General features: G+C 39.0%; 55 protein-coding genes (1 of these 55 only partly in view). 26 read left to right on the top strand and 29 right to left on the bottom strand.

All coding sequences use genetic code 11. From position 1 onward, the window contains the following. The first annotated feature begins 169 nt into the window (after positions 1-169). Together PL9631_RS04860 and PL9631_RS04855 are read left to right on the top strand one after the other, a co-directional pair. Positions 170-400 carry a type II toxin-antitoxin system Phd/YefM family antitoxin gene (locus PL9631_RS04860; RefSeq protein ID WP_197046265.1) on the top strand — a complete coding sequence of 77 codons (231 nt, stop codon included), beginning with the start codon at positions 170-172 and terminating at the stop codon, positions 398-400. 2 nt (positions 401-402) lie between these two features. Further along, complete coding sequence (locus tag PL9631_RS04855) at positions 403-789, top strand: type II toxin-antitoxin system VapC family toxin (protein WP_083617609.1); 387 nt, start codon at positions 403-405, stop codon at positions 787-789. Positions 790-932: 143 nt separating this feature from the next. Here the strand turns inward: PL9631_RS04855 and PL9631_RS04850 are convergent, their stop codons facing one another. Both PL9631_RS04850 and PL9631_RS04845 read right to left on the bottom strand, forming a co-directional pair. Beyond that, complete coding sequence (locus PL9631_RS04850; protein WP_083617607.1) at positions 933-2,534, bottom strand: tetratricopeptide repeat protein; 1,602 nt, start codon at positions 2,532-2,534, stop codon at positions 933-935. Positions 2,535-2,617: 83 nt separating this feature from the next. After that, a complete protein-coding gene (locus PL9631_RS04845) occupies positions 2,618-3,214 on the bottom strand; it encodes a hypothetical protein (RefSeq protein ID WP_083617605.1) in 597 nt (198 codons plus the stop codon). Between the two features lie 340 nt (positions 3,215-3,554). Between PL9631_RS04845 and PL9631_RS04840 the strand changes: the two genes are divergently transcribed. Then, positions 3,555-3,824, top strand: coding sequence for an FmdB family zinc ribbon protein (locus tag PL9631_RS04840; RefSeq protein WP_083617603.1), 270 nt, complete (start codon positions 3,555-3,557; stop codon positions 3,822-3,824). Here the strand turns inward: PL9631_RS04840 and PL9631_RS04835 are convergent. The 4 genes from PL9631_RS04835 to PL9631_RS04820 all read right to left on the bottom strand — a co-directional run bounded on the left by PL9631_RS04835 (position 3,808) and on the right by PL9631_RS04820 (position 8,639). After that, entirely contained in the window at positions 3,808-4,371 is a 564-nt protein-coding gene (locus tag PL9631_RS04835) for a hypothetical protein (protein WP_083617601.1), read from the bottom strand. The two genes, PL9631_RS04840 and PL9631_RS04835, sit on opposite strands and share 17 nt — an antisense overlap. A gap of 32 nt (positions 4,372-4,403) precedes the next feature. Continuing rightward, positions 4,404-6,596, bottom strand: coding sequence for a DUF3769 domain-containing protein (locus PL9631_RS04830; RefSeq protein WP_083617599.1), 2,193 nt, complete (start codon positions 6,594-6,596; stop codon positions 4,404-4,406). A gap of 209 nt (positions 6,597-6,805) precedes the next feature. Continuing rightward, on the bottom strand, positions 6,806-6,922 hold the full coding sequence (locus PL9631_RS04825) for a photosystem II reaction center protein I (protein WP_071782591.1): 117 nt from the start codon (positions 6,920-6,922) through the stop codon (positions 6,806-6,808). A 298-nt stretch (positions 6,923-7,220) separates the two neighbouring features. Continuing rightward, on the bottom strand, positions 7,221-8,639 hold the full coding sequence (locus PL9631_RS04820; RefSeq protein WP_083617598.1) for a hypothetical protein: 1,419 nt from the start codon (positions 8,637-8,639) through the stop codon (positions 7,221-7,223). A gap of 49 nt (positions 8,640-8,688) precedes the next feature. On the opposite strand from PL9631_RS04820, the gene PL9631_RS04815 reads away from it, so the two are divergent. Continuing rightward, positions 8,689-11,868: an alpha-mannosidase gene (locus PL9631_RS04815; protein WP_083617596.1), complete on the top strand. Its 3,180-nt coding sequence runs from the start codon at positions 8,689-8,691 to the stop codon at positions 11,866-11,868. A 150-nt stretch (positions 11,869-12,018) separates the two neighbouring features. Here PL9631_RS04815 and PL9631_RS04810 read toward each other — a convergent pair whose 3' ends face one another. From PL9631_RS04810 to hemC, 5 genes are all read right to left on the bottom strand, one after another. After that, positions 12,019-12,540, bottom strand: coding sequence for a phycobiliprotein lyase (locus PL9631_RS04810; RefSeq protein WP_083617594.1), 522 nt, complete (start codon positions 12,538-12,540; stop codon positions 12,019-12,021). A 236-nt stretch (positions 12,541-12,776) separates the two neighbouring features. Continuing rightward, entirely contained in the window at positions 12,777-13,676 is a 900-nt protein-coding gene (locus PL9631_RS04805; protein ID WP_083617592.1) for a S66 peptidase family protein, read from the bottom strand. 52 nt (positions 13,677-13,728) lie between these two features. Next, positions 13,729-14,796 carry a glycosyltransferase family 4 protein gene (locus PL9631_RS04800; RefSeq protein WP_083617590.1) on the bottom strand — a complete coding sequence of 356 codons (1,068 nt, stop codon included), beginning with the start codon at positions 14,794-14,796 and terminating at the stop codon, positions 13,729-13,731. A 6-nt stretch (positions 14,797-14,802) separates the two neighbouring features. Further along, positions 14,803-15,450, bottom strand: coding sequence for a glycoside hydrolase family 108 protein (locus tag PL9631_RS04795; RefSeq protein WP_083617588.1), 648 nt, complete (start codon positions 15,448-15,450; stop codon positions 14,803-14,805). A 132-nt stretch (positions 15,451-15,582) separates the two neighbouring features. Beyond that, complete coding sequence (gene hemC, locus PL9631_RS04790; protein ID WP_083617586.1) at positions 15,583-16,545, bottom strand: hydroxymethylbilane synthase; 963 nt, start codon at positions 16,543-16,545, stop codon at positions 15,583-15,585. A gap of 208 nt (positions 16,546-16,753) precedes the next feature. Between hemC and PL9631_RS04785 the strand changes: the two genes are divergently transcribed. The 3 genes from PL9631_RS04785 (at position 16,754) to PL9631_RS04775 (ending at position 18,505) form a co-directional block, all read left to right on the top strand. Then, a complete protein-coding gene (locus tag PL9631_RS04785; protein ID WP_083617584.1) occupies positions 16,754-17,833 on the top strand; it encodes a hypothetical protein in 1,080 nt (359 codons plus the stop codon). Between the two features lie 181 nt (positions 17,834-18,014). Then, positions 18,015-18,239, top strand: a complete 225-nt coding sequence (locus PL9631_RS04780; RefSeq protein ID WP_231516644.1) for a type II toxin-antitoxin system HicB family antitoxin — start codon at positions 18,015-18,017, stop codon at positions 18,237-18,239. Positions 18,240-18,268: 29 nt separating this feature from the next. Beyond that, on the top strand, positions 18,269-18,505 hold the full coding sequence (locus PL9631_RS04775) for a CopG family ribbon-helix-helix protein (RefSeq protein ID WP_083617580.1): 237 nt from the start codon (positions 18,269-18,271) through the stop codon (positions 18,503-18,505). Between the two features lie 104 nt (positions 18,506-18,609). Here the strand turns inward: PL9631_RS04775 and PL9631_RS04770 are convergent, their stop codons facing one another. Continuing rightward, positions 18,610-18,966, bottom strand: coding sequence for a zinc ribbon domain-containing protein (locus PL9631_RS04770; RefSeq protein WP_083617578.1), 357 nt, complete (start codon positions 18,964-18,966; stop codon positions 18,610-18,612). A 134-nt stretch (positions 18,967-19,100) separates the two neighbouring features. Here PL9631_RS04770 and PL9631_RS04765 point away from each other — a divergent pair, with 134 nt between their 5' ends. Both PL9631_RS04765 and PL9631_RS04760 read left to right on the top strand, forming a co-directional pair. Then, positions 19,101-19,427, top strand: a complete 327-nt coding sequence (locus tag PL9631_RS04765) for a phasin family protein (RefSeq protein WP_079680763.1) — start codon at positions 19,101-19,103, stop codon at positions 19,425-19,427. A 90-nt stretch (positions 19,428-19,517) separates the two neighbouring features. After that, the gene (locus tag PL9631_RS04760) at positions 19,518-20,081 is read left to right on the top strand and encodes an FKBP-type peptidyl-prolyl cis-trans isomerase (protein WP_083617576.1); all 564 of its coding nucleotides are present in this window, start codon (positions 19,518-19,520) and stop codon (positions 20,079-20,081) included. 89 nt (positions 20,082-20,170) lie between these two features. On the opposite strand, the gene dnaB is transcribed toward PL9631_RS04760, so the two are convergent. Continuing rightward, the gene (dnaB, locus tag PL9631_RS04755) at positions 20,171-23,065 is read right to left on the bottom strand and encodes a replicative DNA helicase (protein WP_083617574.1); all 2,895 of its coding nucleotides are present in this window, start codon (positions 23,063-23,065) and stop codon (positions 20,171-20,173) included. A 76-nt stretch (positions 23,066-23,141) separates the two neighbouring features. On the opposite strand from dnaB, the gene PL9631_RS04750 reads away from it, so the two are divergent. Together PL9631_RS04750 and PL9631_RS04745 are read left to right on the top strand one after the other, a co-directional pair. Further along, positions 23,142-23,411, top strand: coding sequence for a hypothetical protein (locus PL9631_RS04750; protein WP_231516643.1), 270 nt, complete (start codon positions 23,142-23,144; stop codon positions 23,409-23,411). After that, positions 23,404-23,832 carry a type II toxin-antitoxin system VapC family toxin gene (locus PL9631_RS04745; RefSeq protein WP_079680766.1) on the top strand — a complete coding sequence of 143 codons (429 nt, stop codon included), beginning with the start codon at positions 23,404-23,406 and terminating at the stop codon, positions 23,830-23,832. Before PL9631_RS04750 ends, PL9631_RS04745 begins: the two co-directional genes overlap by 8 nt. Positions 23,833-23,924: 92 nt before the next feature. On the opposite strand, the gene PL9631_RS04740 is transcribed toward PL9631_RS04745, so the two are convergent. After that, the gene (locus PL9631_RS04740) at positions 23,925-24,947 is read right to left on the bottom strand and encodes a hypothetical protein (protein WP_156090457.1); all 1,023 of its coding nucleotides are present in this window, start codon (positions 24,945-24,947) and stop codon (positions 23,925-23,927) included. Between the two features lie 109 nt (positions 24,948-25,056). Between PL9631_RS04740 and PL9631_RS04735 the strand changes: the two genes are divergently transcribed. Further along, complete coding sequence (locus PL9631_RS04735; RefSeq protein ID WP_083617569.1) at positions 25,057-26,268, top strand: hypothetical protein; 1,212 nt, start codon at positions 25,057-25,059, stop codon at positions 26,266-26,268. Positions 26,269-26,336: 68 nt separating this feature from the next. Here PL9631_RS04735 and rplI read toward each other — a convergent pair whose 3' ends face one another. After that, positions 26,337-26,795, bottom strand: a complete 459-nt coding sequence (rplI, locus tag PL9631_RS04730) for a 50S ribosomal protein L9 (RefSeq protein ID WP_026788135.1) — start codon at positions 26,793-26,795, stop codon at positions 26,337-26,339. 156 nt (positions 26,796-26,951) lie between these two features. On the opposite strand from rplI, the gene PL9631_RS04725 reads away from it, so the two are divergent. Beyond that, complete coding sequence (locus tag PL9631_RS04725; RefSeq protein ID WP_083617567.1) at positions 26,952-27,164, top strand: hypothetical protein; 213 nt, start codon at positions 26,952-26,954, stop codon at positions 27,162-27,164. Between the two features lie 109 nt (positions 27,165-27,273). On the opposite strand, the gene gloB is transcribed toward PL9631_RS04725, so the two are convergent. After that, complete coding sequence (gloB, locus tag PL9631_RS04720; RefSeq protein WP_083617565.1) at positions 27,274-28,047, bottom strand: hydroxyacylglutathione hydrolase; 774 nt, start codon at positions 28,045-28,047, stop codon at positions 27,274-27,276. A 131-nt stretch (positions 28,048-28,178) separates the two neighbouring features. Between gloB and PL9631_RS04715 the strand changes: the two genes are divergently transcribed. Together PL9631_RS04715 and PL9631_RS04710 are read left to right on the top strand one after the other, a co-directional pair. Further along, entirely contained in the window at positions 28,179-28,388 is a 210-nt protein-coding gene (locus PL9631_RS04715; RefSeq protein WP_026788132.1) for a hypothetical protein, read from the top strand. Between the two features lie 30 nt (positions 28,389-28,418). Next, complete coding sequence (locus PL9631_RS04710; RefSeq protein ID WP_083617562.1) at positions 28,419-29,624, top strand: glycosyltransferase; 1,206 nt, start codon at positions 28,419-28,421, stop codon at positions 29,622-29,624. A gap of 183 nt (positions 29,625-29,807) precedes the next feature. Here the strand turns inward: PL9631_RS04710 and PL9631_RS04705 are convergent, their stop codons facing one another. Together PL9631_RS04705 and PL9631_RS04700 are read right to left on the bottom strand one after the other, a co-directional pair. Then, positions 29,808-30,974: a glycosyltransferase family 4 protein gene (locus PL9631_RS04705; protein WP_083617560.1), complete on the bottom strand. Its 1,167-nt coding sequence runs from the start codon at positions 30,972-30,974 to the stop codon at positions 29,808-29,810. Positions 30,975-31,089: 115 nt separating this feature from the next. Next, positions 31,090-32,019 (bottom strand): polysaccharide pyruvyl transferase family protein, encoded by a 930-nt coding sequence (locus PL9631_RS04700; RefSeq protein WP_083617557.1) that lies wholly within the window; start codon positions 32,017-32,019, stop codon positions 31,090-31,092. Between the two features lie 233 nt (positions 32,020-32,252). Here PL9631_RS04700 and PL9631_RS04695 point away from each other — a divergent pair, with 233 nt between their 5' ends. Further along, positions 32,253-34,259: an ABC transporter ATP-binding protein gene (locus PL9631_RS04695; protein ID WP_083617555.1), complete on the top strand. Its 2,007-nt coding sequence runs from the start codon at positions 32,253-32,255 to the stop codon at positions 34,257-34,259. A gap of 107 nt (positions 34,260-34,366) precedes the next feature. Here PL9631_RS04695 and PL9631_RS04690 read toward each other — a convergent pair whose 3' ends face one another. The 5 genes from PL9631_RS04690 to clpP all read right to left on the bottom strand — a co-directional run bounded on the left by PL9631_RS04690 (position 34,367) and on the right by clpP (position 39,107). Further along, entirely contained in the window at positions 34,367-35,011 is a 645-nt protein-coding gene (locus PL9631_RS04690) for a YqiA/YcfP family alpha/beta fold hydrolase (protein ID WP_083617553.1), read from the bottom strand. Between the two features lie 51 nt (positions 35,012-35,062). Continuing rightward, on the bottom strand, positions 35,063-35,521 hold the full coding sequence (locus PL9631_RS04685; RefSeq protein ID WP_083617551.1) for a Spy/CpxP family protein refolding chaperone: 459 nt from the start codon (positions 35,519-35,521) through the stop codon (positions 35,063-35,065). A gap of 106 nt (positions 35,522-35,627) precedes the next feature. Next, positions 35,628-36,977, bottom strand: coding sequence for a GH39 family glycosyl hydrolase (locus tag PL9631_RS04680; RefSeq protein ID WP_083617549.1), 1,350 nt, complete (start codon positions 36,975-36,977; stop codon positions 35,628-35,630). A gap of 57 nt (positions 36,978-37,034) precedes the next feature. Continuing rightward, complete coding sequence (gene clpX, locus PL9631_RS04675) at positions 37,035-38,384, bottom strand: ATP-dependent protease ATP-binding subunit ClpX (protein WP_083617547.1); 1,350 nt, start codon at positions 38,382-38,384, stop codon at positions 37,035-37,037. A 12-nt stretch (positions 38,385-38,396) separates the two neighbouring features. Beyond that, positions 38,397-39,107, bottom strand: a complete 711-nt coding sequence (clpP, locus tag PL9631_RS04670; RefSeq protein ID WP_083617737.1) for an ATP-dependent Clp endopeptidase proteolytic subunit ClpP — start codon at positions 39,105-39,107, stop codon at positions 38,397-38,399. A 304-nt stretch (positions 39,108-39,411) separates the two neighbouring features. Between clpP and PL9631_RS04665 the strand changes: the two genes are divergently transcribed. The 6 genes from PL9631_RS04665 (at position 39,412) to PL9631_RS04640 (ending at position 45,540) form a co-directional block, all read left to right on the top strand. Continuing rightward, entirely contained in the window at positions 39,412-39,918 is a 507-nt protein-coding gene (locus tag PL9631_RS04665; protein WP_083617546.1) for an Hsp20/alpha crystallin family protein, read from the top strand. A 164-nt stretch (positions 39,919-40,082) separates the two neighbouring features. Next, on the top strand, positions 40,083-40,397 hold the full coding sequence (locus tag PL9631_RS04660) for a circadian clock KaiB family protein (protein WP_083617544.1): 315 nt from the start codon (positions 40,083-40,085) through the stop codon (positions 40,395-40,397). A gap of 38 nt (positions 40,398-40,435) precedes the next feature. Then, entirely contained in the window at positions 40,436-40,759 is a 324-nt protein-coding gene (locus tag PL9631_RS04655; RefSeq protein ID WP_083617542.1) for a circadian clock KaiB family protein, read from the top strand. A gap of 32 nt (positions 40,760-40,791) precedes the next feature. After that, positions 40,792-44,364, top strand: coding sequence for a PAS domain S-box protein (locus PL9631_RS04650; protein ID WP_083617540.1), 3,573 nt, complete (start codon positions 40,792-40,794; stop codon positions 44,362-44,364). Positions 44,365-44,543: 179 nt separating this feature from the next. Further along, positions 44,544-44,720, top strand: coding sequence for a P-loop NTPase family protein (locus tag PL9631_RS04645; protein WP_156090456.1), 177 nt, complete (start codon positions 44,544-44,546; stop codon positions 44,718-44,720). 187 nt (positions 44,721-44,907) lie between these two features. After that, a complete protein-coding gene (locus PL9631_RS04640) occupies positions 44,908-45,540 on the top strand; it encodes a phosphorylase family protein (RefSeq protein WP_197046264.1) in 633 nt (210 codons plus the stop codon). Between the two features lie 45 nt (positions 45,541-45,585). Here PL9631_RS04640 and PL9631_RS26965 read toward each other — a convergent pair whose 3' ends face one another. The 6 genes from PL9631_RS26965 to PL9631_RS04615 form a co-directional block, all read right to left on the bottom strand. Next, positions 45,586-45,708, bottom strand: coding sequence for an AbrB/MazE/SpoVT family DNA-binding domain-containing protein (locus PL9631_RS26965; protein WP_269321684.1), 123 nt, complete (start codon positions 45,706-45,708; stop codon positions 45,586-45,588). A 72-nt stretch (positions 45,709-45,780) separates the two neighbouring features. Continuing rightward, a complete protein-coding gene (locus tag PL9631_RS04635; protein ID WP_083617536.1) occupies positions 45,781-46,431 on the bottom strand; it encodes a Uma2 family endonuclease in 651 nt (216 codons plus the stop codon). A 190-nt stretch (positions 46,432-46,621) separates the two neighbouring features. Next, a complete protein-coding gene (locus PL9631_RS04630) occupies positions 46,622-49,315 on the bottom strand; it encodes a DNA methyltransferase (RefSeq protein ID WP_083617534.1) in 2,694 nt (897 codons plus the stop codon). Between the two features lie 30 nt (positions 49,316-49,345). Next, a complete protein-coding gene (locus PL9631_RS04625) occupies positions 49,346-50,491 on the bottom strand; it encodes a CO2 hydration protein (protein WP_231516642.1) in 1,146 nt (381 codons plus the stop codon). Between the two features lie 120 nt (positions 50,492-50,611). Next, positions 50,612-52,114, bottom strand: a complete 1,503-nt coding sequence (locus PL9631_RS04620; protein ID WP_083617530.1) for an NADH-quinone oxidoreductase subunit M — start codon at positions 52,112-52,114, stop codon at positions 50,612-50,614. A gap of 74 nt (positions 52,115-52,188) precedes the next feature. Then, entirely contained in the window at positions 52,189-54,060 is a 1,872-nt protein-coding gene (locus PL9631_RS04615) for an NAD(P)H-quinone oxidoreductase subunit F (RefSeq protein ID WP_083617528.1), read from the bottom strand. A gap of 558 nt (positions 54,061-54,618) precedes the next feature. Here PL9631_RS04615 and PL9631_RS04610 point away from each other — a divergent pair. The 4 genes from PL9631_RS04610 to PL9631_RS04595 all read left to right on the top strand — a co-directional run. Continuing rightward, positions 54,619-54,930 (top strand): carbon dioxide-concentrating mechanism protein CcmK, encoded by a 312-nt coding sequence (locus PL9631_RS04610; protein WP_083617527.1) that lies wholly within the window; start codon positions 54,619-54,621, stop codon positions 54,928-54,930. A gap of 161 nt (positions 54,931-55,091) precedes the next feature. Continuing rightward, entirely contained in the window at positions 55,092-55,433 is a 342-nt protein-coding gene (locus tag PL9631_RS04605) for a carbon dioxide-concentrating mechanism protein CcmK (protein WP_083617525.1), read from the top strand. A 97-nt stretch (positions 55,434-55,530) separates the two neighbouring features. Continuing rightward, entirely contained in the window at positions 55,531-55,833 is a 303-nt protein-coding gene (locus PL9631_RS04600) for a EutN/CcmL family microcompartment protein (RefSeq protein ID WP_083617522.1), read from the top strand. Positions 55,834-56,085: 252 nt separating this feature from the next. After that, a protein-coding gene (locus PL9631_RS04595) for a ribulose bisphosphate carboxylase small subunit (protein WP_083617520.1) crosses the window boundary here: on the top strand, positions 56,086-57,671 show its 5' portion. 361 nt of this gene lie beyond the right edge of the window; only the first 1,586 of its 1,947 coding nucleotides appear in the window; it begins with the start codon at positions 56,086-56,088; its stop codon lies off the right edge, out of view.

Below are 57,671 nucleotides of genomic sequence, written 5' to 3'. Positions count from 1 at the left end.
GAAGGAATTATATTGTTTTTTAAAATAGGTGTCAAATTGGGCGATCGCAACTTCAACAAAAAAGCAAGCACATCTTTTTTCCGGCTTCGGGATATTACCAGAGAATAAAAAGTACGAGGAGAAAATATAAATTTTCTGCTATAATGGGTGAATAATGGCGTTCCACTAGATGGCTATGTCTTCCATAGAAATTACACAGGCAATTTCCCAAATTTCAGAATTATTTGATTTAGCTATAAATGGAGAAGAAATTATTATTACAGAAAATAAAAAACCTTTGTTGAAATTGGTTTTACTTCGGCAAAAACAATCTCAACGTCCGGCTTTATTTGGAACAGATAAAGGAATTATTTCTATTACTGATGATTTTGATGATCCTTTAGAAGAATTTCAAGATTAGAAATGCAAGTTTTATTAGATACTCATGCACTAATTTGGTTTTTCTCAGGGAATGAAAAACTCAATGGGACGGCGCGAAATTTAATTGAAGATATAAACAACATCAAATATATTAGTGTGGCAAGTGTTTGGGAGATGGCAATTAAGCAAAGTCAAGGAAAACTAACTTTATCGGTATCATTAGAGGACTATATAGCAGAAAAACTCCAGCTAGAAGATTTTAATTTACTAGAAATTAAACTGAGTCATTTAAACTTGGTTTGTCAATTACCTTTTTATTATAAAGATCCCCTTGATCGATTATTAATTGCACAAAGTATCGTTGAAAAAATTTCTATTATTAGTCAAGATTCTGTATTTAATTTATACCCAATTCCCAGAGTAGACTAAGCATTTGTGGATAGCGATCGCTTTTCTATGAATTAAATAAAAAAAGACCGCGCTTTTCAATAATTAATAAAAGAAAGGCTATGGCATCTTTTTATTTCATTATCATGGACACAGCATTCTTGTATGCTTACGAGGTTGTCACCTCATTTCTGAATCATTAATTGATAGCCTTGATGTAGAATTTTTACGGGCTCAGATATCGTTTTAAGAAACTGATCAATTCCTTTACCCGTATCTTCTTCTGGGTGGTCAGGATCTCGATATTCATAATCATCAAAAATCATAATTCCTCCGGGTTTAAGTAAATTCCAAGAAAGCAAAGCATCCTGCAAGACCACCGAGGCTAAATGACAGCCATCAATATAAACAAAATTGTAGGTATTAGGAGTTAGGGTTGCTAAAATTTCTTGGGAATATCCTTCTAATTTAGTAACTTTTTCGGCTACTCCCGTTTTAGTAATATTCCCATCAAATTCCGGTTTAAATCCTAAATCAATACAGGTTATTTTTGCTGTAGCATGGGTTAAAATATGATCCAGTAACCAACAAGCAGACATCCCTTGAAAACTACCGATTTCTAAGCCTTGAATTTCAGGACAATTAGCGAAAGCAGATAGGGCTTTTTCCCAGTGGGGAATGTTAACGGTAAACCAATCTTTTGTAAAACGATACCCTTTTTCCAAACTAGCATTCCATCCCCTTAAATAGTGGGATTTTTGATGGGCTTGGATGGCGGTTTCTACCTCTCCGATTTCCGATAGAAAGTTCCCTAAATGGGTATGAGCATGGGGTAAATCAGGACTTAATAGGAGGGCTTTTTGAGAAGCTGCGATCGCTTCTTCCCATTGTTTTTGATAACTATAAGCTCGACTCAAAGATAAATAGATAAATGGGTTTTTATCTTCCACTTTTAGGGCATTTTGATAATGGGCGATCGCCTCATCCCATTGTTGTAATTTAAACTTAATTTCTGCAATTTGAAAATGGGGCAAATAGGCCGTAGGATTTAATTCGATCACTCGCTGATAACAATGAATGGCATTTTCCCATTTTCTTAATTGTTTATAAGCATTCCCCAAACCCATATAGGAAGTCAACCCTTGAGCATTCCTTTCAATAGCTTGACTATAGGCTTGGGCGGCATTCTCCCACTGTTGGAGTTGAAGATAAACCTCTCCTAAATTATGATAGGGTTCATACCCATTTGGGTTAGCCTGAATTGCATTTTGATAACAAAAAATTGCGGGATTAATTTTCCGTTTTTGAAAAAGTCTATTTCCCAAGGTTAAATAATCAGCAAATGTCCCTAAACTGGGTTCTAAATGTAAGGCTTTGTACCAGAGTTCTTCTCCTTCATCCTGTTGATCAATTTCGATCAACACCTTGGCTAAGTTTTGATAAATTACCGCCAAATTAGGATTACATTCTATCGCCTTTCGATAATTAAAAATTGCCGTTTCCCCGTCTTGTTTTTGACTATAAATATCTCCTAAATTCCCATAGACTTCTGCATAATTCGGCTGTAGTTTCAGGGCTTTTTGATACCAAAATTCCGCCTGTTCAAAATCCTCTTGAACTTGCCAAATTAACCCTAAGGTTTTAGAAATGGGCGCGTAGTCTGGATCTAAATTAAGAGCTACCAAACAAATAGAAAGAGCTTGATCAACCTGTTGATGGACTAAATGATAATTAGCCTGTTGATATAAATATTTAACAAAAGTCTTGGGATTTAAAGATGAGTCCATGGGGTAATTTGTAGTCAAGGGGTGAGGGTTTCGGTTAAGGTAAAAAGATTAAGCCTCAACCGTAAACCCTATCTATTTTTAAATTAACCTAAACGGTGATTACTCTCCATTTGAACAGTGCTTTCTTCGGGGGAAGGAGAGGTTAATAAAGGACTGTTCTTCGGTTTTAATACCGCTTGAATGGTTCTTAAAAAACGATTGGGTTTAGGGACTTGACCATTTAACAATTGACGTTCTTTTACTTTTTTCGCCAGATGACGCATGACGGATAAATCTAATTCATCAATGAAATGATCGGCAATTCTTTCTCCCATGAATTCAATCGCTTCCGAATACTGCTCCATCAAAGATTCTACGGCTTGGGAAGCGTCGGTTGTGATCGGATCAGAAACGGGATTTCGATCAATAATAGGTGGTTGAACTTCTACCGTTGCTTGCACTCGATTGAGGCGATGATTTAAGAAATTTTGATATTCGTCAACGGTCATCCCCAAATTATAAATATGATGATGCACATGATCAATTAAGTCAACTTCCGCCGGAGCAAACAGATCATTTTGTTGGGAAATGCCATGCAAACTTGCCCAAGTTTTTAGGGTATTAGCATCATGGAGTTGATAGCGATCTAAAAGTTGATTGGTTGTCATATTGGTTTCGGGAGTTGGTTTAAAATCACTCATGGATTTGTCCTCATTTACAGCTATATTTGACAGTTTTTTTAACACTTACTCAGCGCAGTTAATTTAGAAATTTATTGAAATCCAAGCTCGGTTTGAATTGTGTTTTTCCTCCAATTGATTACTCTGAAAATAGTTGTCTCTGGTTTTACCTGGGATGGTCAAGAATAGCATCCCGTTGAATCAATGACCCAAAATTATCACCTCAACTTTTGTATTATCCCCGATTTTGGCAAAATTGTATCGGGTTTTCTTTCCCCTTCCCATTTCCTAAAACTTTGGATAAAATTATCCATAATTGGGGTGACACCAATTTGTCGTTATTCAAATCCAAGACTTTGCTATGCCAATTTACGATTATTTTTGTCCCAGCAATAACCAAACCCTGGAAGTGATGCACTCCTATACCCAAGAGATTACCACCTGGGGTGAGGTATGTCAGTTGGCTAAGTGTGACCCGGGAAGTACCCCCAAAGATGCCCCGGTTCGTCGGGTACTGAGTGCTCCCATGTTATCAATTCCCACTTCCAACGCTGATTACAAAAATGCCGGGTTTACCAAGTTGGTCAAACGAGATCAGGGAGTTTATGAAAATGTCACGGCTTCGGATTAATTGAACGAGATTGAGGTTTAGCTTTTTCTTTTTCTGTATCCCCCATAAATCCCTTTAACTTCTGGTGAAAATTAGGGTGTTTTAGGGATAATTTTTTGATTTCATCAGGGTCTAATTCCTGACTTTCTGAAGATTTAAGGATTGGCTCTGTTATTGATGATATATTTTTATTTTGACTTTCTAATAATAAATTTTTGGGAAACCGATGACAAATTAAACGCTCAAAGTCTGAAGTAAAATGAGATACTTTTTTTCCTCGCCGTTGCCAAGATATTAAAATATGTTCCACAGAAATCGCTTTATAGCGTCCCTGATATAAAGATTCTAAAATAGCGGGTAAAAACCAATCTGGATCATAGTGTTTTTCCCAGCGCTCAATAATTTGTTCCGGGGTCTGGTCTGCTAATTCAAAACCATAATATTTCAGCAAATCCGAGGGTTTGACCGAACTAGAAAGGCTCCAAGGATCTTCTATCGGCGCTGCTGCCAGATATTTACGGGGTTCTTCCTCGCTAAAAGGAAATTCTACAGCAAACAGAAAAATCACCTCCTGGGTCTTATGATTATAAACTTTATACCCTAATTTTCTATTTCAGGAGTAGAACCAAAATAGGGGTCTGGGGTTCCGATCCAGTTAAAATCACTAATCCTCAGATTAATACTCCCAATTCGACGCACCGGATTAATCCTCAGAATCAGCCCATAGGTACGGCGACTATATTCTAAGGTTAATTCATTATTTAATGATAAACCATTATCTAAATTAACCGCCGATTCAATCCCAGCCCTTAACCCCCCATAAAGTTGCTGCACTAATCCCATACTTAATACCCGTTGATCGACTAAACGATCAAACAAAAAGGGCGATTGTCCATCTAATACCACTTGAGTATAAAAAAGGCTAAATCCCGTATAGTCTAAAAAGTCTTTAGAAAAATGACCTAATTGTCCTTGCACTCCGACGGAGGTACTCAGATAGGATTGGGAATAATCCTGACTATATTGGGTGGTGACTCCTCGGGCAATAAAGGCTAATTGCACGAAGGGAATCACGGGTCGAGGCGTATACCGTAAACCTTCCGTAGCCGTTGCGGGTAAGCCTTCCCCCCGCCATAATAAAACGGGATAAATTAAAGTTCCCAAGGCTTCATAACGATCTAAGGTGACTCGATCATTCACACGGGTCGGTTTGAGTAATTCCAGGCTGTCGCTATCGGCCGTCACCGATTGATAGGAGGTTTGAAAGCTAAAGGTCGCCCCTTGGTCGTTTAAAGCAATCTTAGGAGAAGTCAGCACCGCCCCTAAACTACTCCAGACGGTACGATATCCTAAAGTTCCATTAAACAGACGGTTGCGGTAACTATATTCCCCATTCAGGGCAAACCCCGCCCCCAATTGTTGACGCACACGCAGACTACTACGGAGGGCCTCTTCATTCAGATCGGGGAAATTTTCTAAGGTATTTATGGATAAAAATCCTCTTAATTCTGTTGTGGGGGTAATTGACCCGGATAATTGGGCTTCTAACCCCAAGGCTTTGGGATCGAAGGGGGCGACGTTCTCTTGAAACGCCCGTTGCAGTAACAATCGGGGGGCGACTCGCAATGTTAATGGGCCCAGGGGAACGGAGGGAAGATTGCCTTGGATATAATATCCCCCAAAATCCCTGAGATCATAACCAATGGAAAAGGGTAGGGGTTCTTTTTCTGTGCGATCAATAACCGTGCGTTCTCGAAATAGAGGCAGGTTAAAGGATTGATCCAGCACCAGCCGGGATCTGGTGGTAATCAGTTCATCCCGCAGGGGAGAAACCCTGGTAAATCGGGCGGTATCGGCCCTTAATTCGAGTTCCGGGGGGGAAAAGGGATCGTTGGTAATTCTCACCTGTTGGGCTTCCCATCCCCCATCCCCAAACAGATCAATCCGTTCGGCGGCAAATCTGAGACGGTTGACGCTCCCTTGTACCCCAAAGGAGTCCCCTCCTCCGGCGGAGACGCTGGCGTTCAATCCCCCATCGGCTTTGACTTTGGCTAAGGGTTGGGCAGCGGTAATCCGATCGCTGATCGGGGCGCTTAGAAGGGGGGTAACGCCGGGAGTTAGGGGGTCAACTACGCTTAAATCCGTGGCAGATGAAGGGGTATAAACAACGCCGTTGGCTTGGTAAACTGACCCGGTACTTTGTACGAAGTTATAATCCATGCGATCGCCCCGAATCACCTGATTTCCCCGGGTTAGGGCCACATTTCCTTGGGCAATCACTTGACGGGTACTCAGGTTAACTTGGGCCTGATCCGCGTCAATTAGGGACTGGCGAAACCGCACTATCACGTTGCCTTGGGCAATGACGATTTGCCTTTGTTGATCGTATTCTTGCCGATCGGCGGTGATTTCTACAATATCTGCGGGAGTGGGAACGGGGATAACGGTGGATTCTGGGGTTGGGGTCTTGGGGGGTGTGACAACGATGGCGTTACAAGGACTCGGACAGGAATCATCGGTATCGGTAAACGAAAAGGAGGAATGGAACCGATATTGATCATCGGTTAAGGGTGGGGGGGTTTCTAAAGTGAGGACAGACCCTAACATTTCTGCGGATAGGGGTCGGGTTGGGTGAATCTGCTCTTCAGGTAAAGGATAGCTGATGGTGCTTTGGGTTTTGACCCGGGAAGATATTTGTGGTGCTAATCCCATTTTCCCCGTTTCAGTAGTCTCGGGTTGGGGAAGGCGACGAATAATGGGGGGCGGTTCAGGCGGTAGTGGCGGGTAGGGCATACTTGCTGTAACGGAACTTCACAGAATAGCCAGAACTCAACCCCTTGAAGGAATAGGCAAAAACAATGTCATTAGTTATCAACTGGTAGGGATGATCACTAATGACACTCCAAGCTTTTATCATATCAGGGATTTTGTTCACAGAGGTTGTCGGCATCTGGTTTTGATGTTCATGCCCCAACTTCTGTTGAGACAACTTCCATGCTGCTTTATTCTAAGTCTCTGCGTTTGGGGTTCCGGGCGGGGTCATTGGACAGGAAACCAAACACAAATAAACTAAAGAAGAACAAAACGACGATATTAACTACGATTTTCAGGGTCAGCATTTGTGAATTTCTCCGAGGCTGTAAGAGTCTATTTATAGCTGCTATGCCGGAGGCACAACTTTACCATCATATCCTAAAATATCCTTTGCTTTAAGGATTCTTTTTCTACCCCCTTGACAGGAATTGATTTTGTGTTATTATTAGGATGGGTGGTCTGTGCGCGCCTATAGGGTCATTTTTGGATCTAGCACTTGCCAGAACGGCTGGAACAACTACGGTACATTACCCATTCCCCATCGTAATTCGTAATTCGTAATTCGTAATTCGTAATTCGTAATTCGTAATTCGTAATTCCCCCTTACTCATAATGGGTAAACCAATACCAGGTTTTCGCGATCGCCTCCTCCACTTTAACCATAACCTGATCTAACCATCCTAAAATCTTCTCCAGAGGATGTTTAATATATCCAGTTGATGTCACCTGGGCTTCTAGCCAGTCGGGTTCGCAGGTAGGGGAAGATGGATTAGGGGAAATTTGATCGGAGTCCTTAACACGAGTTGGTGTTTTTGTCAAGGATGTCGGGGCAGTTGCGGAAATTAAACCGATATTTTCTCGGGTGGTTTTTGGGGGGAAGCGGTTTAAAGAATCTTGAAGATTTTGAAAAATCCGATTATTTTCAATAGGGTTATTCTGGGTTTTCGGTTTTTTGAGTTTGGATAAGATATTATTTGTCCGAGCATCAATGGTTAACTCAGGATATTCTAAGGAAGCAGTAGTTAAAGTTGAAATTACCCCAGGAAATTGTTCGGGGATATCCTCAGAATTAATAGTCTGCTGATGGTCTTTGAAGAAATAATCTATCGCGGCAAAAATCAAGGACTGAACTTGATAAAAATATTGATCAAAACCCGTTTCTAAGGAAGATGCTGATTTGACGGATAAATGGGGATGTTGCCAAGTGTGAATAACGGTTTTTCCCAGGGTTTGACTCTGTTGGACTAAGCTATGGGTAGCTTGGGAGATGGGAATAATAGAATAATCTTCGACTTGCGCGATCGCCGAATCTAGGGTATGAATAAAAGTAGGGGAAGGTTGGGGGAAAGAAACCGACTCAACAAAATTAGACTCCCCAAAACAATTAATTTTTACGGCGACGGGACTGGTTTGTACCCAACATAAGACTTGCCAAAATCCTCGAATCGGCAATACAACATTGATAGGATGGCTAAAAGGTTGTAACTGTGGTTGAAAGGGTTTGGGATGTTGTGCTAAATTTCGATAACAATAGCGATATTCTGCGACTTCTAAACTAATCTGTTGTTGAAGTTGATATTGTTGTTCAACGGTGAGACTATCTAAAATTTGATTATCTTTTTGAACTAATACTAGGGTTTGGGAATCAATTTGACTAGCTACCCCTTGAATTTCTCCTACTGCGGGTTGAGAAGTTATCGAATTTTCTAATAGAGATGGGGTTTCGGTGGTAACGGTATTTAGAATATGAATAATCGGAGTATCAACATTAGGAGGTTGGGACTTGACCTCAGAATTGAGTTGAGGTAAATGTTGTTTAATCGCCGTCCCTAATTTTTGGGTAGTGACTCGAACGGTTTGCAGGATAAAATAAACTGGGTATAGTGCTGTTTGCAGGGCGATATCGGTGGCGAACTTAAAATAGCGCCAACTGCGACTTCCCTCATCGGTAAATTTCTGCGTCGCCTCAGAGATAAAATTAAAGAATCGACTTTTATATGGCCCGGAGTCAGCAACAGACATGGTTATATTAAGTTTGATCTATATTCTCCCTTATTCACTATAACAGTAAATGTCTTTTTCTGCCCCTACCCTGCAATTACAGATTTCGGAAGTTGCTCAACGGTTACGTCTGTTGACTCAAATTAATCTGCAACCCCATTGGCAAATTATCAACCCTGGGGAGTCTGATCACTCAGTTGAAATCAATGAAAAAGGACATATTCCTTGGGCGGCGGGAAAACAGGTTTTGAAATTAAGACAAAAAATTATAGTTCCCTTACAGGGTTATCCGTTAACAGGTTTAACTTTAAGATTGGTATTAAGTTGGTGGGCTGAGGATGCTCAAATCTATATTAATCATCAATTTGTACAGGCCGGAGATCTATTTGATAGTTATACCCGCATTCTATTAAGTTCGGCGGTACAGCCAGGAGATGAATTTGAAATAGAGTTATTTTTAATTAGTCCGGGTCACGACCGAGGAGCATTAGTTAATTCCTACTGTTGGTATGAAGTTTCGGACTCCTCAAAAATTGATCCGAGTTTCTTAGCTGACGAGTTAGAAATTTTAGGGATATTTTTAGCATCGGAAAATCACCAACCCGACCTAGAAACCGACTTAACTTCCCTAGGGAAGATTTTAGATATCATTTCTGGCTATATTCTCCCCCAATATCTTAGTGAATTTGAAAATAGCCTTATCCAAGTTCGCCAGATATTAAAATCAGTTATTCCTAAATTAGACTTATACAAAATTTCCCTACTCGGTCACGCCCATTTAGATTTAGCATGGCTATGGCCGATAACAGAAACTTGGATAGTCGCACAGAAAACCTTTGAGTCAGTTTTGCAATTACAAACCGACTTTCCCGAATTAATCTTCTGTCATTCCTCCCCTATTCTCTATGAATGGATAGAAAAACATCGTCCCGATTTATTTAGTCAAATTCAAGATAATATTCAAAAAGGAATCTGGGAAATCGCCGCCGGACTCTGGGTAGAACCAGAATTGAATATTATTAATGGAGAATCTATCGTCCGTCAGGTATTATACGGACAACGATATGTTTTAGAAAAAATGGGTCAGCTTTCCACCGTTGCTTGGCTACCCGATACCTTTGGTTTTTGTTGGCAATTACCCCAAATATTCCAACAAGGCGGTATTGATTATTTTATTACCCAAAAACTGCGCTGGAATGACACAACTAAATTTCCCTACGGGTTGTTTGAATGGCAAGGGTTAGATGGCACAAAAATTATTAGTTTCATGACCGCTTTAATTGGTGAACGAGTTGACCCGGTTAAAATATTCAAATATGCTCTGGAATGGAAAACCCAAACGGGATTAAATCAGAGTTTATGGTTGCCCGGAGTTGGTGATCATGGGGGCGGGCCGACCCGTGATATGCTAGAAATAACTCGACGCTGGAATCAATCTGCTATTTTTCCAAAGTTTAAGTTTCAAACGGTCAAAGACTATTTAACAGAAGTCCTGAATAATGCCCCCGTATCCCTTCCGATCTGGCGGGATGAATTATACTTAGAATTCCATCGCGGTTGCTATACTACCCACGCAGATCAAAAACGGTTTAATCGTCGGGGAGAAACCCTATTATATGAAGCAGAACTATTTGCAACTATCGCCACCCTCTACTCCGGTTCTATTTATCCCCAACGGCAAATAGAAACCGCTTGGAAGCAAATTTTATTAAACCAATTTCACGATATCCTGCCGGGATCTGCCATTGCTGCGGTCTATGAACAGGCAAATTTAGATTGGGAAACCGCTATCAAAACCGCCGAGGAAATTCTCCACCAGTCTTTTGATGCCATTGTTGCCTCTATTCCTGTTAACTTCCCCTCCCAACTCGACGCCCAACCCATTTTTATCTTTAACTCCCTGAACTGGTCGCGCTCAGAAGTTGTGGCTGTGCCTATTCCTAATTCCGATAGCTGTTGGCAAATTTATGATTACCAGGGAATGCCCCAAACCGCCCAACTGCGGGGGGAAGGGTCGGAAAACCCGCAACTGCTATTCCTGGCAAAAAATGTTCCGAGTCTGGGATATCAGGTGTATTGGTTGGGGCGCAAACAGGCTGAAACCCTTGAAAGGTGGCAAGAAAAACCCTATATGGGCACACCTATTTCCAATTTTACTGAAAGTATAGCAGAAAAAAACGAGATTGTCAAATATTATCAGTTAGAATCCCAAAAGATTAACTTTGAAAATGATATTTTGCGGGTAATTGTAGATACGGAAACCGGAAATTTAGAACAGGTTTTTGACTTAATTAATCAAAGAAATATCCTCCAACCAGGACAGGGAAATCAATTACAAGTCTTTGCAGATTCAGGACAATATTGGGATGGGTGGAATATTAACCCTAATTATCAACAATATCCCCTAAATTCACCGCAATTAGAATCAATTGGATGGATTGAATCGGGGCCGATAGTTTGGCGATTGAGAATTGTTAAAACATTCAAGCAATCACAATTCTGCCAAGATTATATTTTAGAACAAGGTTCACCCCTGTTAAAAATAGAAACCACCGTCAATTGGCAAGAGCGTCATACTTTAATTAAGGTCGCTTTTCCCCTAACAATTACGGCGGATTTTGCCAGTTATGAAATACCCTGTGGAGTGATTCAACGACCTACTAACCCCCAAACCGATCAAGAAAAAGCTAAATGGGAAGTTCCGGCTATTCATTGGGCGGATATTAGTACATCGGATTATGGAATTAGCCTATTAAATGATAGCAAATATGGTTATGATGCTCAACCCGACCAACTGCGATTAACCTTATTAAGAGGTTCAACTTGGCCTGACCCAGACGCCGATTTAGGATGGCATCAATTTAGTTATGCTATTTATCCCCATGGGGGAGATTGGAAACAAGCAAAAACCGTCCAGAAAGGCTATGAATTCAATCGTCCTTTACGGGTTAAAGTCTATCCTCCCCAACCTTCAACCACTAATTTAGAATCATCAGCTTGCCAGAGTTTCCTAGAGTTAGGGTCTGATCATTTAATTTTAATGGCATTCAAACAGTCAGAAACGAAGTCCCAACACTGGATTTTAAGATGTTATGAATGTGAGGGAGAATCAACGAGGTTAGAATTACAGAATAATCTGGGATTAACTATAGATTATTCGGTCAATCTATTAGAGCAACTCCAGGAAACAACTGTTTTTATATCTCCTTGGAAAATAGTTAGTTTTGCTCTAAGTTCTAGGAAGAATTAGAGATAATAGTTGGTGTTGTTATCTTGATCGGGGTTAAGATTAATTTAACCCCAAAGACACGAAGACACAAACAAGAAAGAAGTTATAAACACCTTTGTTGTTGAGTGGGGCGAGTTTACGAATTTGAGGTTAAACAAACTCGCCTTAATATTATTTAACTCCCATGCGAATTTCTGAACAAAAAGAAGCCTGAGTTAACCCCGTATTATTTTTAACAATACTGGTTCTTAATCTCAAATTGGGCATTAAATACCATAACCGTTCTTCTATATACAAGTTAGGAGTTTCTGTGATTACGGTTAACACTTCATCCTCTCCCAAATTATAGCGTCCCGATAGAGATTGATTGGGGTTAGTGCCTTGGGCTTGGAGTAATTGACCGGTTTGGGGATGGTCAGGATTAATAATTGGAACTAAAATAGCCGAGCCTTTTTGTTGATTGGAGTTGCCTTCTGTAGTTCCATCCCAAGTGGAGCTAAACCCCCCAGAAATAGTCGTTGGATCAATATGATGTTGCTGACAAAGCTGAACAACTTTAGCATCGGTTTGGGGTAAACTCTCAATAATCAGATTAGACTTACCCGCCTGTAATTGTCCTGATTTTAAATTGTGTAAAGTGCGTTGAGAAAACCATTTCCCTGCACTTAATTCAAAAAATTCAATAATATTCATCTTTGATAAACTAAAAAAAAGAAAAACTGAGTTCACTTAGTTTTATTGCATACAGAAGTTTGATGCAATGGATTCTCATTGTAGCATAGTCTATTCTAAATTAGAAATAAGGGCGGGTTGAGATGGTTTTTGGGTGAACATGATAGATAGTCTCGAACCCGCCCCTACGATGATAATTTATATAGTGTTTACAATAACTTCTTTGTGTCTTTGTGGTTCAATTAAATAAACCTTCCCTAAACCCAACTTAATGTTCCTTTTTCTCCATCCAGATTAACCATCATACCAACGGGTAAAATAGCATTTGATCCTTGATGACCAAAAGGTAAATTAGAGACGATGGGAATACCTAAATCCTCTAAGCGATCGCGTAATACTTCTTCTAAGGTAAAACTATTATTATTCCCTTTAACCTCACAATTACTAAATCTTCCCAAGGCAATTCCTTTGACTCCTTTAAACCCTCCGACCATGCGCCAATAGGTTAACATTCTATCCAAACGATAGGGTTCTTCATTCACATCTTCAAAAGCCAGAATAGTATCAGTTAAATCCGGTTGATAAGCTGTTCCTAATACATGGGTTGCAACGGTTAAATTTGCGGGAAATAATCGACCCGAAACCCTATTTCTGCCCCAACCTTCTCCTGTTAAAGTATCAAAAAATCCCGTTTCTATTCCTTTAAATAAACGTTTAATTGACCAGTCGGGTTCAGTGGCTAAGGTTGTAATTACCGGGCCATGAATACCGATAATTTGGGGGTGATTAGCAAACGCCCATAATAGTCCGGTGATATCAGAAAATCCAATTAAAAATTTAGGATCTGGGAAAATTGGGGTGATCTTTTCCCAATTCCAACCTTCTAATAAACGAGTTGACCCAAACCCACCCCTAGCGCATAAAATCCCGCGACAATCGGGATCATTTAAGGCTTCTATTAACTGTTGTCGGCGGTTTTCATCGGTTCCAGCTAAATAGCCTGTAACTTGATCAAAACCCGATGTTAATTCAATATTATAACCGTGCGATCGCCAAATTTCAACCCCAGCCTCAAACCTCTCCCATTCTCTTAATGCTCCACTGGAGGTAATAACTCTTAATTTGTCTCCGGGTTTTAGTCTGGGAAAATTGTTCATGATTGGTTGTTTTTTTGGATTATAAAATAATAAGAAAGCCCTAAAGGGCTTACTACGAAATAATTTGCAATAACCATTGTTCCATGCGATCGCCTAATTTCTCTAAAGAGTATTCGGTTTCCGCCTGTTTTCGACATACATAACGGTCAATTTTATCTATATTTTGGATAGCATAAACTAACTGATTAATATTATCAGGTTCTACTAACCAACCTGTAATTCCATCTTGAATAATTTCTGTCGGCCCCCCTCGACGATAGGAGATAACCGGAACACCACAGGCTAAGGCTTCAATAGCCACATTTCCAAAGGCTTCTATCCAACGATGGGTCATCATTAACGCCCGACATTGACCTAGTTTGGCTTGAAGTTTTTCTGTTGATAAAAAGCCTAAATATTCGATAGGAGCATCGACATAATTATTCAGAATAGTTTGCCAATAAATGGGGTCTTGAATTTTACCCATAATCTTTAAGGGTATCCCGGTTTTAACTGAAGCAGCCACCGCATCTTCTAAACCTTTTTCGGGGGAAATTCTACCGACCCAAGCCAATTGATTTTGGGGGTGACTACAAAAACAATATTGAGATAATTCAATAGCACTACTTAAATAAAAATAACCCTCTTTTAAACCAAAGGTTTCCGCTTGACTATGGCTATAAAATGCGATAGAATTAGGACATTGTTGGATCACGTCTTGAACAGCCCTATCCATGACATTTGTTAAAGATCCCATAGTAATTAAATGGATTAATTTACCCCGAAAAAAGGGAGTTAGAAATAAGGGCAACCAATCATAAGCAAAATTCATGATAATATCATACTGATCCGCTATTTTTATGGTATAATTCCACATATTAGCTAATACGGAATTATCAGGTAAAATTACCGGATCTTGACGACTTTGGGTTTGGGCTGAGGTTTGTAATTCTCCTGAAATTTCTACTATTGAAAATGACTCTAATTTAGAATTTTTAGGGGCAACAATAGTAATTTCATGACCCCGTTTTTGCAAAATATTTGCCAGATTTAATACCGTTAATTCCACACCTCCTGCCAACCCAGAGCTTAACGACCCAACAGGAGTTGATACTAATAATAGTTTCAAAGGTTTATCCATATATAGTTATTGTTTTTTGAGTAAATCAACGGCTTCTTGTAATAACCGGATAGCCTGTTCTATTTTACTAAATATTTCCGTTTGACTAACAGGTTTTGGTGTGGGTTTAGGTGTGGTTAATCCTCCCAATTCATTAACATAGCGCAATAAATCCTGATCTCGTCGTAACCATCCCGCTAAGAAAATCTCCTGACTGGGGTTAGCTTTTACCCGTTGATAGCGATAGTCAATGCGACCTTGACAATAGCGTTGGGCGGTTTGTAAATTATTGGCTTTTTCTAATGCGGTTTTTGATTTAGCCCCAAAGTTTCCATCAACAGTTAACCCGCCAATGGCTTCTTGGAGAAATTCTAAACTGCCTCTAACACTAAAATTAACAGCCGTATCAAAATGGGCTACGGCTAAAGGTAAAACCATTAAATCTGCTAAACAGGGTTTCCAATATTGTTCATAATAAACCTGTTCTACTTCACTTTGGGTAATTTGTAAAACTGATTTAGACGGTAAATTTTTTCCCCGTAAATAGGTATCATAGGTGGGTTGAGAAATCCCATAATTAACTGTACCTGCTAAATCTCGAGGATCACCAACACCAGCCTCCCATTTTAAGGTGAATTTTAAAGCAGTTTTAAAGGCTTCAGGATATTCAGACATGGTTTTAATTTAGGTAATGGGGAATTACGAATTACGAATTACGAATGGGTAATAGGAAATATTGCAATAGCGAGCGATGAGGCTCGCCTTACAACAAATTGGAGAACTATCAACACCCAAACAGGAGGATAATTAACTACGCTGAATTTCAGCAAAGATTTCGTTTAAGATTTCTTGGGCTCCTTGTTCTTTGAGTTTATGAGCGAGTTGAATTCCTAAATTTTCCGCGTCATTGGTATTTCCAATTACGGTATCTTTAATTAACCGTTTTCCATCAAGACTGGCTACCATTCCGACTAAAGTGAGTTGGTCGCCCTCAATAGAAGTATTAACTCCAATGGGAACTTGACAACCCCCTTCTAACTCGCGTAAAAATGCCCGTTCAGCATAGCATCTTTGGGCGGTGGGAGTGTGTTCAAGAACCTTAATAATCTCCAGAATATCGCTATCTCCTTCTCGACATTCTATCCCTAACGCCCCTTGTCCGACGGCGTGGAGAGAAATTTCTGGGACGATGACTTGATGAATGCGATCGCTCATATCCAAACGAACCAACCCAGCAACGGCCAGAATAATTGCATCATATTCTCCATTATCCAATTTTTGCAGACGAGTATTCAGGTTGCCGCGAATATCTTTGAATTCTAAATGGGGATAATGATATCTAAGTTGGGCTAGGCGTCGCAGGGAAGAAGTGCCAATAATAGCGCCTGCTGGTAGGGTTTCCAGTTGTTTATCTTTGTGGTTTTCATGAACAACTAAGGCATCGGCTGGATCTTCGCGTTCCGAGACACAGCCTAACATTAATCCTTCGGGAAGTCGAGTCGGTAAATCCTTGAGGGAGTGCACTGCAATATCGCTGCTGCGTTCAAGCATTCCTACTTCTAATTCCTTGGTAAAGAGTCCCTTATCCCCAATTTTAGCCAGGGCGACATCGAGGATTTTATCCCCTTGGGTGGACATGGTTTGCACTTCAAAGGTGATGTCGGGGAAGTGTTTCTGAAGTTCTCCCTGTACCCAATAGGTTTGGACTAGGGCGAGTTGGCTTTTTCGCGAAGCAATGCGGACGGTACGAGTCGGGGCAGATACAGACATACTAAGGAGATAATACAAGCTAATAAAGTCACTGGATCTAGCCTACCGCAAGGAGGGACGTCAAGGTTGTTAAGGTGTGTGACGGGTGGCGGGTGTTGGGTTAAAAGCAAGAGTTGTTACAAAACTTAATGTCTTTGACACAAAAGATCTATAGGTAGGAAAAGCCATCTAACATTGTGAACAATAACCTCTGGTGGAGATAATGATCATGGCTATAACTCAAGATGTCATTACTAAAAAGTTACCTGAGCTTTTAAAAAATTTTCCCGGTCAAGATTATCTTCAATTAGATTTGACAGCAGACCAAAAGGAAGATTTGAAAAAAAATAGAGAATGGAATGTCTTAGTTGCTCAAGCATTAGAAGCAAAATTTACAGGTAAAGATAGTAAATTTGAGCAAGATTTGGAAGATACAGGAATTGATCCTTTAAAAACAAAAGCTATTTGGAAAATCATCGATGAATACACAATATTATGGGAGATTATTCAACTAGCAGAACCATACTTAAAAAAATTCTATACAGAAAGGGCTGCTTTACTCTATCAAGATCTACAGGAACAATCATCACCTCACAATCGTTTCCTTTATAGAATATCGTCTAAAATGTTGCAAGAAAAATATGAATTTTTATCTCCTGAAGATTTATTTATAACCATAGTCAAAGAAGAACAATACACGATATTCATGGATTGTTTGGGGTTGAATAATACAAATTTTTCAGTAAATCAAACTTATGAGCTTTTAACTAATTTTAAGGATTGTAATTTATTAGACCCACAAAATGAAATTTTATCTTCTCATAAATACAAAGCTAAAATTTATAAAATAGTTGATTATGTCAAATGCAATCAACTCAGTTATTCATGGAAGGAAATGATATTCTTTGTTTGCTTTTTTTATATTAGAACTGATTTTCCTTCAGTCAAGCGAAAATTGTTAAATAAATTATGGGAATATTATAAATTAATTCTCTGGGATATTATTCCTTTGGTTTTAACTGGTTTACGAAAGCGAAATTCAAAAACCTGGAAAAAACTCCGATCATACAGATGGAATAATGGTCATAAAATATATGCTGATCATCAGGTTGAAACTTTACCGTTAACCTTAACAGCTTATCATGAGCTTGAGAAAGAAAATCAAGAACACAAAAGTGAAATAGGATACCTAAAAAGGGTTATTCAAGATAAAGATCAAAGAATTCAAGAGTTAGAATGTTTACAAAATCCTTATTCTTCTGATGGAGATGCAATTTGTAACTCATATTTTGAAGAATTCAGCGATTAATCTTGAAAAATGCGATCGCATTTCTTAAAATTAGCCTAATAAATTTCCCTTTGTCATGCTGAACGAAGCGCAGCGTAGTGAAGCATCTCATAGAGATTTCTGCTATAAGCAAATAACTCTTGAGATCCTTCTCTTTACTTCGTTACGCTCAGGATCACATTGAAGGATTAACGGTTTAAATTTGGGAGATGCGATAGAGTATTACTTAAGTTTACCTTATCCGATCACACTATATCCTGAACCCCAAGGAGGTTATGTTGCTGAAATAAAAGATTTGCCAGGGTGTATAACCCAAGCTGAAACCCTAGAAGAAGTTATGGCAAATTTGCAAGATGCAAAACACCTATGGTTAGAAACCGCTTATCAATTTGGCGATAAAATTCCAAACCTAGAAGCAAGAATTTAGAGTAATAAAAAATTAGGAGCTTAAAATTAATGCAAACCAATTCAATTACAATTCCAGTTAGTGAAACTTTAAGTGAACAACTAAAAACTTTAGCCGAATTACAGGATAAATCAGAACATGAACTAATTATAGAAGCATTGGAAAGTTACATTCGGAAGTTTATCCCTGAAAAAAGTTGTTATGATTTGGCGATGGAATTAGATGTTATTGGAAGTGTTGTAGATTTACCCACCGATTTGAGTACAAATCCTGATAATTTTAATTAATAATGCGATCGCACATCCAAGAAACCGTCTTTCTAAAGATTAATTCTTGTTGGATTTATGGGCTGAAGCCCAACAACGAGATTTTTAAATCAATGTAAAAAAGGCTATAAAAGAGTTATAATAAAACCAATAATTAATAACCCTAAAACAATCAGCCAAACCTTATTCTGTTGTATCCAAACTCCAATCGTAACTGATAGAGTTTGCTGAGATTTAATCGGATCAGAAATTAACGGTTCTGAACGATTTTGATAGAGGGTACATTCCTGAGCAAAAGGACGTTTGGGAAAGTTGCAGGTACCATCCTCGTGATAGAGACAGGTTTCACAGAGATATTCCTTCCCCGTCGAACGATAGAGGGGAATACCAGGGTGTCCAAAGGCTTTGAGTTGAGCTTGACAATGGGGACAACTTAACGCCTGGGGGTCAATAAGTTGGTGACACCGGGGACAAAGGGACATTTTGAAAATTTAAACCTGGAAAAATCGAATCGGCGAATTGGGGAAAAATACCACAAAATAGAAAATGTGAGTCAGTTTAAACATAAAGCCTAGCTTTATATTTGCACTTTAGCAGCCTAATCAGGTTAGAAACAATGGATAATCAAAATAATTTACTCCGACAACTGTTGATGATTGGGATCGGGACAACCTCCTTAGTGGCGGAAAAATTGCAGGAAGCTACCGATCAGTGGGTCAAAGACGGGACGATGAATACAGACCAAGCCAAAAAGTTTGTCGATGACATGATGCAGGGTCTCAAACTCGATCAAACTAGCTTAGAAGACCTGATGCAGCGCCAATTCCGCAATTTAATGCAGGATGTGGGGGTTCCCCGTCAGTCGGAACTTGATGAGTTACGCGGACGTCTCGACCGCCTGGAACGTCAGGTCAGAGACTTGGAAAATCGTCTTTGGCGTTAAAAAGTTCCCGAATAATGTCAAACTTGAATCTTGGGTTTTCCCTAAAACAACAATCCTAAAGTTACATCATTAGATGCAGGAGGATGAATTTTGCGAGAAATTCTAATTAGCTTAGGGGTGATTATTGTTTGTACGGTTGTGTTAGTTGTAGCTCAAATTACAACATCAGTACAACAGGCACAAGCGGTTAATCAAAATACTCCAATTGCAGTGCAACAAACGGTAGCAACTTCTAGTAGTCCTTTATTCGCACCCGATCTTGTTACCAATGCTCAAACTATTATTGCTCAAAACATGACAAATTCAGAAGAACAGGTAATTACAACGGACTCCGGTTTACAGTATGTGGATTTAACTCTAGGTAGCGGTGACTCTCCTACGAAGGGGCAAAAAGTTACGGTTCACTATACAGGAACTTTAACCGATGGGGCAAAATTTGATAGTTCTCGCGATCGCGGACAACCCTTTCAATTCAATATTGGTATGGGTCAAGTGATTAAAGGTTGGGATGAAGGCGTGATCACCATGAAACCAGGCGGACGCCGCAAGTTAATTATTCCACCGGAATTAGGGTATGGTTCTCGCGGTGCGGGCGGTGTAATTCCTCCGAATGCAACATTAATTTTTGATGTGGAACTGTTAAAAGCAGGTTGATTATTTCATCCTTAAAAGTTATAGACAAGCTCCAATAAACCGGGTTTCTAGTTATTATATATGAAGAAACCCGGTTTCTGTGTATGAATTTAGCTAGAACGGGGATTGGCTAAATTTCTGAATTTAGTAAATTGAGGATCAAATAATAGTTTAATGGTTCCCGTGGGGCCATTCCGATGTTTAGCCATAATAATTTCGGTAATTCCTCGGTCTGGGGTATCGGGATTATAATAGTCATCTCGATAAATCATCATCACTAAATCCGCGTCCTGTTCAATTGAATTGTGGACAACGATGTTATTTGCTACAAAATTATGCAAACTAGGAACCGTTAAATCAAAAACTTCTTCTTCTCCATCAGGTATAATTGAAACTATTTCATCCCAGTTAATATCACTATTTTCTATCGTAGAACCGGGCAAGGCAATAGGACAGCCTCCATTTAACTCATCCAGTCTTTTCCAACCCTGAATTGTCAGGAATTTGTGATTAGTTGTGGCTCTAATTTTTCTTCCTAGTCGAGTTGTTAAGGTAAATACAGGTTTTATACCCGTAGAAAAGGCATTACTCACAATTGCTATTTCTAGCTTCATTGTTTTTTCATTTAATGCCCAAACTGGAAAACCAGATTTACTTATTAATTCTTTAATGGGTACTTGTAATCCAGTATCTGCTAATGTGACTAGACTATCACCTGTTAAACAACCAGATTCTCTTAAATCCGATAACATCGGCCGTTTATTGGTTCGAGATTCAACGCTACGACTTAACTGGGATAGGGCAATTACAGGTACACTTAATTCTCTGGCTAATCCTTTTAATGACCGGGTAATTCTCGATAATTCCTGTACCCGATTATCACTAGCACCTTCCATTAATTGTAAATAATCGATTAAAATTAACCCTAATACCCCCCCATTTTCGGCTTGCAATCTTCGAGCTTTGGAACGCATTTCAGTGACGGTAATATTGGGAGTATCATCAATAAAAATGGGTAATTCTGCTAAGGAACTAATTGCCATGGTTAAAGGTTCCCATTCCGATTGACTAATTCTACCTGAACGAATGCGGTTACTTTCTATTTTTGCTTCACTAGATAATAGTCTTTGGACTAATTGCCCCTTCGACATTTCTAAACTAAAAACCGCAATCGGGAGTTTTTGACCCTTAGCAATATTATGTCCTAAACCGACCGCAAAACTGGTATTATGAACGCAGATATCATTGGCAACAAAATTATGAGTTTCAGGAATGGTTAAGTCATAAACTTGTTTTTCCCCGACGGATTCAATTGAGACAATCTTATCCCAATAAATCTCGCTGGTTGCTAACTGTTGTAAGGGTAAATGATCTAAAGCGGTAGCTAAAGTGCAGAGTCTTTCCCGTGATAATTGCCGTTTACCAACATGAATATTACTATAGCCTGGAATCCCTGCCCTTTTTGCTAAATTTTGCCAAGATTCATCTCCTTTAACCGTTGCAATTTCTTGCCAAATTTCTATGGGAATCAAGTCTCGATTGGTTTGATAGCGTTTATTCATTAACGCATTTTCTATTTTTAAAAGTGTTTCTTCTTTACTAAAAATTCCAATTTCTGAGATAAAAGTTTTAATAGATAAAGCATCAGTAATATCCAGTTGCCAAGCTGTTCGTCTTGATTGTTTGTATTTGACAGAACGCTTTTTTAAGGTGGCAATAATGCCAAATCGTAATAATAAGTGTTGAACTTGTCGGGCTAATTCTTCACTAACACTGGCATAACCCAATTGACATTGACCACTGGCTAATATTGTTGCCCAACCATCCGTTGCAAACAGACGATTTAGAAATAAGGCAATTTGCGATCGCTCTAATTTAAAGATAATTTCAGGAATTGTTTTTTGATGAGATTCTTGTGCTGATAGTCCAAATTGTTCTAACCATTGGTAATGATTATGGGTTAAAACAATATTTTTATCTTTCAACTCTCCATCTCCGAGTAAATAACCTAAAATTTTAACTTGATATTCGGGTAATTTTTCAGATCCAAAACTATCAAATTGACGGGGAACAGCAATTTTATCTCCAGGTTGAAGTTCTGCTAACGGTCGCCATCCTTGAATCGTTAAAAAGGGATGGGTGAGGGTTGATTCTACAAAACGCCCTAGTTTTGTGGTTACTCTAAATACGGGTTTAATTCCATCATCAATAAAGTTAGAAGGTTCAGTAATTTGAAATTTCCAATTATTTCCTAACGTTAAAATTTGAGCCTTTTGACGATTATAAATATCTTCAATCGTGACAATACTGCCATCGGATAAAACAATTTTACTATCAAAACTCAAACATTTCCCCATGGATGGCCGACCCGCAATAATAATTAAATCCGACCGTTGAAAACCTCCTGTCATCGCATCTAAATCATAAAATCCGCAGGGAATACCGGGCAGGGAAATCCCCTCATTGCGGTCTTCAATTTCTTGGAAAGTATCAATTAAAGTTTCTCCAATAGAAACTAAATCCTGTTGCGGTCGAACTTGGGAAATATTAAAGACTTGTTGTTCAGCTTTATCGAGAACGGTTTCTAAATCTTGGCTGGTATCATAAGCCAATTCAATAATATTATGTCCCCCGGTAATCAGACTGCGACGGATTTTTTTATCTAAAATTAATAAGCCATATTGATCAATATTAACCGCCGAAACGGTACGATCTACCAGTTGAGTTAATTTTAATTGTCCCCCCACTTGTTCGAGTAAATTTTGATCCGCTAACCAAGTAGCCACAGTCATTAAATCCGTGGATTTTCCTTGGAAATGCAGGGTTAAAGTTGCCCGATAAATAATTTGATGGGATTTGAGGGCAAAGGATTCTGGTTGTAATAATTCTGCTACCCGACTAATGGCTTCTGGATCGAGGAGAATGCCCCCTAAAATGGCTTCCTCTGCTTCTATGTTTTGAGGGGGAAGGCGATCGCTAATACTGGAAAATTGAGGTTCATTCATCGCATGAGTTAGTTAATAAGCCGATTAGACCATTTTATGTTAAACTCTATTATAGAATATTTATCGATCTTACACAATGCTTATGCAATCTATTAAAGGAATTGTCAGAAATGGGGTAATTTATCCCATTCAACCAATATCTTATCCTGACAACTATCCTGTGATTATTACTTTTTTAGAATCAGAAAAACAGGAGCAATTAGTTGATATTTCTTCGGAGGAGTATGAAACGGGTTGGGATACGTTAGAGTTGGCGTTAAATGAAAATGCTGTAGATACGGGTATCAGAGATTTAGCTCATCAGCATGATCACTATTTGTATGGAAAACAAAAACAAGATGAGTAGTAAATTTAATCAAGTTTTTGTGGATAGTGCAGCTTGGATCGCATTAATTAATACTACGGATGATCTTCATGAACAAGCACAAGAAGTAATGGCTAGGCTCCGTCAAAATAAAACTTTTTTAGTGACAACAGAATTTATTTTATTAGAGGTAGCTGATGCTTTATCTAGCATTAATATTCGTCAAAAAACTTATGCAACACTCAAAGCAATTAGACAATCTCAAGCCATCAAAGTTATTCCTGTTAATCAAAGTTTATTCGATGCAGGTTTAGCAATTTATAACCAACATTCTGATAAAGATTGGGGGTTAACTGACTGCATTAGTTTTGCCGTGATGCAGCAAGAAAAAATCACAACAGCTTTTACATCAGATCGTCATTTTATACAAGCTGGATTTATCAGATTAATGCAGCCTAACTAATCCATAATTTCGTAATCAATAAACCAAATATCGACAGAGCCACAATCCACGATATGACCCTAAACTCATTTTCAACATTTAGGAATTATCGGTTATTTTTCACTTGTAGAAATAGAATTTAAAATCGTATCAATTTCTGTCTGAACTTTATCAATTTGTGAACGAAGTTGATCTAAAGATTGTTTTTCAGCTTGCCATTTTTGAGGCATTTCTTGCTCATATCTATTTTGTTTTTCTAATAAATCATCATAAAATGTTAAATGAAACATTAAAGTTGATAGAGCTAAATCGAAACACTCGTCTAACCGTGGTAAAAGGCTACTTTCCATAAATAAAAGAACTGTAATTGAAAAGTCATCTAATTGATCTTTCTTAACAACCAGAAAACTATCTTTATAAAAAGAATCCCAACTCGGTTTTATTAAATCTATCAAAGGGTTAGAAACGTTGCCTTTTACATAAAATAAAAAATTTCGTTTATAACGAAAATCACTAATTTTAGATAACAAATTATTCTTGTCCTTGATTTGATAATAACTTATATGAGATTCTAATAGATTAATTTGGAAATTATATAACTCTTTATCTAGTAATTGTATATTATGTTTAATTGCTAGAATAATTTGACGATTTTGAACGATTAATTCTTTTTCTAAACCCTTAATTAAACTATCTTTATCTGATAAGCCTGCCTCTTGTTTAGGTTTACCAGTATTTTTTTCAGTAAACCACTGTTTTTTGAGTTCTGTAACTCGATTTTTCCATGACTCTCTAAGTTCTTTAATAACTTCTGTTTTACATTTTTTTCTTAAATTACGAATGCGTACATCTACATTACTAATTTGTGCGATCTGTTCCCAAATTTCCTCCTTGGGGATAGATAAAATTCCAGCTTTACTATTCCAAACTTCTCCAGCCTGATCTAAATCCTGATAACAATTTTTTAGTAATTGTTCTAATTTAACAGCAGACTGTCTCATTTCATCGGTACAAAGTTGAATCGATTGGCTTAAATCGGTTGCTGACTGTTTCAACTCTAAAGATTGATTGTCATTAGAATGGATTAGTGTAACCGCTTGATTAAGAGCAAGAAAGGCTTTGAGAGATTCATTCATCACATTTAATTCCTGGATCAATATTTTTTTTCCCATCAGAGACAGCTTTGAACAGGTATCACTGATATAATTAATTATACTAACTTCTGACACTTAGGTTAACTTAGTTATGGAATCTCAAGATTTAGCACCTTTTTTAAAATCTCTTGGTCTTGCTTTAGATGTGGCATCTCCCTTTGTAGCTGGTGTTCCTTATCTCGGGACTGTAGTAATTATCGCAAAAATCGGGGTCAAAGTCTATCAAGGTAAAGTAGAATCTGACAATCTTAATCGAGACTTAGACTATCTGAAAAAGGGCATGGATAGCTTACAGGAAAAAGCTAGTATATTAGAGTCGGCAACAGCAACCCTAGGAGTCGGTGTTGCTTTACTGGGAATACTTTCCGCACAAAATTTGCAGCAAACTCGCGAAGTCAATCGGAAATTAGATCTAGTTCAGTTAGGGCTTGAAAAAGGATTCACAGATTTAAAATTAATGATTAATAGTCAAGGCGATGAAATTTTAAAAACGATCAATCAAGTGGGTCAAGAAATCCAACAAGAAATACACAGCGTTCAGTTTATTAAGGCTTATGGAATCTTTCAGTCAGTCCATAATGATCGACTCCCATCGGCTTTAATAACACAAAATCCTACAGATAGAAATGATAAATTAAACTTTATTTGGAATAATTTACAAAATTGTTTAGCTATTTATAACAATAAAGAACTGATTTCTTGTCCTTCGATTTTGGGAAAACTAAAGCGATTAGAATGTGCTTGGGCGATTGAACAAACCTTGGCTTTAATTGATATTTTAAAAAATGATTTTGAGGCTTGTATTTTTCAGTTAAATCACCTCAGAGAAAAAATTATCAAAGATTGTCTATACTTAACAGAATCCTGTCAATCGGAAGCAGAAATTGACTTTATATTCCCCAGAATTAACTCTATTATCAATCATGATATGCTTTTAATTGATTTCTGGAAGAATAATCTAAAAGTTATACAAAATTTATCGGTTGAGGATCAAGAAAAACTAGCCAATTTAGATGTAACTGATATTGTTAGTTTAAATCAATCGCAAGAATCTAACGCTTTACAAAAACGATCGCCATTTGAACTTTATCAAGAGTTAAAAGCTCAATCCCATTTTGTGGCTTTGAAAGATCAACTCAAATTTTTAATTAAACCGGAATTACGCTTTGATTATGAATCCTATATTTCTCAAAGAGCGATCGCCATAAATTTTCAAGGACTTGCCCTGACTAACTGGCAAGAAGTCCCCGATTTAACGGTTGCTAATCTTTATTATTATTTCAAAGCCCAAGAACAAAAATAAGCCCTGAACTCAAGTTCGGGCTTAAAGGGAAACCTGTTAAAATTGGTTAAATTGAGTCCAATAAAAATTTACAAAGAAACCACTTCAACTTCTACATCAGCCGTCACGTCAGAATGTAACTTAATATTGGCTTTATAGGTTCCTAATTTACTGATACTAGGGAGAGTAATTTCCCGACGATCAACTTCTTGACCCGTTGCTTGTTGAATCAATTCTGCTAATTCTTTTTCGGTAACGGTTCCAAAAATTGCGTTTTCTTCCCCAACTTGTTTAGCAATTTTGAACACACCCACCGCTTCCAGGGCTTTTTTCTGAGCTTCAGCCTGTTGTTTTAGTTCTAGTTGCCGTTGACGTTCTTCTTCCCGACGTCGTTCTACCTGTCTGAGAATCCCAGGGGTAGCCCGAACTGCTATACTCTGAGGAATCAAATAGTTACGAGCATAACCGGGGGCGACTTCTACGAGATCCCCATTTTTTCCCAGTTTAATCACATCTTTGGTCAGAACAACTTGAGTACGCTTCGCCATGATCAGTTCCTATATTTTTTTTAACCCAAACACTCTATATTAACAAGATTAGGGTGCGATCGCAAGTCCATAATCAACTTACCCCGGTTTAGGGTATTTGTAATCGCGTAGTACAATACAGACTAAGTTGGGTCAGGATTCACCCCGGAGGCTGCTATGCAGAGTATTCAGTTCAAAGGACACATTGGTGAGGATGGAATATTACGGGTACAAATGCCAGCAGAATTTAAAGATAGAGATTTAGAAGCTATTGTGATCTTTCAAGCCTCTAGTGAAACCCTGAAACATGAAAATTGGCAACCTGGGTTTTTTGAGGAGGTAATTGGTGGCTGGGTGGGTGAACCATTAGTCCGAGAAAATCAAGGATAATATGAAGCGATCGCGTTAGCTAACAATTTAGTTTTAGTCACCCACAATACCACAGAATTTAGTCGAGTTCCCAACTTGCAAATCGAAGATTGGGAACTTTAATTTACCCTTAAAATTGATCCTTCATTCCCCGCAAACGGGTAAAGGTTTGGATCGGATCATGGCTATTCACCGCCGTTTGTAGACTGGAAACATCCCAACGCAAAAAAGGATTAGTGCGTTTTTCTAAGCCAATATTGGAGGGAATGGTGGCTTGATTTTGACTGCGGGCTACGGTAACTTGTTGAAAACGATCCTGTAAATCTCGATTATCAGCATCAACCGTTAAGGCAAATTTTAAGTTATTAAGAGTATATTCGTGGGCACACCAAACCCGAGTGGTTTCGGGGAGGTTGCGAAATTGATTTAAAGATGTCAACATTTGTTGGGGAGTACCTTCAAATAAACGACCACACCCTCCGGCAAATAGGGTATCCCCACAGAATAAATCCCCGGGTTGATCAGGATTTTGGGGCGGAAAATAATAGGCAATGTGGGCTTTTGTATGACCGGGAACAAATAAAACCTGCCCAATTTGATCGCCAAATTGAACTTGATCACCCGGTTTTAAAAATACCATTTGACCGGGGATTCTGCCTTGATCGCCCTCACCTCCATAAACGGTAAGATGGGGATATTCTTTAATCAGTTGAGTATTTCCCCCAACATGATCGCTATGATGGTGAGTGTTAAAAATTGCAACTAATTCGGCGTCTAATCTCTGTAAATGTTCTAAAACAGGATAGGCTTCTGCGGGGTCAACAACGGCGGCAATTTTCCGATCGCGATCGTGGAGTAAAAAAATATAGTTATCCGAGAGGACTGGAATTCGTTCAATTTGCATAAAAAGCAATCTCCACTAAATGATTCGATTAGGGTTTAGAATAGTTAAGACTTTGCGGAGCCTAATTCGTTAGTCTAGCAAATTTTATCGCAAAATTAGTCAATAATTAAATTAGAGAGGTTACGGTTAAAATGCTGTGGACACTTCCCACTCGCTCTAAAATCTCAATTAGTCAAGTGACAGATCGGATTGTCAATTCTGGTCAACTGGGTCATGCTGATTATTTGAGATTAATGTCGGCTATTTTATCTGATAAAGATATTACCGAATCTGAACGCAACCAAATTAATCGAGTATTTGATTATGTTCAGACGGGTCGTGTTAGATTTAATGATATGTGAACAGTAAAAATTAATGATGTCAAACCCGATATGAATTTTCCCGAAGTCAATAATTTAATTCCGGTTCCAACCGGGCTATTACAGATTCCTACCCAAGCCAATATTCCAACAGAAATTAGCGAGTTTGCGATTAGATTATCGTTGATCATTCCCACTTATAAAGAAAGTGAAAATGTTAGAGCCATTGTCCAACAATTAACTCAGTTATTAGACGAAGCAATTCCTAATGAATATGAGTTAATTATTGTTGATGATGATAGCCCCGATTTAACTTGGAAAGTCGCGGCGGAGTTAATCCCAGAATTTCTCCCATTGCGGGTCATGCGACGTCAGGAAGAACGGGGATTATCAACGGCGGTGATTAGGGGTTGGCAAGTGGCAAGAGGAGAAATTTTAGGGGTAATTGATGCGGATTTACAACATCCTCCAGAGAGTTTATTGCAACTTTTAGCTGAAATAGAACGGGGTGCGGATTTAGCCGTTGGGAGTCGCCATGTTGAGGGCGGTGGTGTTAGTGATTGGAGTGTGATTCGGCGCTTTTTATCGAGAGGGGCGCAGGTTTTAGGATTAATTATTTTACCCGGTGTTATTGGTAGGGTGTCTGATCCGATGAGTGGCTATTTTATGGTTAAAAGGGAAGCAATTGCTGGAAAAACTCTCGATCCCCTTGGTTATAAAATTTTAATTGAAGTGTTAGGTCGCGGTCAAATTCGTTGGGTGGGAGAAGTAGGTTATATATTCCAAGAACGCTTAGAAGGGGAAAGCAAAGTGACTTGGAAACAATATATTGAATATTTACAACATTTGGTTAAATTACGTTTAGCTAGATGGCCGGTAACGCGGTTTTTGCGGTTTGGAGTTGTGGGTTTTAGTGGGGTTTTTGTCGATATGGGAGTGTTTTATCTCCTCTATACTGTTATTGGTTTGGCTTTAACCCGCAGTGCCATATTCTCGGCAGAAGTAGCGATTATTAATAATTTTATCTGGAATGATCTTTGGACTTTTGGAGATATTTCTAGCCATCAAAAAGGCACGGGAAAACGGTTTAAACGATTTTTAAAATTTAACTTAATTTGTTTATCGGGGTTGATTTTAAATGTGCTATTGGTGAATATTCTGTTTAATTTGTTTGGAATGAATGCCTATTTAGCCAAAATAATTGCGATCGCTTTTGTAACTTTTTGGAATTTCTGGCTAAATTTAAAATTGAGTTGGCGAGTAACGGAAGTTAAGTAATTATAGGTTTTGGGGTTATTTAGGAAAGAAAAAGGATGATTTTTTAACCCCTGGTATAAGCCCAAATGTGATAAAGTACGAGCCAGAGAATTGCGATCGCTTTGAGGGTTGATAATAATAGCTAAAATCAATCCCGTTTCTAAGGTTAAAAAATATTTGATTTTATCATTCATAGCTTGATGTTTAATATTGGGAAAGAATTGATGCTAAAATATTAGCCATTGCTTCTATACTATAGTGTTCTACACAACGTTTTCTGGCGGCTATACCCTTTTCTTGAGCTTGATCAAAGTCGCTGAAAATATGTTGAATCATCTCCGCAATTTGTTCTGGAGAACTGGGTGCAACTAGATATCCTGTATTCCCTAAAATATCAGGAATATCCCCGACATTTGTAGATAAAACTGGTTTTGCCATTGCCATTCCATCGGTTAATTTTAAGGGAAATTGAGCTAAGGCGGAAGGATGATTACGTTGAGGAACCACAATAATATCAGCCGCTGCTACAATTTCAGGCATTTTGGTGACGGGTAAAGGTGGAATTGAAATTAGCCACTGCCCCCATTTTTCTCTGAGTTTTTGATCATAATCATCATAGGGACTTCCTCCAACAATTACTAATCTTAAATCGGGTTGATTGAGAATATCTAAAGCCATTAAAACATCTTCAATACCTTTATAGGGTCGAGGCGCACCAGGAAACATTAAGATTCTATAATCCGATAGGTTATATTGCGATCGCACTGACTCAGAATTATAATTTTCTGGGTTAAATAATGTGGTATCTTTGCCATTAGGTAAATAAATTCCCCCAAACCGTTGTTGAATAAATCCGGTATGAATTGTAATCGCATCCGCCCGAGAAGTTAAGCCTTCCATGGCTTTTAAATATAAGGGATAATCGGGATTTCTTAACGCCCCATTGGGTTTTAAAATATCCCTAGCAAATTGCTTTAAACTGCCGGGTTTATACTGCCATTCATCTCCGCCATACCAACTCATTTCCCAATCATCAATATCGAGAATTAAAGGACGACCCGTAAACATTTTTTTGATTAAACTGATTCCAAAACTACTGGGTTTCGGTTTATAAGCATAAATAATATCGCCATCAATTTTTTGTGAGAGTTGATAAAAACTTTTCAAGACACTGGGATAATTTTTACCCGGGAATACCTGGATTGAAATATCTAAATCAGGCGGTGGAGTAAAAGGTTCAAAGGTTAATCCAATAATTTCTACTGGGTAGGGAATTTTTTGTAGAGCTTGAGCTAAAATAAACGGGCGAGCGCCTCCCCATCTTAATTCATGGGCTAAGTTACAGACCACCAGAGAAACTTTTTTAGACATATCCTATTCCACCTAACAATTAGCTGTTCTTTTAAAATTCAGTGAAAACTTTTCAGCAATTTCCTAAAGATGACCCTGATTTTTATAGCAAAAAAATACTAATTCCCTGAATTTTTTAGGAAATTAAGGAATTAAAATAGCCTGAAGTAACATCATTTTTAAATTGCTCTAACTTTTCTTCCAGGCGAATTGTCAGGCTTTCAATTGCAGAATCTGTACTTAAAACCGGATGGGCTATATTAGCAATTTTAGCGAGTAGAGAAGGGGTTTTAATTTGATTTAACCAGTGATTTAAAGAGACTTTAATGGCTGAACGACTACCTCGAATTCCTCGAATTAAACTAATACCATATTCCGGTGGCTCGTCAGATAATTGTTGTAACCGATAGGGTTGATATTCAACACCAATTGATTGACACCAATCTTGCCATTTAAACTCTAAAATACTAGAAGACGTATGAATACAAACCCAAGGAACTCGTAAAGCATCCGCCACAATTGCACCGTGCATGGCTTCAGTTAATAAAACTTCTGTTTGACTAATTTCTGATATGACTTTTTCAATTGACCACCGGGCATCAATATAGTGAAATCCCAGTTGTTGACACACCTTTTCCCACGATTTTCCCGCTTCAATTGACTGAACATAATGGGGCATATAAGCGAACTTATAAACTTTTTTTAAACTAGGTTTATACAGTCTCCGGATCAAAATTGCCGGGTCAGTAATAGCTAATTCTGGGGATAAATTTAAAGCCTGTGCTGACAATGGCCCTCTGACACAATAAATTGTCCAATTATTATCAATTATGGGTAAACTTTGACCATAACCCACTCCAGTTCCCAAAACAACAATATGGCGGGCATCAGGAACTCGTTTAGGGACAAGATCATTTAATAATGTACCCATTCCTAAAACAGCAATAGTTGTATCCTGATCAAGAATACCAGGAATAAATTGTTCCCATAACCAAGAATTGAGCTCATCACCAAAATTGCTGATTCCTGCTCTTGAACCTTCCGGGATAAAATAAAATAGCTTCATTTATTTCTGTAATGATTGTATGATCGAATAATACTCTATTGGGTTCTGCTTATGTATTAAAATGATCTAAAGACTTCCCCACCGTTTAGCATACTCAATTTTGACGCCAAGGATCGGATTTTCATCTTTTCTTAAGTTAAATCTGTACTCAGGATGACAAAATTCACAAGCTGATGTAAGAATGGTAGCATCTGATCTTGACCCTCTTTTAATTTTAATCAAAATTCTTAATTATGTCTAAAAATCTTAAATTACTTTTAAAATATGCAACGGCTTACCGATTTAAAATATTCTTAACGGTTGTTCTAGGATTTTCCTCCGCTTTATTTAACGGGGTGAGTACAACTTTAATTGTCCCTGTTGTCTTAAGTATATTGGGTCAATCCTTGGATTTAAAGGGAAGTCCTGCCTTTATTAAAGCCTTGATCAGTCCTTTTAATGAAATTGATCCCCAATACCGAGTCTTAGTGATGACCACTGCGATTATATTAGCGATCGCCCTGAAAAATCTCAATAATTACTTAGTAACGGTGGTTTCTGGCTCCTTAACTAAATCCTTAATGTCGGATTTACGGAGGGCTGGATTAGATGTTTTATTAAATGTTGATTTGGATTTTTATACAAAAACAAAGGTCGGAGATTTAGTTAACCGGATTAATACGGAAGTTAGAAAAACAGCCACGGCTGTGAATTTGTTGATTTCCATTCTCACCACATCAATTACTATTTTAGTCTTTGCAGGTTTGCTCCTATCTATTTCTTGGCAACTGACTTTAGTTTCCACCTTTTTACTATCTTTGGTGATTTTATTTAATCAAATCTTTATCAAAAGAGCTAAAAAATGGGGCGAAAAACTTTCTAATGCCTCTAGGGATTATGCCATTGGTATTATTGAAGCTTTGAATGGAATTCGCCTGGTTAAATCCATGGGTCATGAAAATCGAGAGTATGAAAAAATCAGTAAGTTGATTTCAAAATTAGAAAAATCAACTTATAAAAGTGACTTGAACTATGCTATAATTAGCCCAATCAATGAAGTTATTAGTATTATCGTTATTCTTTTAATTGTGATATCAGGTCGGGTGATTTTTGCTGATAATATTCAGGCTTTTTCGGCGATTCTATTAACTTATTTGTTTCTATTATTTAGAACCCTGCCTCTAGTTTCTAGCTTGAATAATGCCCGCAGTCAATTTGCCAATAACTCCGCCGGGGTCACGATGGTAGAAGACTTGCTCCGCCGAGATAATAAACCCTTTATGACACCGGGAACCTTACCCTATAATTCCTTTGAGAAAGGCATCCGTTTTAATAATATTTCCTTTGGTTATCCAGAGCATGACAACCTGGTTCTTAAAAATATTGATTTATATATTCCACGAGGTACAACCTTAGCATTAGTAGGAGGATCGGGGGCAGGAAAGTCAACTTTAGCAGATTTATTACCTCGATTTTATGATCCTAACGAGGGAAGTATTGAAATTGATGGGCTAGATATTCGGGAATATAACTTACAAAGTTTACGACAAGCCATGGGTGTGGTCAGTCAAGATACATTTCTATTTAATTCTTCGATTCGAGATAATATTGCCTATGCCCGACCCGAGGCAACGGATGAAGAAATTATTGAGGCTTCAAAACGGGCTAATGCCCATGAATTTATTGATAGATTACCCGAAGGTTTTGATACTTTAATTGGCGATCGCGGTGTTCTACTTTCTGGGGGACAACGCCAACGACTTTCGATCGCCCGAGCCCTATTAAGAAACCCGGAAATTCTGATTTTAGATGAAGCCACCAGCGCCCTAGATACGGTTTCTGAACGATTAGTTCAAGAAGCCATTGACGCCCTGAGTCGAGAACGAACTACTATTGTCATTGCTCACCGCCTTTCCACCGTTCAAAGTGCCCATCAAATTGCTGTGTTAGAAAAAGGGGAAGTGGTAGAATTAGGAACCCATGATGAATTATTAAAATTAGGCGGTCATTTCGCCCGTCTTTATACCCTACAATTTGCCGAAGAAGCCGCCCGGGATGAAGCCTTAATTCAAAGTTCCTATGAGGTGCGGACTCGTCTAAATCCGATGATTGGTTTCTTACGGTTATTAATCGATGGGATGGCGGATACTCCCGAAGAACAGGAGGAATTACTATTAGAAGCCTATCGTTCTGCTACCAGTATCTTTAAAAATATTGAGTTTATTGAACAGAGTGTTAAACTACGTTTGAAAAAACAATAGGAATAGGGAACAGGGAACAGGGAATAGGCAATAGGGAATAGGAAATAGGAAATAGGGATATGATCTAAAAAACCCGGTTTCTCGGACGACCTGCGTAAGTCCTATAATTAAACGTTCTCCAAAAAATTCCTAATTTCTTGCCAAATTTCACCTAAAACATTCTCTAAACTGTGATCACTATTCAGTTCAACTAATCTGACCCAAGGTCTAGTTTTTAAATAGTTTCGGCTGGCTTGAATCGGGATAACCTCATCATTAATTCCATGTAAAATCAATGTGGGAATCTGACGCCGTAACTGTTCATCGGGGTATAAAGCTAAATCCTCTAAAAACTGATAATGTAAGGGTAAATCCTTTTTTGCAGCATAATGATAGATCGATAAATACCCTTGGGTTTGCCATTGATTTAATTTTTCTTCCCCTAACTTGGGAAACCATTCTGACAAAAAATTGAAAGCAGGGGCCAGTAAAATTAACCGTTTAACCGATAGATTTTGTTCAGCAAATCTAGCGGCGGTTAAGCCACCAAAACTCGAACCAATAAGGATAATATCAGAAGCATCCGGGGATAATTCTGTGGGAATTTGTTGCAGTTGTCGGGTTAAAGTTAAATGGGAAAAATCTCCTTGGTTCAAATCAGGAATGTTTAAATTAATCGATAAGGATGCAAACCGATCGCGCAAATATTCAGCTTTGGTGGAAGCGGGACTAGAAGCAAACCCATGTAAGTAAAGATAAGTTTTTGTTCCCATATCCTGCGATGATTGATTTGGTGATTTGAACCGATAGGAAAGTTAAAAAGATTAGCGATCGCGACGCGGACTTTGACGACGTTCCTGCATTAATTCAGCCAATTGACTGCGTTGTTCTGCGGTTAAAATTTCTCGGGTTTTCAACATCATATTAAACTGAATATCTCCCATTTGTTGTTTTAAGGCCATAAACTGATCATGTTTTTGGCGCAGTTCGCTTTCCGGTGCATTTTTAGCCATTAACCCATTTAATTCTTGCTGAAGTTGACGCATTTGTTCTTGTTGTTGGCGGATTTGTCCCTGATATTCCTGGCGAATTTCTTGAATTTTCTGTTGTTGTTCCGAGGTTAAATTCAACAGTTTGAACATTCGTTCTGAACGGTCATTCATTTGCGGTTGAGTCGGTGCAGCTTGGGCAATCGATTCAGCCATAACCGGAGTTATACTCGTGAATAGAGACGCCATAGACAGTCCAAATATTGCTACAATAGCCCGGGAATTTAGCAGCATAAATTTACCTCAGATACAGTTATCTTTGATTGTAATAGGTTCTTTAGGTATTGACCCAATGCCGAAAAAAAAGTTCAATCTCAAGCTAGAGATTGCTAAATAAACCTTAGCCAATAGTTAAAAGATAGGCTTCATGCAGTTGGAGATTGGGAATAGTTAACCGGACTAACTGTTGATTATTGACGCTAATATTCTCCTGTCGGACTGTGGCTAATTCCTTGATCACCTGCTCTCCAGAATCAGGAATTTTTTGGACTTTGAAGATTAAATTTCCACTGGAATTTGGTAAATTTTTCAGAATTAAGGTAACTCCCGCAGTCGGTGCAGAAAAAGCTTGTTCAAAATAACCGAATAGAATTTGAGCTTTTCCTTCCCGATTGGCACGACTGGCTAAAGCAACAATTTTGGGGTTCGTAGACTGACTGGCAACCCGAGAATTAAACCCATCGGCATAGGCTTTATAAACCCACCAGACGGCTCTAGGTAAAGATAAATCCGGTGTGACTAAACCATCTAAACTATTATTAAAGCAATTATTAGTTCCACTACCTTTATTAATAGGATCCCAGCAGGCTCTAGCCGCAGCATTAGGCCGTCCCAATTCGGTGTAATACAAAAAGCCTAAATTTTCGGCGGGGCGATATTGAGCCGTAGGGCCGATAATTTCATTGATATGAATTTCCTGAATTTTTAGACTTTGGTAATTGGGATTTTGTTGTAAACTCCGACGGGCATTATTAATCCGAGCCGTAATTGAGGTAATATCTTGATCATTGAGTTCATGCCAAGATAAAAAGTTCACTTCTAAATTATTATTTTTGCAATAATTTAGAAAGGCAGTCATAAAATTTTGATCATATTTAGCAATACTCGGGCCACCAATCATCACATTTGGGCCTAATTCCTGACGTAATACCCGATAAGCTCGTTTATAGGTTTCAAAAAACTGTTCCCGGGTTCCTTTCCAAAAGGGATCTCTGAGGTCGGGTTCATTCCAAACATCCCATAATATGACTTTATCTTTGTGTTGGCGGGCAAGTTGTCGGACGTGTTCTTCCCATTTGGCATAATCATCATAGGGCCAGCCTCGGGGGGAGCCATAGCCCCAGGTATCACTTAAAATCAGTTGAAATTTAGCCCCGAGTCCCACCACTCGCGGGTACAATTCCAGTTGGGATGTCCGCCATAATTTAGGTTCTAAGGGCTTAATGATGCTGTCGGGCGGTTGGGTGGCATTTTTACCATATAAAAACCCACTGACCGAACTAATTCCAGTTCTTTGAGCGGCAAAATCAATCGTAATATCGTTTTGTTGTTGTCCCAAAACCTGAAATTGTCCCAGCCCTAAAATACTTAATAAGGTGAGCAAACCGACGAAAACGGGGATAAGTTTTTTCAGTTTGAATTGAGATTCTTTGAATCTTAGATGCGCCGCATTGAACAGATTTAATTTCATAAACTGATAATTAGTAACTCCTAAACTGATAACAGACGCGCCATGGCACGTCTCTGATTATGCTGATTCGGGTTTGGGTAAGGAAGATGGATGTAATAGTAATTCCGCCGTAGAGCGTTTTTCCACCATTTCCCGAGTCACCCGACAGCGTTTAACATCCTTACGCGAAGGAATTTCATACATGACATCTAACATTAATTCTTCCACAATTCCCCGTAACGCTCGGGCGCCGGTTTTGCGACGATAGGCTTCTTGAGCGATCGCTTGAATAGCATCCTCATCAAATTCTAATTGAACATTATCCATCCGCAATAGTTTTTGATATTGTTTCACCAAAGCATTGCGAGGTTCGGTTAAAATAGCCACTAAGGTCGCTTCATCTAAGGGTTCTAAGACCGCTATCATCGGAATCCGACCGATCAATTCGGGAATTAGACCAAATTTGACCAAATCATCCGGTTCCATGTGTTTGAGGGCATCAACGGTGCGTTTATCTTTCGGTTGAACGTCTCCCTGTTGGACAAATCCCATGGACTTTTTGCCCGTTCTGTGCTCCACCAATTTATCTAAACCGACAAAGGCGCCACCGCAGACAAATAGAATATTACTGGTATCAATTTGAATACAATCTTGATAGGGATGTTTGCGCCCCCCCTGGGGTGGGACATTAGCAACGGTTCCCTCTAACATTTTCAATAAAGCCTGTTGTACCCCTTCCCCCGATACATCCCGGGTAATCGAGGGATTTTCACTTTTGCGGGCAATTTTATCAATTTCGTCAATATAAACAATCCCCCGTTGGGCTTCTTCCACATCAAAATCCGCAACCTGTAATAACCGAAGGAGAATATTTTCCACATCTTCCCCGACATAACCGGCTTCGGTGAGGGTCGTCGCATCAGCAACCGCAAAGGGAACCTCCAACATTTTAGCCAGGGTTTCTGCTAATAGGGTTTTCCCGCATCCGGTGGGGCCAATTAACAGAATATTAGATTTTTGTAACTCAACATTACTATCTTCGGCGGGTCGTCCTGTGGTTTTGGTTTGTAGAAACCCTAAGCGTTTGTAATGGTTATAAACCGCAACCGAGAGAACTTTTTTCGCCTCATCTTGACCAATAACGTGGGAGTCAAGATAGGATTTGATTTCTCTCGGTTTAGGGATTTGATTTAAAGCCACTCGTCCAGTCCGTTGCCGCCGTTGGGGAGCTTGGGGGGTTTGGGGACGTGCGGAAGTTGGAGGAGTCGTTGCCGAACTACTGTCGAATAACTCCTCATCTAAAATTTCATTACACAGTTCCACACATTCATCACAGATATAAACACCTGGCCCTGCAATGAGCTTGCGAACTTGCTCCTGGGACTTACCACAGAAAGAACATTTTAGATGGGAGTCGTACTTGGACATAGTTACCTCATCTTAGGTTACGGGAACGGACTCTCCCGGAATCGGAAGACTCTGAGTGCTGGAGATCACTTTATCTATTAGACCATATTCTTTGGCATCTTCTGCGGACATATAAAAGTCCCGTTCGGTGTCTTCCTCAATCCGTTCGATGGGTTGACCCGTGTGTTCGGCTAATAATTCATTCAGCACCCGCTTATGATACAGGATTTCCTTCGCTTGGATTTCAATATCAACGGCCTGTCCCTGGGCTCCGCCGAGGGGTTGGTGAATCATAATCCGGGAACTGGGCAAAGACATCCGTTTCCCTGGAGTTCCGGCGGCTAATAAAAAGGCTCCCATACTAGCGGCCAGTCCGTAACAGATAGTGACAACATCCGGGCGAATTTGCTGCATGGTGTCCAGAATCGCCATGCCTGCGGTCACAGAGCCCCCCGGAGAGTTAATGTAAATTTGGATATCTTTTTCCGGGTCTTCGGCTTCTAGGAATAACAGTTGAGCGCTCAGGGCATTAGCCACATCATCATCAATCGGAGTCCCCAGAAAAATAATCCGTTCTCTCAGCAGACGGGAATAAAGGTCGAAAGCCCGTTCTCCCATGCCCGACTGCTCAATCACAATCGGCACTATATTACTAGGAGAGAAGGTTTCAATCCGGCTATCGCTTGTGACTTCAAAATCGGAATAGTTATCAATTCGGTAGCCCGAAGACTGGGAAAATATCATAAACACCTCATCAAAGAATAGTGGAATCAGAACCGGGGAGGAAACGTGACGATAGGACGGTTCAAAACCCCAAACTCCCAACCCCAACCCAAAATTATAAAAGAATTTGAGAGGAACTGCAAATTGATGTGACCAAAAATACATTAGTCCCTATTCCCCATTCGTAATTCGTAATTCGTAATTCGTAATTCCCCTAGAGCTAACTTCAAAAAATCTTCAAATTTGTTTGCTAGGTTGTAAGAATCCCAGATTAAAATCGGGTACTTAGCCCCGGTTTTTAAGCCAACTCAAGCAAAATTACGCTATGATTTCCCAGAATTTAAAACTTTGGCCTTTCCTCAATAATTTGTATCAACGGATGCAGATTATTAAAGACAAGCCTGTGTCTAATGATCCCCCCTTAACCCTGTGGATAGCTCAGGAGGGAATCACACCGATTCGAGATGTACTGATGCAAGAAACCTCGGATCATATTATTTTAAAAGTCTCCATTCCCCACCTCCAACCCGAAGATTTGTCAATTCGAGTTACATCAGAAACCGTGTTTTTATGTGGGGAAAAAATTGAACAGGTAGAGGTGCCAGGGTACTGTGATTTTACCTATCCTTCTCAACAATTTCAATGTCTGATTCCCTTACCTTATTCCGTCCATCCCGAAACCGTAACGGCGGAATGGGAGAAAAATTTGTTATTGTTGAAATTACCCAAGGAAAAAACCGTTTCCCCCCGGAATCAGGGAATTATTGTCCGGTGTTCCTCAGATGTAGAGCGTTTATCTCAGGCTTGGGAGGCTGAGTATAAAAGCTCGTAAATTTTTTCAGTTCAACCGATACCCTGAAACGACAAATCGGGTAAGATATCCTCAACACCTCTGCTACTGCCACTCCTGTTCTCACTGTCAGCCATCGAAAGTTATCCTTTAAAGCCACTCATGCTCAATTTAATCTTCGAGAACCCAGAAAAGCTGCCGTTATTATGGATAATCAACCAGACTTGGAACCCAATCAACCTAAACTTTGGGAATTGCGTTTGTATGTTGCCGGACAAACTCCTAAAGCGATTGCTGCATTCATCAACTTGAAAAAAGTTTGTGAACAGTACCTTGAGGGTCAATATCAAATTGAAATCATTGATTTGTTAAATGACCCTAAACTCGGCCAGCAAGATCATATTTTTGCACTTCCGACCTTAGTTCGTAACATTCCTCGCCCCTTAAAACAAATTATTGGAGATTTATCCAGTCCTGAAAAAATTTTGGTAGGATTAGAATTGTGGAGGGGGGAGGGGTAAAAAAACCCTTAATTTAAAATAAGAGGAGAAGTTGTTTTATGAAATCTTATTTATCATCCCCTCAGCCTAACTTTAGCAAACCAAAAAAGGAGGGATATTATTGCTTCCGTTTGTATGTTGCTGGAGCCAATATTAAATCGATTCTAGCTTTAAAAACTATTAAGTATATTTGTGAAACCTACCTACAAGGGAATTATGATTTAGAAGTGATTGACGTTTATCAACAACCCGAACTCACAGAAGGGCAAAAGATTGTGGCTGTCCCTACCTTAATTCGGCTTCTCCCCTTACCTTTACAGAGAATTATCGGGGATTTATCCCAAACCGATAAAATTCTCATGGCCTTGAATTTATCATTTTAAAATCATGTGGTGTTATACCCTAACAGTTAACTATGGTTAACTTTAACCCAACGGAAACATCAGAAGACCAATTACAACAAGAAGTTGAAGATTTGCGTTTCCAACTCGAAATCGCCAAGGATACCCTGCGGGCGATTGGCAATGGGGAAGTGGATGCCTTAGTCATTGCTGGGTCAGAAGGAGAACAGGTTTATACCCTGCAAGGAGCCGATTCTTCCTACCGGATGCTGGTAGAAGAAATGAAAGAGGGTGCCGCTACGATTACCACCGATAGTACATTATTACTCTATTGTAATAAACGATTAGCGTCTCTACTTAAAACTCCTTTAAAAAAGTTAATTGGGACGGATTTTAAAGAATTTATTTCCCCCTCAGATTTAACATTATTTCAAGCCCTATGTCAGAAGGCAAACTCAGATTCAGGAAAGGCGGAATTAACCTTAATTGCCCGGGATGGGACAGAAGTTCCGGTTTATCTTTCAATTAACATCCTGAATCAAAAAGGTGTGGATGTCGGGTGTTTAATTATCACCGATTTATCAGAGCAGAAACGGGATGAAGATATTGTTGCTCAAGAACGGTTAACTCGATTACTCTTAGAACAAGCAGCCGAGTCTATTATTGTTTGTGACCATCAGGGAAAAATTATTCGCGCCAGTCAGGAAGCTGAAAAAATTTTAGGGGCAAATTTACTCCTTTCTGACTTCGATGACCTGATTAAATTACAACTTTTGCCCCAGCAAAATGGGAGTCAACCCTTACGAAAGAAGGAAAAGAGTTCTAATTCTATTTTTTCAATTACATCCGTGATTAGTGGTCATCCCTATAAAGGGCGGGAGGTTCTATTTATTCGGGAAGATGGAGAAAAAATTAACTTTTTATTAAGTGCTAGTCCTCTGTCAACTCCCCATAGTATTTTTAAAGGTTGTGTGGTAATTCTGACCAATATTACGGAACGAAAATGGTCAGAAGATGCCTTAAAAAGAATTAATGAAGAACTAGAAATCAAAGTTTCTGAACGGACGGCGGAGTTAGAATCTTTAAATAGTAGGTTAAAACAAGAATTAGCAGAACAAGCCAGAACTCAACAGATTTTACAAGATCAAGCTCAACTTTTAGATTTAGCCAATGATGGTATTATTGCGGTTGATTTGAATGATCATATCAACTATTGGAATCAGGGCGCGGAAAAACTCTATGGCTATTCTAAGTCAGAAGTATTAGGGAAAAATTTAGTTGAATTGCTAAAAATTCAATCACCTCAACCCTTAGAAAAGATTAAACAAGAAGTCTTTAAAAAAGGCAACTGGGAAGGAGAATTTCTTCAAACCAATCATCGGGGAGAAACGGTAATTATCCATAGTAGTTGGTCACTCAAGCAAGATAGGGAGGGAAATCCCATTGCGATTCTGAAAATTAATCGAGATATTACCAAAAGTAAACAAGCGGAACAAGCAATTATAGATTCTGGTTTACGCTTGGCTGGGATTTTAGATATGGCTCAGGATGCAATTATTTCTATTAATGAACACCAAGAAATTACTCTATTTAATCAAGGGGCAGAAAAAATATTTGGTTATACGGCAAATGAAATTTTAAAACAGTCTTTCAATTTATTGATTTCTGAGTTTTTATCGGAAGAAGATTGTCAATATAAAACCGAATTATCAGATAATAATTGTTTGATTAAACATATTGGAGAATATCAGGAACTGACAGGTCGCCGTAAAGATGGTACGGAATTTCCGGCGGAAGTTTCTATCTCTCAGTTATTCTTAGAGGAAGGGAAAATTTTAACGGTTTTTATGCGAGATATTAGCGATCGCAAACGGGTAGAAATAGCGATTCAAAAAGCCCAAGAAGACCTAGAAATTAAGGTTCAAGAACGGACAATTCAACTGGCGACTTCCAATGATGACTTAATCCGAGAAATTGCCGAACGGAAACTCTTAGAAAATCAACTTCATGAAATTAATGAAGAACTCGAACAACGGGTAGAACAAAGAACTAATGAATTAGCTAAAGCCATTAAAGATTTGAAACAAGAAGCGATTGAACGGCAAAAAACTACCCTAGCTTTACAGGAATCAGAAGCTAGATTTAGAGCCGCTATTGATGGCAGTTTAGATGCGTTTTTTCTCTTGCAAATTCATCGAGATCAAGAGGAAAAATCAACAAATTTTGTTTTAGTTGATATGAATTCTAAAGCAGAAGAACTGATTTCACAAAACAAAGATAATTTGTTAGGAAAAGAACTCAATTATGTGTTTTATCAAGAGCGTAACTTAGGATATTTTGACCGTTATTTGCGTGCGTTTAAAACTCGCAAGGGCTTTGAGGAAGAATTAGAAATTTCCAACCCCAACATTAAAGCAAAATGGCTACAAATACAAGTGGTTCCTTTGTCCGATGGAATTGCCGTGACCTGTCGTGATATTACAGAACGCAAGAAAACCGAAGAAGCCGCCCAACAAGCCAATGAAAACCTCACGCGCTGGGTGAATGATTTGGAACAACGCAACCGTGAAACCATGCTTTTAGGTCAAATGAGTGAATTTTTACAAGCCTGTAATTCCACCGAAGAAGCCTATCAAGTGATTAATGATTTACTCAAGCCTTTTTTTCCAAAAATATCGGGGGGTTTATTTGTAGCTAGAAATTCTAAAAACCTAGTGGAAATGGTGGCAACTTGGGGTGAGTTACAGGTAATCAGTGAGGCGGTTTTTTCCCCTCAAGATTGCTGGGCATTGCGCCGGGGGAGATCCCATTTTGTTCCAGCTACAACCAGTAATTTATTATGTAAACATATCCATCAAAAAAATTGTCGTCAATATCAATTAAATTCTAATAATTCCAGTAAAATTACTCTTACTTCCCCTACAAAAACCGAACTTCCGGCCTATCCGATGATGGTTGAACATCTTTGTGTCCCCATGATTGCCCAAGGAGATGCCTTGGGATTATTGTGTTTAGCCTCCGAGGAATCAGGACAACTTTCTGGAGACCAACAACGGTTAGCCACGGCCGTAGCTGAACATATTGCTTTAGCCTTAGCTAACTTGAAATTACGAGAAGCCTTAGAATATCAAAGTATTCGGGATGGTTTGACTGGTTTATATAATCGTCGCTATTTAGAAGAATCTTTAGAACGGGAAATTAACCGCGCCCAACGTCAAAAATTTAGTTTAGGAATCGTGATGATTGATATTGATCATTTTAAAAATTATAACGATACCTTTGGTCATGATGCCGGAGATATTGTCTTGCAACAATTGGGAAATATATTACAAAAAAATGTCCGAGGGTCAGATATTGCTTGTCGTTATGGCGGTGAAGAATTTACTTTGATTTTACCAGAAATTTCTCTGGAACTTGTTAAGGAAAGGGCCGAACAAATTCGAGTTGAAGTGCAAAAATTAAAGATTAAACACCATTATCAAGATTTAGGTCAGATTACCCTTTCTTTAGGTATTTCCATGTTCCCCAACCAAGGTTTAACGGGAGAGTCTATTATGCGGGCGGCGGACACGGCTTTGTACCAAGCCAAAGAAGAAGGAAGAAACCGAGTTTGTGTTTTTGGCTCCAATTTTGACCATTCTGCTTAAGTCCGTTTCCTATTCTTAATGTATAGATTTGTTAAGGTTTTCGGAATTTTTCCAATCTTCAAAAGTTCTTCAAATTTGTCTTTTATTCTCAAATCATTATCTAAGTGTTACCGATGGAGTTTGCTCCCTATCCCCGAAACTCATCAGTTGCTAATTCATACGAGGTTTAATAAACTTATATGCCTACCTGTCCCTGCTGTGCATCACCCATGCTCCAACATATTCGTAAAGGTCATCTGGTTTGGAGATGTCGCCATTGTTGGCAAGAAATGCCAGACTTAAGTGCTACTCAATCCTTTAAGCTTAACTATACTTCGTCCTTGGAAAAAAGAATTAAAGAATTAGCTCTAGCCTAAATGAAATGATAGAATCATGGAACAATAGGCAAGTTCCTAGCTAGATTTAACAGAATTAATGCCTGTGTCTGATTAGGTTGTCTGTTTCTAGCTATTACCAGGGTTAAGATAGGGGATGGAACCATTCAATTTTATTCTTGTTCCTCAAGGTCAAGAATACCGGGCGGTGTTAAAGGGATTGCCGCCCATGAGCTCATCCACAATTAAGGTTTTACCCATTCCGATTGGTTCTCAATATTTAACCGTTTATTTAAAAAAATGGCTCAATTCAGAGGTAGTTAACAGTCAGTCTTCCATACGGGTTTTAGTTCTGGGATTATGTGGCAGTTTATCCCCCAATCTCCGGGTTGGGGATGTTGTTGTTTATCAAAATTGTTTACCTTTACTCTCAAACAGTTCTGATCAAGATCCTGAGAATAGTATGGCAGTTTCCTGGGATGATGATTTAGCCTCAGCTTTATCTCAAAAATTAATTTCATCCCATTTAGTTAGGGGGTTAACCACTGACCGGGTAATTACCACCGCCATCGAAAAACAAAAATTAGGCCAACTTTACCCCGTGGAAGTAGTAGATATGGAAGGCTTAATTCTATTAAACTTTTTCACAAAAGCGGGAATTAAAGCCGCAATGGTTAGGGTTGTGAGTGATACTTCCTATCAAGATTTACCGGATTTAACTACAGCTATTGATCAGAATGGACTATTAAAAATATTCCCCTTAATCAAAGTGTTGTTACAACATCCAGTTAGGGGATTAAAACTGATTAGCAGTGGTTTAAAAAGTCTGGCTGTTTTGCAACAACTACCCCAAAAATTATAATATCGAAATTGAGGCGAATAAAATGACCTCGTTCGGGGATATAGTTTACCAAACTTCTTCTCCTTCTGGTTTTCCCCAAGAGATTTCTTTGCTAGGTTCTATTTCACCTGCTAATAATTCATCTAGGGTATATTTTGAAATTTTCTGATTTACAGGCTCTATGACCATTTTTCCATTTTCTACACTGCAAATTACTGAATCATTTAGATATAGTCGCGTGGGTCTGAGAAACAGGGTTTCTTATTGTTGGATTTCATCGGTTAGCTCGTTTACTTCTTCTGCGTTAGCCTCAAAATTAATTCCTTCGTAAATTTCTATCAGTGGCATCTGAAATTCTACGGATTCTAGGGTTAATATAGATTCTTCTAAATCATACTCTGTTAATACCCATTTTCTATTAGAATTTTTAGCAAATTGTTCAATATGATAGCTATATTGGTCAATTAAAATATATTCTTTAAATTCAGAAATTGAGCGATAGGCGAGAAATTTTCCACCTCGATCATAGTCTTTGGTTGAATTAGATAAAACCTCAATAATTACCAGAGGATTTGTCACAACTGTTTGGTTATTTTCTTGATAGATTGGTTCTCCTTGCATCACCATGATATCGGGATAGACATAACGGCGAGTTAGGGGTATCCACAGACGCACGTCGCTAGTAAATAAGCTGTAATTTTTGCCGCGTAATCCGAATTTCAAATTAGCAATCAAGTTAATGATGATGCTGTTGTGGTTAGTTGTTCCGCCTGTCATTGTTACGATCTCCCCATCATGGTATTCACTCTTGTCGATCGCAGTTTCTTCTAATGCTAGATATTCCTCTGGGGTGTAATAGCGTTTTTCGGTTTTGGGTTGCTTTTCGATAGCTGATTTTTCTTGGGTTTGCATGGTCATTTCCTTATGCTCTCAAGTGATTTTATGATAACATGAAATCAGTTAGATTAAATAGCAATAAACATACTCGATCACCAACCAGATTATGACTATCATTGAACAAATATACGAGATCGTTAAAACCCTTCCCCAAGAGCAAGCCCGATCGCGTGGTAATCAGAAACCGGGTTTCTACTGTCAAATCTTATTGATAAATATCCCAACAACCCACTATTTTTTCCCCTCTTTCCTCTTTTTCGGCTAACTCTAGGTTGAGTTTTAATAATTTCTCTAAAAGATCATCATCGGGATTAAATTCATAAGATTCCATTGCTAATTTATCCAATTGTTGATGGAGTTTATACAGTTGACTACTAGGCTCAGTAAAATATTCGTTGTATAATTTGGTGATTCCCCATTGTTTTTTTTCCATTTGCTCTGTCCGATATTCATGGAGTTTAATCATAGTTTCTCTGATTTTTTCGACTACCTTTTTAGTCGGTGTTTGCGGAAAGGGGAAGGTTTCAAAACAGGTTTTATGAGTGTAGCGGGTATCTCCTTTTAAAGTTGAACTTTGTGCTTTTACCCAAATACGATGAATATTTGAGGTTAATATTCCTAATATGTAAAAATCTTCTGATGCAATAATATTAGTAGAATCAGCAGGTAAATCTGTTGATTCATTAGGTATAAATATAAACCATTTAGAATGTCTAGGAATAGCAAAATGGTAAGATAAATTTTTAAGTGCTTTTCTCATAGCAGGACGTTTTTCACCATATTTCCACCAATTTAATTTAGTGACTTCCCTTCGATTTTTATCTCTTTCTGGTTTAACATTAATTTTCAAATGATTAAAAGGTAATTCGTAATCACTAGCATCCTCTAAACTCAAATCATTAAAATCAATAATCCATCGACTCGGTTTTCCGTTAGGATTTTTAGTTAAATCATCTGCGGAAGAAGACAACTTCAAAATCTCTTTATTTTTAGGATATTTTTTTATCCATTCTTGAGCTATTTTATCTGTAATATAAAAATCTTTTCCAACAGGAATAACCCCCTGAAAACATTGATTAAGATTTGCTTTTAAAGTTTTAGCTTGGGTTACATCAGTTAAAGAAGTCAGAGAAGAATTAATAAAATTAACGGGTTTATGATCTAAAAAATAAGTATCAGGTTTGATTTTACACCAATTCACAATACTAACATGAACTGCTGCTTCTCCAGACCATTCCTGAGTTGAAATGGCTTCGTGAATATAACCCCCATTTTCATTGATATAATCTAAAGAAACCTTGCGACTTTTACCCTGACTAATCGAATTAGTCGCAACTAAACCCACTCTGCCATTATTATCAATATTATCATGGGCTAATCTAAACCAATAACTGCAAAAATCCACATCTTTAGGGTATTTTTCAAAGATGCGATCAACATAATTATCTCCCAAATTTAAACGAATATTTTTACCTCCTAAAAAGGGAGGATTGCCAATAATAGCATCAGCTTTTACCCAATCACTAAAAAGAGCATCTTTATAGACAATATTATCATCCAAAGTATCTAAAGGTAGAGCCGCTTCAGTTAAATTAAACTTATCAATTGCCACCTTACGCGCTATCATTAAAGTAACTCTTGCTAACTCCACCGCAAAAGGATTAAGATCCATTCCATAAAACTGATGGGGAGTAACAAAACTGATCTGTAATTGATCAATATTGGTGGTTTTTTTACTCATTATTTTATGAATTAAAAGCTGCTCAATGCGTTTTAATTCCTGATAAGCAATATAAAGAAAATTTCCACTCCCGCAAGCTGGATCTAAGACTTTATAATTTAGTAAATCTAACTGTAATTGATGCAATTTCTTGAGAGTATTTGCTTCCTCAATACGCTCCTCCCAATACTGACTAATAGTAGGGCGAACAATGTTCATTATATCACTTTCTGAAGTATAATGAATTCCGTAGGAATGACGGTCTTTTTTATTAACCGAGCCTTCAAAAATATTCCCAAAAATTGCGGGTCTAACCTTACTCCAATCCTGTCTACCAGCCACATCTAAAAATTCTAATTCTTTCTCAGTTAAATCAATGGGATAAATCGTAGAAAATAGTCCACCATTAAAATAATCTACACCTTTATAACGCCCAGCCGGAGTAATTCCGGTTTGATTCATTTCTCTAAATAATCCCCCAATGATATCATAAGAGCTTAGTTTATTTTGCAGACAATCTTGTACACAAGCAATAAATAAATCTTGAGGTAATAATCCCCGATCTTCGGCAAACATCGCTAACACACACTGTAAAATAAAGCGTTGAGCGATTAGTTCAGAATTAGTTTGTTTTGATAATCTTTGCTGTAAAAGTGTAAATAATTCCCCCATTCTTCGCGCCGCAATTTCAGTAATTTCTACTTGATTATTTCTAAAAACAGGAGTCCGATTTCCCAACTCCATAAAAGCAAAAGCACTCGCTCTTTCTACTAAGTTAATCAGAGCGACTTTATCAACAGGTTCATCTAATTGATTATCAAAATCAAAAATCCAAAATTCATCAAAATTGCAAAGAATCACATAACGAGGGCGATTAGGTACTAAACGTTGCCAATAAGCAAAAGCTTGGGCATAATGTTTATTTAGATCCTCACCCCGTTGTTTCATCTCAATTAAAACTTTGGGTTTCCAAATTAAATCAGCAAAACCAGTTTTACCTTTTTGACTCCCTTTTTTAATCGCTTCCTCATATTTTGCTCCCGCTTCTAAAGCACCCTCATAACCGAATGCTTTAAAAAAACGATCTAAAAAAGTTTGTGCTTCTTTTCTTTCCTGTCCTGTGATATGTTCTTTACAGAAATCAATAAATTTTTGTAAACTTTCCGGTGTTGCTGACATTTAACAATCCTCGCTCTTTTAAAGTGTCTTTTAACGTTCTGGAAATAGCTTACATTCCCTGAATGTAGGTTGATTCACTTCCCCTAAACGGGAGTTTAAAAATCGATCCATCCAATTTTCAAAATAGATCCGATTAGCTTGTTTTTGTTCGGGATCATTAGTATTAATAGAATGGGGTGCTAATCCCACAATTGCCGCCGTCGTTACACAGAACATTGACTTTTGAAAACTTTGGCAAATTTGCACCCGTAAATCATCTTCTCCGCGACAACTATTTTGATAGATATTATGTAAATAATCAGGAAGAAAATGACGCATATCCTGCATTAATTGAGTTGGGGGAATACCTGACCCACCAATGGGTAGGGGATCGGCGTATAATGCACCATAGGCAAAGTCTTTTTGTTCTGTGGGAATTTGATGGGCTTGGGCATTATAAGAAACTGTTCCAGGAAAAGGAGTTCCCCGAAAGAACACGGCTTCAACATAGGGAACTGCGGTATCCATTAAAAAGGTTAATCCGGCAGATTTTGGCAGGATATCATAAACTTGATTATTGATTTTTACGCTATAAGTAATTGGTTGACTTGCCGCTTCTACTAATGCCAATAAAATATGATTGACTACATCAGGAATAGATTTAATTTCCCCTTGATCATAACGATCAGAAAGGGAAATAAACATATCACTCATCACCCGCCAAAACTGACCTAATCCACTATAATAAGCCAGTTGTCGAATTTGTTCAGGTAGAAATTCTGGGAAAAAACGATGGAGGGTTTGAATCATCAAATTTCCCTTAGTTTTGGCTTGAATTGCGGTTTCTGCTAATTGGAGAAATTTAGAAGAATCTAAATATTGATCTAATTTTCCGCCGCCATGCCAAAACATTGTTTTCATACAATATTCGGCATATTCAAAATTAATCCGATCATGCCACAAATATTGCAATATTTTTTTGATATTTACCTCTCCATTGAAATATTTAAAAAAGGGAAATAATTCTAAAAACTGTTCATCGGCAATATAAATTAAATTCTTAGAATAGGCATCTAAAACAATCCCATAACTTTTCAAGATACCCACAACTTCTACCAAATTTTCGGGATAATCAGGTAATAATGCTTCACCGGACTCTAGGCGATGAATATATTCAGACAAAGGATGTTTAGACATAGTAGTAAAATCCGTAAGGTTCATTTTGTTTAAAGTTTTGATTAAAATAGAAAGGGATTTCAGAGTGATATAACAAGCCTAAGAATTAATCTAATAATTGAGACTTGCTATATCAAAAAATTAAACCTTTTCTGCCAGATGTTGAGCAAATAAAGGTTGAGTATGGGCTAAAGCCGTTGTAGAAGCATCAGTTAATCTCACTAATAAGTTAGGTTGAATGCCTAGGATCACAATAATTAAAGCTAAAATCATCGCAGGAATCCGATCGCGCCATTGTACAGAAGGCAAATTCACCACATATTCCGAGAGGCGACCAAAGAAGGCTTTATTAATCATAATTAGGAAATAAACTGAAGTTAATCCAGTTCCAATCATGCACAATAAAGTTTGGACGGGGAAGACTTCCATACTGCCGCGAAATATGATAAATTCCGCCACAAATCCCACTAAACCGGGTATTCCCGCACTCGCCATTACCGCCATAATCATAATAGTTCCAATTAGGGGTAAACCGCGTTCTGGGTTAAGTAACCCTTGAATAATATCTAAATCTCGACTTCCCGCTTTTCGGTATACAACGCCAACGGTTAAAAACATTAATCCAGAGATTAAACCATGACTCACCATTTGCATCACAGCCCCTAACAAACTGGTGGAGTTAGCAGCAGCAAAAGCCAATAAAATATAGCCCATGTGAGCAATAGAACTATAGGCTACCATTTTCTTCATATCTTTCTGAGAAATGGCACAAAAAGCTCCATATAACACACTCACCACTGCCCAACTAGCTACCCAGGGAGCAATTACCGACCAAGCATCAGGAAATAGGCCGACACCAAACCGTAATAACCCATAGGTTCCTAACTTTAATAATACCCCCGCCAACAGCACAGAAACGGGGGTTGAGGCTTCAACGTGGGCATCCGGTAGCCAGGTATGGAAGGGAAACAGAGGAATTTTAATCCCAAATCCAATTAACAGACCGCCTAATAAAATCAGTTGGGTGTTTAGGGGTAAAGATGAGACTCCTAAAGCCGTAGCACTAATGGTATCTAAATCAAAATCAACGGTATGAGTCAGCCAAACAATTCCTAAAAAAGACGCTAAAACTAGAAATCCCGAAACGGCTGTATACAGGAGAAATTTAGTGGCTGCATAGCCTTTGCGTTTGCCTCCCCAAATCGCAATTAACAGATACAAAGGGATCAATTCTACTTCATAAAATAGCAGAAACAATAATAAATTTTGGGATAAAAATGTTCCTGAAATTCCTGCCGATATCAGTAATATTGAGGCGTAATAGAGTTGATGACGACTGATAAATAAATCAGTAATAGCGATCGCAATGGTAATTAATAATCCATTTAAAATCACTAAAGGTAAGGATAAACCATCAACCCCTAAAGTATAATTTAACCCCAAGGGTTTAATCCAAGGAATAAATTCTTTAAATTGTAAAGCCGGATTATCTGGATCAAATAGTCCCGCTAAAACCAATGACCATAAAAATAATCCGACCGTGATGACTAAGGACAATTGACGAGCCCTTTTACCAGATAAATTCGGCCAAAAGGCAATAATAGCCGCACCAAATAAAGGAAGCCAAATTAATACACTAAGCATAAATAAGTTGGTATTGATAGTTGATAGTTAACTTTCGTAGAGAAATAAAGAAAGCCCGGTCGGGCTTACTACAGTTAAAATTGCCACAGCATTAATCCCACCAATACTCCTACTCCTAAAGCAATAGTTAGGAGATAAAATTGAGATTGTCCAGAAATACTGTATTTTAAGCCTTCTCCACTAAACAAAGTGGCTAAACCGAAAACATTAACAATGCCATCGATAATATAGCGATCAATCCAAGCACTAAAAGCGGAAATTCGATTGACAAATAAAACCACAGTTAGATCGTAAATTCGATCAATATAGAAATCGTAAGCGAATAAATCTTGCAATCCTTTCCAGGGTAATTTGTAAGGCTTAGAACCCATCCCATATAAATAAATAGCAGCGCCAATTGTCACCCCAATCATACCTGACATGACCAGTAAAGGAACCGTAGCTTGACGCACAATCTCAGCAAATCCCGTGGGGGGAACTTCCACTAAGGGAGCAGTCCAACTGAGTAATAATTGCCATTGTTGTAACATCAGGGGAACTAACAGGGTCAAAATGGTCATGCTCACCAGGGGTACAGCCATTGGCCAGGGAACTTCGGGGGCTCGCCGGGTTTTTTGTTGGGGTTTTCCAGCAAAAACTAATCCGAAAACCCGGGTTAAACTCAAGGCCGTTAAACAATTAACCAGCAATAAGACTAAAACTAACCACAGAGGAATTGTCCAAAATCCATCGACCCAACGGCGCATCGTCCAAAAGGTTCCCAAGGGCATTAAGGCCACTAAACCCCCTGCACCCACAATAAAAGCGATGGTTGTGGCGGGCATTTTTGACCATAATCCCCCCATCTCCGTTAAATCTTGAGTATTGGTGGTTAGAATTACCGAACCCGCACTCATGAAAATTAAGGCTTTGGCGATCGCATGGGTGAATAATAATAGTAGGGCAATATCAACATGACTTTCTCCTACCGCAATAAACACCAACCCTAAATAGGCACTGGTGGAATGGGATAAGGCCCGTTTTAGATCAATTTGAGCAATAGAAACCAGAGAAGCACCAATGGCGGTAATTGTCCCCAAAACCACTAGGGTTGTGGAGGCTATGGGGGATAGTACCAAAACCGGTTGCAGTTTAATTAAGACATAGGCCCCACTGGCCACTACCACGGAATTTCGCATAATCGAAGCCGGGTTAGGCCCTTCCATGGCCTCATCTAACCAGAGATTTAAGGGAAATTGGGCGCATTTTCCAATCGGCCCAGAAATTAAGGCCAGACCCAGTAAGGTCGCCTGCCAGGGCATTAAGGTGGCGGTTTCGGCCCATCCTTCCAAATCGGAAAAGCTCAAACTTCCGGCCAGGGTGGAGAGATAAACGACCCCCATCAACAGCAACACATCTCCGACCCGTTTGGTTAAAAACGCATCCCGAGCCGCCGTCACTACCAGGGGTTGGGCATACCAGAAGCCCACCAGCAGATAGGTAGAGAGGGTTAATAATTCTAGGAGGATATAACTTAGTAATAACGAATCACTCAAGGCTAACCCACTAATAGCAGCCTCAAAGAATCCCATCAAGCCAAAAAACCGAGCCAGCGCCCAGTCTTTTTCCATGTATCCCAGGGCGTAGCATTGAGCCACTAAACTCAAGGCCGTAATCAGTTCCATGGCCCCTAAACTCACCGGGGAGATTTCCAGGGCAAAGGACAGGTCTAAGCTGTTGGTGTGTACCCAATGGAAAAGGATTTGCTGAATCGGTTCATCCCAGGTAGTGCGGAAAACAACCGAACCATGGACAAGGGCTAAAACCGTCATTAATAGATTAAAGTAGGCCGCGGGTCTTGGCCCTGTGCGTCGCACCAATCCCATTGACCAAGGTAAGGTCAAGATTGCCCCAATTAAGCCATAAAAAGGTATCCACCAACTGGTGTGGAGGAGAAAATCTGTCATTTAACTTAAAATTAGAAAATTTTTAGGAATTCTGAGCTTACTATATCAAAATTTCGGATTCATAGGTCTTTGGGTTGAGTTTCAGCCGGGATTGGCGGTTTTTCATACTAATTAATAGAGCCAAATAGATTAAAAGCTCTTTTAATTAGAGTTGTGTATTTTATGGCACGTTTTTTACTTTAAAAAACTTAACAAAACTTAATCAAAATTCATTATCAACAAAAATAATATTAAAAATGAGAAAATATAATCCAGATTAATATTGTCAAGAGTGTCACCCTTCTCCTATTCTTAGAGAGGGAGGTTCGTTACTATTTCTGTAAATTGAAATTGTAGGTAATCTGCTGATCTCCGTTTCCATCCTAACGGCATGGAAGCAAGCAATAGGAAAATATAACTATTGCCAAATCTAGGGATCAATAAGCCCTAAAATTAGACTTAAAAGGGAACTACAACCTTGAGTGTAGCCCCAAATCCGACGGTTGAATCTGTTGGAAGGTCGCTTATTGCTTATAAATACAGTGTAGTTTGTTCTGTTCATTGATTAGGAGTTAAAGAATGTCAATTGCTGTGGGAATGATTGAAACCCTGGGTTTTCCGGCTGTCGTTGAAGCCGCAGACTCAATGGTGAAAGCCGCTCGGGTTACCTTAGTTGGATATGAGAAAATTGGCAGTGGCCGAGTCACCGTAATTGTCCGCGGCGATGTTTCCGAAGTGCAAGCCTCCGTAGCAGCCGGAGTTGAATCCATCAAACGAGTCAACGGTGGTCAAGTGCTTTCGACCCATATTATTGCCCGTCCCCATGAGAACTTAGAATATGTTCTTCCCATTCGCTATACCGATGCGGTGGAGCAGTTCCGGTCTTACTAGGGACTAAAAAAATAAAACCTTGAATTGACCAGCGTAGAAGTTCGCGCACAGCAATTTCAACCGCAAAAGTCGATTTTAGTTTGAGCGTAATTATCTCTATTTTATGGCGGAATTCCGTAGAATTCCCTAAGCGTTTTGATTGATTTTAGGAGTCAAATTTAATGGCGATTGCAGTTGGCATGATCGAGACTTTAGGCTTTCCTGCCGTTGTAGAAGCGGCAGATTCAATGGTCAAAGCCGCTCGAGTCACCTTAGTGGGTTACGAAAAAATCGGCAGTGGCCGTGTCACCGTAATTGTGCGGGGGGATGTATCCGAAGTGCAGGCTTCCGTATCCGCAGGGGTTGAGTCGATCAAACGAGTCAAAGGTGGAGAAGTTTTATCCACTCATATTATTGCTCGTCCCCACGAAAACTTAGAATATGTTTTACCCATCCGCTATACCGAAGCTGTGGAACAATTCCGCGAAAGCCTCAGTGGGATTCGTCCTTTAAACCGTCCCTAATTTCCACAGGATTTTAAACATCGGTAAATTCACCGTTTATCCTTTTATCCTTGGATGAATCGCTCCAAATTCCCATTTATTCTTCCTCAGACTCATTATGCAAATTGCCAAAGTGATTGGCACGGTTGTTGGCAATCAGAAAGAACCTAGTTTAAGGGGTTCCAAGTTTCTACTTTTACGATTTGTTGATGAAAATGGAGAAGATATCTCCAACGAGTATGAGGTAGCAATTGATGTGGTGGGAGCCGGAATCGGTGAATGGGTACTCGTGAGTCGAGGCAGTGCAGCCCGTCAAGTTGAAGGGAGTGAAAAACGACCCAGTGATGCGGCGGTTGTGGCAATCATCGACACCATCAATGCGGAAAATCGAACGATTTACAGCAAAAAAGATCATTATTAACAGGAAAAAAGTGGGAGTTATTGAGAAGCGAAAAACTTTGAATTTTTAAGAAGGAAAAAGTTAGGAAAGGTGTTATTTATAGGATAAATCAAATTTTGAAAAAAAGTTGAAATTCTGCACCCGAAATTAAAAACTTCAGAACTTCTTAATATTTAACTGAATCAACTTCTTAATCATCCCTTTTGATCCGGTGCAATAACGAACAACTGAAAACAAACAACAAACAACTATTCGGTTAGGAGAAATTAAAATATGGCAGTTCGTGGCCTAGCGGCTCCTCCAACCCCTTGGTCGAAGAACTTGGCAGAGCCGAAAATCGACCCAACGGCTTATGTACATTCTTTTTCTAATATTATTGGTGACGTTCGGATTGGTGCTCATGTATTAGTAGCCCCGGGTACTTCTATTCGAGCCGATGAAGGTTCACCCTTTGCCATCGGGGGAAATAGCAATATTCAAGATGGCGTGGTGATTCATGGCTTAGAAGAAGGCCGTGTTAAAGGGGATGATGGTCAATCTTACTCCGTATGGGTAGGTAAGAATTGTTCCCTCACCCACATGGCCCTAATTCATGGCCCAGCCTATGTGGGAGATAATTGTTTTATTGGATTCCGTTCTACGGTATTTAATTCCAGAGTCGGGAATGGTTGCATTGTGATGATGCACGTTTTAATTGAAGACGTGGAAATTCCCCCAGGAAAATATATTCCCTCCGGTTCAATTATCACTAACCAACAACAGGCAGATCGCTTACCGAACGTTACGGATGCCGATCTGAGCTTTGCTACCCACGTCATCGGGGTTAATCAATCCCTGAAAGCGGGTTATCAGTGTTCTGAAAACTCCTCTTGTATTAACCCGATTCGTAATGAATCGGCGGGGGGTGGTAATGGTAGTGGTCGCGATCGCTCCTATGCCTATAGTGGAAGTTCTAATTTAGCCCCTGAAATTGTGCAGCAAATCGGGGATCTGTTAGCCAAAGGTTACAAAATTGGCACAGAACACGCCGATGTTCGTCGCTTCCGCACCGGATCTTGGCGCAGTGGCGCTCCGATCAATGCTAAAACCACCGGGGAAGTTGTGGCAGCCTTAGAATCTTGCCTGAGAGATCATGGCGGAGAATATATCCGTCTGTTGGGCATTGACTCCAAAAACAAACGTCGTGTCCTGGAAGAAATTATTCAACGTCCCGATGGTGGCGTAGCTCCCAAATCCAGTAATGGAAAAGGGAGTGCTGCGGTGGCTGCTCCTGCGGGTTCGGCTCGTGTTGCTAGTTCCGATCTCGGGGGACAAATTGGCGATCTGTTAGCCAAGGGTTACAAAATTGGCACAGAACACGCTGATGTTCGTCGTTTCCGTACCGGATCTTGGCGCAGTGGCCCTAGCATTTCCGGCTCAGGGGTAGGAGATATTCTTTCTAAATTAGATGCGATCGCCAGTGAGCATCAGGGCGAATACGTGCGTTTAATTGGAATTGACCCCAAAAACAAACGCCGTGTCCTAGAAGAAATTATTCAGCGTCCCGATGGCCGCGTAGCCGCAAAAGCTGGCACTGCTAAGGTCAGCACTGCGGTGACTACTGCTTCGGGTTCAGCCAGTATTGCCACTTCCGGTCTCGGGGGACAAATTGGCGATCTGTTAGCTAAAGGTTACAAAGTTGGCACAGAACACGCCGATGTTCGTCGCTTCCGCACGGGATCTTGGCGCAGTGGCCCCAGCCTATCGGGATCAGGAGTAGCAGAGATTCTTTCTAAATTAGATGCGATCGCCAGTGAGCATCAAGGGGAATATGTGCGTTTAATTGGAATTGACCCCAAAAACAAACGCCGTGTCCTGGA

It is taken from the genome of Planktothrix paucivesiculata PCC 9631 (assembly GCF_900009265.2).
Taxonomy (GTDB): domain Bacteria; phylum Cyanobacteriota; class Cyanobacteriia; order Cyanobacteriales; family Microcoleaceae; genus Planktothrix; species Planktothrix paucivesiculata.
Note: the sequence above shows the minus strand (reverse complement) of the source record. Positions and strands in the feature narration are given on the sequence as shown.

What these genes read in the sequence shown, in the direction of transcription:
- PL9631_RS04805 (WP_083617592.1), bottom strand. Translation starts at nt 13,676, where the DNA reads ATGAACAATTTTCCCAGACTAAAACCCGGAGACAAATTAAGAGTTATT.
- PL9631_RS04840 (WP_083617603.1), top strand. Translation starts at nt 3,555, where the DNA reads ATGCCAATTTACGATTATTTTTGTCCCAGCAATAACCAAACCCTGGAA.
- PL9631_RS04825 (WP_071782591.1), bottom strand. Translation starts at nt 6,922, where the DNA reads ATGCTGACCCTGAAAATCGTAGTTAATATCGTCGTTTTGTTCTTCTTT.
- PL9631_RS04775 (WP_083617580.1), top strand. Translation starts at nt 18,269, where the DNA reads ATGCAAACCAATTCAATTACAATTCCAGTTAGTGAAACTTTAAGTGAA.
- PL9631_RS04710 (WP_083617562.1), top strand. Translation starts at nt 28,419, where the DNA reads ATGAATTTTCCCGAAGTCAATAATTTAATTCCGGTTCCAACCGGGCTA.
- PL9631_RS04745 (WP_079680766.1), top strand. Translation starts at nt 23,404, where the DNA reads ATGAGTAGTAAATTTAATCAAGTTTTTGTGGATAGTGCAGCTTGGATC.
- PL9631_RS04750 (WP_231516643.1), top strand. Translation starts at nt 23,142, where the DNA reads ATGCTTATGCAATCTATTAAAGGAATTGTCAGAAATGGGGTAATTTAT.
- PL9631_RS04690 (WP_083617553.1), bottom strand. Translation starts at nt 35,011, where the DNA reads ATGGGAACAAAAACTTATCTTTACTTACATGGGTTTGCTTCTAGTCCC.
- PL9631_RS04650 (WP_083617540.1), top strand. Translation starts at nt 40,792, where the DNA reads ATGGTTAACTTTAACCCAACGGAAACATCAGAAGACCAATTACAACAA.
- PL9631_RS04695 (WP_083617555.1), top strand. Translation starts at nt 32,253, where the DNA reads ATGTCTAAAAATCTTAAATTACTTTTAAAATATGCAACGGCTTACCGA.
- dnaB (WP_083617574.1), bottom strand. Translation starts at nt 23,065, where the DNA reads ATGAATGAACCTCAATTTTCCAGTATTAGCGATCGCCTTCCCCCTCAA.
- PL9631_RS26965 (WP_269321684.1), bottom strand. Translation starts at nt 45,708, where the DNA reads ATGGTCATAGAGCCTGTAAATCAGAAAATTTCAAAATATACCCTAGAT.
- PL9631_RS04815 (WP_083617596.1), top strand. Translation starts at nt 8,689, where the DNA reads ATGTCTTTTTCTGCCCCTACCCTGCAATTACAGATTTCGGAAGTTGCT.
- PL9631_RS04645 (WP_156090456.1), top strand. Translation starts at nt 44,544, where the DNA reads ATGCCTACCTGTCCCTGCTGTGCATCACCCATGCTCCAACATATTCGT.
- PL9631_RS04655 (WP_083617542.1), top strand. Translation starts at nt 40,436, where the DNA reads ATGAAATCTTATTTATCATCCCCTCAGCCTAACTTTAGCAAACCAAAA.
- PL9631_RS04800 (WP_083617590.1), bottom strand. Translation starts at nt 14,796, where the DNA reads ATGGATAAACCTTTGAAACTATTATTAGTATCAACTCCTGTTGGGTCG.
- PL9631_RS04715 (WP_026788132.1), top strand. Translation starts at nt 28,179, where the DNA reads ATGCTGTGGACACTTCCCACTCGCTCTAAAATCTCAATTAGTCAAGTG.
- PL9631_RS04810 (WP_083617594.1), bottom strand. Translation starts at nt 12,540, where the DNA reads ATGAATATTATTGAATTTTTTGAATTAAGTGCAGGGAAATGGTTTTCT.
- PL9631_RS04640 (WP_197046264.1), top strand. Translation starts at nt 44,908, where the DNA reads ATGAGCTCATCCACAATTAAGGTTTTACCCATTCCGATTGGTTCTCAA.
- PL9631_RS04610 (WP_083617527.1), top strand. Translation starts at nt 54,619, where the DNA reads ATGTCAATTGCTGTGGGAATGATTGAAACCCTGGGTTTTCCGGCTGTC.
- PL9631_RS04860 (WP_197046265.1), top strand. Translation starts at nt 170, where the DNA reads ATGGCTATGTCTTCCATAGAAATTACACAGGCAATTTCCCAAATTTCA.
- PL9631_RS04685 (WP_083617551.1), bottom strand. Translation starts at nt 35,521, where the DNA reads ATGCTGCTAAATTCCCGGGCTATTGTAGCAATATTTGGACTGTCTATG.
- PL9631_RS04830 (WP_083617599.1), bottom strand. Translation starts at nt 6,596, where the DNA reads ATGCCCTACCCGCCACTACCGCCTGAACCGCCCCCCATTATTCGTCGC.
- PL9631_RS04850 (WP_083617607.1), bottom strand. Translation starts at nt 2,534, where the DNA reads ATGGACTCATCTTTAAATCCCAAGACTTTTGTTAAATATTTATATCAA.
- PL9631_RS04820 (WP_083617598.1), bottom strand. Translation starts at nt 8,639, where the DNA reads ATGTCTGTTGCTGACTCCGGGCCATATAAAAGTCGATTCTTTAATTTT.
- gloB (WP_083617565.1), bottom strand. Translation starts at nt 28,047, where the DNA reads ATGCAAATTGAACGAATTCCAGTCCTCTCGGATAACTATATTTTTTTA.
- PL9631_RS04845 (WP_083617605.1), bottom strand. Translation starts at nt 3,214, where the DNA reads ATGAGTGATTTTAAACCAACTCCCGAAACCAATATGACAACCAATCAA.
- hemC (WP_083617586.1), bottom strand. Translation starts at nt 16,545, where the DNA reads ATGTCTGTATCTGCCCCGACTCGTACCGTCCGCATTGCTTCGCGAAAA.
- PL9631_RS04770 (WP_083617578.1), bottom strand. Translation starts at nt 18,966, where the DNA reads ATGTCCCTTTGTCCCCGGTGTCACCAACTTATTGACCCCCAGGCGTTA.
- PL9631_RS04605 (WP_083617525.1), top strand. Translation starts at nt 55,092, where the DNA reads ATGGCGATTGCAGTTGGCATGATCGAGACTTTAGGCTTTCCTGCCGTT.
- PL9631_RS04705 (WP_083617560.1), bottom strand. Translation starts at nt 30,974, where the DNA reads ATGTCTAAAAAAGTTTCTCTGGTGGTCTGTAACTTAGCCCATGAATTA.
- PL9631_RS04625 (WP_231516642.1), bottom strand. Translation starts at nt 50,491, where the DNA reads ATGTCTAAACATCCTTTGTCTGAATATATTCATCGCCTAGAGTCCGGT.
- rplI (WP_026788135.1), bottom strand. Translation starts at nt 26,795, where the DNA reads ATGGCGAAGCGTACTCAAGTTGTTCTGACCAAAGATGTGATTAAACTG.
- PL9631_RS04765 (WP_079680763.1), top strand. Translation starts at nt 19,101, where the DNA reads ATGGATAATCAAAATAATTTACTCCGACAACTGTTGATGATTGGGATC.
- PL9631_RS04795 (WP_083617588.1), bottom strand. Translation starts at nt 15,450, where the DNA reads ATGTCTGAATATCCTGAAGCCTTTAAAACTGCTTTAAAATTCACCTTA.
- PL9631_RS04785 (WP_083617584.1), top strand. Translation starts at nt 16,754, where the DNA reads ATGGCTATAACTCAAGATGTCATTACTAAAAAGTTACCTGAGCTTTTA.
- PL9631_RS04600 (WP_083617522.1), top strand. Translation starts at nt 55,531, where the DNA reads ATGCAAATTGCCAAAGTGATTGGCACGGTTGTTGGCAATCAGAAAGAA.
- PL9631_RS04620 (WP_083617530.1), bottom strand. Translation starts at nt 52,114, where the DNA reads ATGCTTAGTGTATTAATTTGGCTTCCTTTATTTGGTGCGGCTATTATT.
- clpX (WP_083617547.1), bottom strand. Translation starts at nt 38,384, where the DNA reads ATGTCCAAGTACGACTCCCATCTAAAATGTTCTTTCTGTGGTAAGTCC.
- PL9631_RS04635 (WP_083617536.1), bottom strand. Translation starts at nt 46,431, where the DNA reads ATGCAAACCCAAGAAAAATCAGCTATCGAAAAGCAACCCAAAACCGAA.
- PL9631_RS04735 (WP_083617569.1), top strand. Translation starts at nt 25,057, where the DNA reads ATGGAATCTCAAGATTTAGCACCTTTTTTAAAATCTCTTGGTCTTGCT.
- PL9631_RS04700 (WP_083617557.1), bottom strand. Translation starts at nt 32,019, where the DNA reads ATGAAGCTATTTTATTTTATCCCGGAAGGTTCAAGAGCAGGAATCAGC.
- PL9631_RS04680 (WP_083617549.1), bottom strand. Translation starts at nt 36,977, where the DNA reads ATGAAATTAAATCTGTTCAATGCGGCGCATCTAAGATTCAAAGAATCT.
- PL9631_RS04660 (WP_083617544.1), top strand. Translation starts at nt 40,083, where the DNA reads ATGGATAATCAACCAGACTTGGAACCCAATCAACCTAAACTTTGGGAA.
- PL9631_RS04740 (WP_156090457.1), bottom strand. Translation starts at nt 24,947, where the DNA reads ATGAATGAATCTCTCAAAGCCTTTCTTGCTCTTAATCAAGCGGTTACA.
- clpP (WP_083617737.1), bottom strand. Translation starts at nt 39,107, where the DNA reads ATGATATTTTCCCAGTCTTCGGGCTACCGAATTGATAACTATTCCGAT.
- PL9631_RS04665 (WP_083617546.1), top strand. Translation starts at nt 39,412, where the DNA reads ATGATTTCCCAGAATTTAAAACTTTGGCCTTTCCTCAATAATTTGTAT.
- PL9631_RS04855 (WP_083617609.1), top strand. Translation starts at nt 403, where the DNA reads ATGCAAGTTTTATTAGATACTCATGCACTAATTTGGTTTTTCTCAGGG.
- PL9631_RS04630 (WP_083617534.1), bottom strand. Translation starts at nt 49,315, where the DNA reads ATGTCAGCAACACCGGAAAGTTTACAAAAATTTATTGATTTCTGTAAA.
- PL9631_RS04615 (WP_083617528.1), bottom strand. Translation starts at nt 54,060, where the DNA reads ATGACAGATTTTCTCCTCCACACCAGTTGGTGGATACCTTTTTATGGC.
- PL9631_RS04725 (WP_083617567.1), top strand. Translation starts at nt 26,952, where the DNA reads ATGCAGAGTATTCAGTTCAAAGGACACATTGGTGAGGATGGAATATTA.